Source organism: Pseudomonas fluorescens, assembly GCF_000968015.1.
GTDB classification, from domain to species: Bacteria; Pseudomonadota; Gammaproteobacteria; order Pseudomonadales; family Pseudomonadaceae; genus Aquipseudomonas; species Aquipseudomonas fluorescens_W.
This window is the reverse complement of sequence record NZ_LACH01000016.1, coordinates 57,672-115,342: the sequence shown is the minus strand read 5'-3', so window position 1 is coordinate 115,342 and position 57,671 is coordinate 57,672. Positions and strand designations below refer to the sequence as shown.

The following is a 57,671-nucleotide window of genomic DNA, read 5'->3' as shown; positions in this document are numbered from 1 at the left end:
TTGGTGCCGCCCGAAGTCGGGGCCCAACCTTTCAGGAGTTTGTCTTTCACACCGGCATCGCCAGCAGCAGCCAGCAGGGTCGGGAACCAGTCCATGCCCGAGAACATTTCGTTGGAGACTTCACCGGCCTTGATCTTGCCTGGCCAACGAACAATCGCGGGTACCCGGTATGCGCCTTCCCAGTTGGAGTTCTTCTCGTTGCGGAACGGCGTGGTCGCCGCGTCCGGCCAGGAGAACTGGTTCGGGCCGTTGTCGGTGGAGTAGACGACGATGGTGTTGTCGGCGATTTTCAGGTCGTCAAGGGTTTTCAGCAGTTTGCCGACGTCGCCATCGTGTTCAAGCATGCCGTCCGCATACTCGTTGCCGGGCATGCCGCTCTGGCCCTTCATCGACTCGCGCACGTGGGTGAACAAGTGCATGCGGGTGGTGTTCATCCAGACGAAGAACGGCTTGTCCGCCTTGGCCTGTTTCTCGATGAACGCTTGCGCCGCGGCAGTGGTTTCGTCGTCGATGGTTTCCATGCGCTTGGCGGTCAAGGCGCCGGTGTCTTCGATCTTGCCGTCGGCGAAGCTGTGAATCACTCCACGGGGGGAGTTGGCCTTGACGAACTCAGGGTCATCCTTGGGCCAGTACGGGCGTTCGGGTTCTTCTTCGGCGTTGAGGTGGTACAGGTTGCCGAAGAACTCGTCGAAACCGTGATTGGTCGGCAGATATTCATCCCGGTCGCCCAAGTGGTTTTTGCCGAACTGGCCGGTGGCATAGCCCTGGGACTTGAGTGCCTGGGCGATGGTGATGTCGCGTTTTTGCAGGCCCACCGGGGCACCCGGTATGCCGACTTTCGACAGACCGGTACGCAACGGTGTCTGGCCGGTAATGAACGACGAGCGTCCCGCCGTGCAACTGTTCTCCGCGTAATAGTCGGTGAACATCATGCCTTCTTTGGCAATCCGGTCGATGTTTGGAGTCTTGTACCCGACCACGCCCATGGAGTAGGCGCTGATGTTGGTCTGGCCGATGTCATCGCCAAAGATCACCAGAATGTTGGGTTTTTCAGCGGCCCCGGCTGTTGCCGAAATCGCCATCACCGAGGCTGCCACCAGGGCGAATTTCGGTAGCCACTTGTGTATGCGAGTCATCTGACTTGCTCCTTAGCTCACTTGCGTCGCTTCAGCGCGACAAACGTTTTTTGCAGTCCTGCGTTACGCTTTTTTTATTGCACTTGCTCGGGTGTGGCGGCCTCGAAGGGATAGATCCGGCGCCATTCGGCGGCCATATCCACGATAGTCCAGCCGCGGGTTTTTGCTTCGTCCAGAGCCTTGTCCAGACGACCGATCTGGGATTGGCGGTCGTAGGCCCATTCGCGCTTGGCGTCGGTGTGATGCACCAGCCCCATGAAGCGTTTGCCCGGCCCGGCGGCAGTCCACTGCAACATTTGCAGGTCGCCGTCGGAGTTGCCGAAGGCGAGGATCGGCCGCTTGCCGATGACCGCGTCGATGCTCTCCGGTTTGCCCGGGCCATCATCGTTGTGCGCCAGTTTCGGCGTACGCACGATCGAGGCTTTGCCGTCCTTGTATTGGAACGCCGTGACAAACGTGGTACCGATCACTTGTTCCGGAGGGATGCCGTAGACCTTCTCGGCGAAGGCGCGCATGAACCCGGTGTCGCCGCCGGAGACGATGTAGGTCTTGAAGTCCTGGCTGCGCAGGTAGTCGAGCATTTCCAGCATCGGCTGGAAGATCATCTCGGTGTACGGCTTGCCGGTTTTCGGATGGCGCGCCTGGGTCAGCCAGGTTTTGGCGTAGTCATCGAAGGCTTCGGTGGTCATGCCGGTGTGGGTGGCGCCGAAGATTTTCAGGGTGCCATCCATGCCCGACTCGCCCAGGGCCTTGTGATCATTTTCCAGCACGGCTTTGAAAGGTTGGGTGGTTTTCCATTCCGGGTGCTGCGGTGCGGTGCGCTTGACCTCTTCCAGGGCAAACAGCAATTCGAAGTACATCGGCTGCTCGCTCCACAGCGTGCCGTCGTTGTCGAACACGGCGATTCGATCGGCGGGTTTGACGAAGTCCTTGCTGCTTTGATCGGTCACCGTCTGGACGAACTCGATGATGTTCTTTTTCGCCGGGCCGTCGTTCCACGAGGGCAGGGGCTCGCTGGTCTGCGCTAGCGCCGGCAAGCTCAGTGCAAGGGTCAACAGCAACGTCAGCCCGTAGCGGTGGCGCAGCGATATCGGGTTCGTCATGGGAAATCCTTCTCGTAAACGGGATTGAGTGGACGCAGTGCAGGTGCGGCTGATTCTGTGTCGCGTTTGGCCTGACTATGCAGCGTAGCCAAGGATTGCTTGAGGTGGTGCAGCGCCTGGTCTTCGGTGGGTTGACGGCTGTAACAGGCGCGCAACAGGTCTTGCAGGCGCGGGCCAAGGTTCGTCAGTTTCAGGCCCATGCGGCTGCGTCTGGCCCACAGGTACAGGGCGCTCAACTGTGCGGGTTTGCCGTCGATTTGTGCCGGAATCTGCCGCCAGGCGTAGTCGGCGGACTCCAGCCACGCGGCGCGCCTGGCGCGGCGTCGGGCCTGCCATTGAAGGAACGCATGATGGACGAGCGGACGGGCAAACCAGCCGAGCAGCGCCACGATCAACAGCAATGCCGACAGCCCCAACCAATGTCCGGAGAGATGCAGACGACTTTTCTGACCGAGTTTTTTCAGGTCTTCGCTGATCGAAAATACCGGCCGATAAGCGCTGTTGGCCGCAGCATTGAAGGTTACGGCTGGGACTTGGGCCGTGCGGGTCTGTCCGGTGCTGGCGTCCCACCATTTCAGCTCGATCGCTGGCAGGTTATGGCGGCCTTCGGTGTCGATCCGATAGGTTGTGGTGTCGACGCGCTGGCCGCCGTTGAAATGACCGCGACCGTCGTCGAGGTTGCTGATCTGCGGGGTTTTCGGATAACGGCTGAGGCCGGCGACATCCTCCAGTGACGGCGCTGGCAGCGACATGGCCAGGGCGTCGTCGGCCTGCAACGTCAGTTGCCGGGTGATGCTGTCACCGACCTTCAGGGGTGTCGCCGAGTTGATGGTTTTTTGCGTGAAACGCAGCCCTTGGGCCACCAGCACCGGTTCGCCGGGCTGGAACCCCGGCGGTTGTGTGGCGCGAAAGTGCAGTGGCTGGCTTTGGGCGGTCAACGGCGTGCTGGCCTGACCGGGCGTGGCGCGCACCATCAACGCCGGGATGTCGAAACCCTGGGCCAGATTCGGGGTGATCCGGTAGCGGTAGCGCATGCCGTTGAACGACTTGCCGTCGAGCGTCTGGTTCAGGTGTTCGGCGTGGCCGTCGGGCGGCATGACCAGTGCGCCGGGCAGCTTCAGGTCGGGCAGGGTGGGCGCGTCGGTGAACCAGCTGTCAGTGAGGACATCGAGTTGCAGTTCCAGAATGCCGCCGACCATGACCGAGTCGGCGGGTTGCAGGCGGGTCTGGATTCGCAGTTCGGGTTCGGCGGCCAAGGCGCTGGTGCTGATCAGATAAATGAGTAATGCGCCGAGACCGATGTTGAATGATCGGACGCCATCGCGAGCAAGCTCGCTCCCACATTTGATCTGTATGTAACGCAAATCCCCTGTGGGAGCGAGCTTGCTCGCGATGGCCGCGACTCGGTCTACGAGACGGATCATGGCTTGCCTCCCGCCTGATCCTGCAAACTGAATTTCTGTTTCAGGAATTTCGCCGGTGACGTGCTGAGGTTCTGCAACCACAGCGCATCCGAAGCCGCTTCCTCGGTCTCGACTGGTTTGCTCTGGCCCTTGCCCGGCGCTTTGTCCATTTTGATGTCGTCGGGTTTGACCTCCGGCGCGTTCTGTTCGGCGCTGTCGGTGTCTTTCTGCAAGGCGATGGCCAAGGCCAGGTTGGCGGTGGCTTCAGGGAATTGCGGTTGCAACTTCAACGCCTGGGTATACGCCGCGATGGCCTGATCAAACTTGAAGCGGCGCACGTAAATATTGCCCAGGTAGAAATACGCCTGCGGCGTGTCCAGCCGCGCGAAGCTGGCCAGTGCCAGGTCGTAATCGGCGGCGTTGTAGGCGGCAATGCCTTTCCAATAGGGATCGACGAAATGCGCGGCAGCCTGCGGGAAGTGCCCGTGCTCGAAAGCCCAGCGGCCTTGCTGGTCAGGGGTGAAAAAGGTATCGGTCAATGCGTTGGCTTCGGCCGGTGCCGGTTGCAAGCCAACGCTCAGTGCCAGCAACCACCCGGCCATCCAGTTCAGGCTCCAGCCCTTGCGCACGCAGAAAAAGGCGATCAGCAGCAGTGGCCAGCACAGCCAGTAACCGGCGTCCTTCCAGTGCAGTTCGCGTTGTTCATCGCTGGCTGCCTGGAAATGCTGCTGGGCGTGCAGCTCGATCCAGTCCAGGTCGTCGTCATTGAGCGTCAGGCTGCCCAATGGCGCATTCAGCGTTGATCCAAGCTGTTTGAGTGCGGCCTGATCAAAACTGCCGAGTGCCGGACGACCATTGCTGTCGGTACGTGGCTGGCCGTTGGCGTCGTGGATGATTCCGCCGTCCTCGCTGCCGACGGCCAGAATCAACACCTGCAGCGCGCTGTCGTCCAGTTGCTTGTCCAGGCCGCTGAGTTGTGAGGTGTCGGCGCCGTCGGTGATCAGCAGCAGCGTTCCCGGCGTTTTCTCGGCGATCAGCAGGCGTTTGGCTTGCTCGATCACCGCGCCGACATTTTTCCCCGGTTTGCTGATCAGGTCGGTGCTCAGGGCCTGAATGAAGGTGTCGAGCAGGGCCGGGTCGTCGGTCGGCGGCAATACCAGGTGAGCGCTGCCGGCGTAGGCGATCAACCCGCTGCGCGCACCGGCGCGACGCTGGATCAGGTCATGCAGCTTGTGTTTGGCCGCTTCCAGACGACTTGGCTGTACGTCGGTGGCGTCCATGGACGGCGACAGGTCGATGGCGATGATCAGTGGCGCGCGGTTTTCCAGAAAGTCCGGACGGTCCTGTTCCCAGGTGGGCCCGGCAGCGGCGATGGCCCCCAGCATCAACAACGCGCAAGCCAGATGCACGGGCCGAAAGCGCTGTTGGTCCTGTGGCGTAATCAGCAAGTGCGGCAACAAGTGCTCGGCAATGTTGCTGCGCAAGCGCCGTTGCACGTCGCGGCTGCGGCGCCAGAGCCAGGGCAACAGGGCGCCGAACAGCAGCAGCAACAGCCACAGTGGACGCAGGAAATGGAAGTCACTGAGATTGATCTCCATCTCAAGCCTCCTGCCGCTGACGCGCGAGTGTCAGGTGCGGACGGAGCAGGGCGCCCGAATGATAGAGCGCGAGCAAACCGATCGCGGCCCCCAGCGGCCACCAGAACAGGTCCTTTTTCGGCTGATGACTGAGGGTTTTCACTTGATGCGGCGTGAGTTTGTCGAGGGTGCCGTACACCTGATCCAGCGCATTGCGATCTTCAGCACGAAAGAACTTGCCGCCCGTGGTCTCGGCGATCTGCTGCAAACCCTGAAGGTTGACCTTGGCTTCACCCGAGGCGTCAGGGTCACCAATGCCGATGGTGTGAATGACCACGTCTTTGGCGGCCGCCATGGCCGCCGCGTGATCCGGGGTAATGGCGCTGCTGGTATCGTTGCCGTCGGTGAGCAGGATCAGGACTTTTTCCTGTTCGTGGGCCTGGTCGAGCAGTTTCAGGCTCAGACCGATGGCGTCGCCGATGGCCGTATTGGGCCCGGCCATGCCGATGCCGGTGTCGTCCAGTAACAGCGACAGACTGGCGTGATCGAGGGTCAGCGGCGCCTGCGGGTAAGCACCACTGCCGAACACGATCAGGCCCAGCCGATCATCTTTGCGCTTGTCGATAAAGCCATGAACCACGTCCTTGACCGCCGCCAGACGGTTGATTTTCTGGCCGTTGGCATCGGTGAAATCGGTGGTTTCCATGGACTGGGAAATGTCGATGGCCAGCATCAGGTCACGCACCGGTTGCTGGCGCTCGATCGGTTTTTCGACGAACACCGGGCGAGCGGCCGCCAGTAGCAAGAGTGCCCAGACCAGCAGGTTCAGCAGCAACTGCCAGCGATTGCTGCGGGTGCCGGCCTGGCTGGGTGCCTGGCCGACGGCTCGGCTCATGGCCGCGAAAAACGGTACGCGCACGGCGCTGCGGGCTTCGCGGTAATCGGGCAGGTAGCGGTAGCCGAACCACGGCAACGGCAAAAGGATTAGCAGCCAAGGGTAATCAAGCTGCCACATGGTGATGCTCCACCCAGTGTTTGCAGGTGGCGAACAGTTGATCGCGCTGATCGTTCGGCAGCGCCGATAACGTTGCATCGGGTGCATAGGCTAATTGAGCCAGCTGCTCGCTGAAGTCCGCAGGTAACGGCTGTGAACTGTGTCGCACCAAAAACGCTTGCCAATCCTCACCCCCAAGTGCACCGGGATCCTGTGGGAGCGAGCTTGCTCGCGATGGCGGTGTGTCAGTCACTTTCAATGTTGAATGTCGGGCCGCCATCGCGAGCAAGCTCGCTCCCACAGGTTTTGTATTCCAATCGGTGGGCATCGACAGGGCCACGCGTTTCAGCAGTTCCGGGAGTTCCCGCAGGGCTTTCAGCTGATCATCGCTGTTTTGCAACTCAGCCAGACGCACCAACGCCTCACGCCGATACCGGTCCCGCCGCCACTGCCAATACCTCCGTGCGCTGACCAGCAAAACCGCAATCACCAACAGGCAGAGCAACACCCACCAACCCCACGTCTGCGGCGCATAACTCACCGGCGTGGGCAGGGCGATTTCCTTGAGTTGCTCGATGCTCGGGATGTTCGGGTTCATCGCCGACCTCCGCCGAGCTTGCCCAGTTCGGCGCGCAATTGTTCCTGCGCCTCAGTGGCGGTGCTGAACATCATCAGCGGCACCTGACTGCGGCGCAGCAACGTGGCGACGTCCTTGAGCCGACCGCTGAGAAAGTCCCCCAGCGGCTGATGAACGCTGCGTTGCTCGACGGCCAGTTCCACCTGCAACTGGCCTTGAGTGATCAGCAAACGGCCATTCTTCGGCAGGTTCAGCGCCAACGGGTCGTAGACCTGCATCGCAATCACATCGTTGTGAGCCGCCAATTGGCGCATCAACTGCAAGGTCCGCTCACCGGCGCCGGCAAAGTCGCTGACGATGCAAATCAGGTGGTCGTGACCGGCCACCGCCAGGCAATGCTGTAAAACCTTGTCGAGTTGGTCCTCACCTTCAGCGTCTGGATTGGCTGCGTTCAGTTGCTGATTCTGCTCTGCGATGCGACTGCACAGCGCTTCGACACGTTTACGGCTGCGCAACGGGGCAAAGGCGTCGATGCGCAAATCGTTGAACACCAGACCGCCGACCCGATCGCCCGCGTGGAACACCATCCACGCGGCCAACGCGCCAAGTTCGGCGGCAACGGCGGATTTGAAGCTGCGCTGGGAGCCGAAGAACATCGACATGCGCTGATCGACCAGAATCAGCGCCGGGCGGTCGCGTTCTTCGGTGAAGGTGCGAACCACCGGTTTGCCAGTGCGCAGCGACGCCCGCCAATCCAGATGACGCAAGTCGTCTCCCGGCTGATAGCGGCGCAGCTCATCGAAGTTCAACCCACGGCCACGCAGGCGCGAGGCATGGTTGCCGGCGAGAATGCTGCCTTGCGGCTGACGCGCGAGGAAACTCAGGTCACGCGCCTTGAACTCCAGGGCCATTAACTGCGCCAGAGAGACATAGACCAGACCGTCCGCACTGTTCATTTTCGACCTCAGGCCGGAATCGCGACGTTGTCGAGCAGGCGATCAAGCACCTGATCGGCAGTGACGCCGTCAGCTACCGCGTCATAGCTCAGTTGCAGGCGATGTCGCAGCACCGGATGCACAACGGCACGAACGTTGTCCGGCGAGACAAAATCCTGCCCCTGCAACCAGGCATCGGCCCGGGCGCAGCGATCCAGGCCGATACCGCCGCGAGGGCTGGCGCCGATGGCGATCCAGCGACCGAGGTCGGCATCGTAATCGGCCGGGTGGCGGGTGGCATTGATCAGGTCGATCAGGTAGCGGTCGATGGCCGGGGACACGTGAACGGCGCTGACTTCCCGACGCGCCGCGAAAATAACCTCCTGGGACAGCGCGAAGCCCTGCACCGCGGCCGTTTTGGCGCCCAACGCAAACTCTTCTTCACGTAACAGGCGCAGCACCTGGCTTTCGTTTTCCGCACTCGGGTAATCCAGCAGAACCTTCATCAGGAACCGGTCCATCTGCGCTTCCGGCAGCGGATAGGTGCCTTCCTGTTCAATCGGGTTCTGGGTCGCCACTACGATGAACAGCTCCGGCAGTACATGGCTGTTGCCGGCCACGGTGATTTGTCGTTCTTCCATGGCTTCCAGCAACGCGGCCTGAACCTTGGCCGGGGCGCGGTTGATTTCATCCGCCAGGATCAGGTTGCCGAACAGCGGGCCGGGCTGGAACCGGATCTCGTTCTTGCCATCGATCTGGTGCAGCACCTCGGCGCCGGTGATGTCTGACGGCAACAGGTCGGGGGTGAACTGGATGCGGCTCATCTTCGCGTCCAGGTGTTTGGCCAGCGCTTTGACCGTGCGGGTCTTGGCCAGACCGGGCAGGCTTTCAAGCAACAAGTGCCCGTTGGCCAACAGGCCAAGAATAATCTGGCGGATCACCTGATCCTGGCCGAGCACGGCTTCGGCGATGCTGGCTTGCAGGGCGTTGAGGTCTTGGAGCGCAGTCATGGGATGTTCCCTTTCTCAAAGGCATGCTCAAAACATGAAAGTCGGAATGACGGGGATGAACGACAAGCGAAAATTCCAGCGGCTGCTGATCAGGTCGTCCGGGTGGATCGCCGAGTACTGAATCTCTCCGGAGATCCGCACCGGCAGCTTGCCGAAGTTGAAGATTCGCCCGGCACCGAGTCCGATGGGGAAGGTGACTTTGTTGCCGCCCTCGGCCTTCCAGTTGACGGTGACGTTGGGTGTCATGCCGACTCGCCATTGCTCGGGGCCGGGGATGGTGCGCTGGATGAAGTACTGAATGTTGGTCAGGCTCACGTCCTTGCGCTTGCTGTCGCCGCCCACCGACCACCAGTGCTGCGGGAACAGCCCGAGGGTCCAGTCTTCGCCCAGGTACGCCGCGACGAACGCCGGGCCGAGGGAGTATTTGCCGGTGCCCAGCACGTCTTCTTCAGCCGTGGGGAACATCGTGGTCGGGCCGAACCCCCAGACCAGCTTGCCGCCCCCGGCGAAGCGAATCGGTTCCTTGGGCGAAAACACGCCGACATAGGCCAGGTCGCCGAAACCGCTGGTGCGGTCGAACGGGTCCTGCACAACGGAGGTAAAATCGCCGCGGTCATGCAGCAGTTCATTGGGGCCCATGCCGATCAGGTTGCCGGCCTTGCGGTTCACCGGGGCACTGACGTAGCTGATGGGCAGGCGGTTGATCAGGTTCCAGTCTTCACCGAGGGAAATCGGGAAGGTCGGCATGAAACTGTATTTGCCCAGGTAGCGCGTGCCATTGCTATGCGGACCTTTCAGCGCGGTGTAGTCGAATTGGTTGAACAGCAGCACCAGATTGCCCACCGGGTTGTCCATCAGTTTGGCTATCTGTTCCGTGGACGGATCGCAGCCCGCCGCAACGACCTTCTTCAGGTCGATGTCGAAGTCCTGTTGCAGTCGATGGCAAGTTTCTGGGTCACCCATGGCGACGGGATGCGCTGGCGTGCTGCCGAGGGCGGGCAAGTCGCCGCTGGCGCAGGCGAAACCGCTGAACAACACGCTGCATAAGGACAATCTGGAACCCATGGCCATCCCTGGTCACTCCTAGAAAAACGCCAACGTCAGGTTGATGCTGAAGCCGTTACCTTCAGGGCGGTTCTTGGTGTCGAACTCCGGCACCCAGCGCGCGCTGACGCTGGCCTGGGCATCGGCAAACTTCCCGGCCCAGCCCACCACCGGACCGGCGCCCACCGAGCGGCCGCGAAAGCCGTTGAGTGAATCGGCGGTCTGGCCCTTGTCATCGGTGATCTGCTGCACGTAACCGCCGACAACGCCAGCGCTCCAGCCATTGCCGAAACCGTGGGTCCACAGTGCATCGAGGGTGAAAATGTTGCCATTGCGATAATCCGTGGCGTCGTTCTCGGTGTAGAACTCCAGACCGCTGGACAGGGTGAACTCGCCGCCCTTGCCGTCCAGATGGGTGAAGGCCACGGTGGGCATGAAGGTGTAAGTGTTCTGCCCGGGGTTGGCCAGGCGATCGTCGTTATAGGCACCGGTCGGCACGTAGATCGGCAGGGACAGCGAGAGGTGGTTGACCTCATCGAAGTGGTAGCCGGCGGCGATCGGCGTGATCAGCATGTCGGCGAACTGTGTGCCGGTGTCTTCGGAGCCCAGTGTCCGGCCGCGCGGGCCGGTAATGCTGATGTTGACGTCGGTGTACTGCACCGGCACGCCGATGGCCGAGGCGTAGTTCCAGCGACCCTTGCCGGTGTCCCAGATATGGGTGAAGTTGGCCATGGTGTAGGAGACTTTCATGTCCAGATCCGCGCCGATCTCACCGACAATCGGCACACCCTTGCTGCCCTTGAGGTCACCGTCGTACCAGATGCTGGTCAGCGACATGACCCAGCCGGGTTCCGGCGGCACGATCCCGGCGTTGGAAAATACCTGTTGCCCGGTGATCGGCCGGCCGACACCGCCCTCGGCCGCGAGGGCCAACGGGCTTGCACCGAGTACGCACAGGGCCACTAAAGGACGCACAACATAAGGCCTGACCATGCCGGACTCCGTTTATTGTTTTGGTTGATTGACGGGGGTCAGCAGCGGCATTTTCCATTCGCCGCTGGTGACTTCCGGTTTCGGCAGGTACAAGCGCAACACGCCGTAGAACGGACCGTTCGGCGCCGGCAGCCAATTGCTTTGCAAGTCCTTGGCCGGTGCCTTGTGCTGCACATAAAGGGTCAGCCCACCGTCGGCGTCGAGCTTGAGATCCGGCAACATCCGCGAGTTGATCAGGTACCGATTCAACGGGTTGGCCACCAGCAATTTGTTCTTGCCGTCGTACATCGTCAGCGACCAGAACGCGTCGGCCGGGGGCAGGGCACCCTTGTCGAAATGCAGGGTGTAATCCTGTTTCGAGGCGTCCACCGGCTGGCCGTCCTTGTCGACGAAATAGCCGATGTAATTCGCCTCTTCGGCGGAGTTGCCAAAGATCCCCATGTTGGCGCCGGCGTAGCGGTACAGGTAGTTGCCATTGAGGTGATCGCGAGTGCCGAACAAGTCACCGCTGGTGACCTGATGGCTATCGACCTTGTCTTTTTTGAACTGGGCAAACTCGGCTTTGGCATCGCTGATACCGTCCTCCAGCGCCTTGCGCTGCTCAGGCGTGAGCGCATCCGGTTCGAAAGGCTTGCCGGCTTCAATACCGATTTTTGCAAAGCGTGCGAGCAGGTCCTTTTCCGCATCCTGGGGCGGGGCGAACGACAGCATGAAGTTCAGGTAGCGGAACAGTTCAGAGGACTCGCTCATGGTCGGCGTGGGTTTTGGCCAGTCGATCTTTGGCGCGGCGGCCGGGGCTTTTTGTTTGACGTAGTGGCTGAGCGTCTCGACCTTGTAACCCTTCTGGATCTCCTTGACCTTGCCCAAGTCCTTTTCATCGAACAACTGCGTGCGATACAGCGCGTAGGCGATGTTGGTTTCACTGCGCAGCAGCCGATCCATTTCCACCGGTTGCTGACCTTGCCAGTTGGGCCCGGCAATCATGAAATGCCCGCCGTTGTTGCCCGTGCTGCGTGTGCCCAGGTACGCAAAGTTCTGCGTGTAGGCGTCGATCAGCTGCACCGAGTAGTAACGGTGTTCTTCGATAGGTGGCAGGGTCAGCACCACCGGTTCGGCGCGCAGGTCCATCCAGATAAACGAATAGGGCGTGTCGGCGTTCGGGGTGACGAAGGCGGTGTCTTTGGCGGTGAACGCCTTGGCGGTGTTGCCAATCTGGTTGAACGGCGCCTTGAAGTTAGGGCTCTTTTTGTCCACGGCCTGGGTGTAGAGGGTCTTGTACATCTCCACCACCGGGAAACCGTACAAGTAGGCTTCCTTGGCGATGCCCCGGGCTTCTTCCGGGGTGGCGGTGAAGTCGGCCCAGGCGCTGGTGCTCAGGGCTAGCGAGAGTGCGGTGAGCAGCATGCGGTTATTCATAAAACTTCCTTATAAAACGCTTGGGCGTCATTCCACAGCCGTGATGTCGTCGAGTTTCCAGCTTTTATCGAAGTAGGCTTCGGTGGGCGCGTACAGGCGGAAATAGCTGAACCAGTGTTTGCCCGGCACGGTTTGCACCCAGTTGTTCTCGAAACCTTTGGGCGCGGTCGGGCCGAAGTACAGGTCCACCGAGCCGTCGGCGTTCTTTTTCAGATCCTGACGGGACGACAGATCGGCCTTGCGCTGCGGGTTGTCGATCAGGCAACGGCTGTCGATGTCGTAGACGGTCATCGACCAGAACTGCTTGGCCGGCGGGTTGGCGTCGACGTGCAGGCGATAACTTTTGCTGCCGTCGAGCCAGTTGCCCTTGGCGTCGGTGTAGGCGCCGAGGTAGGTCTGGCCCAGGCCCGGTGTCTTGGAAACCATGCCCTTGGTGTTGGTCACCGCTTCGTAGAACCAGGCACTGCGCTCCCACAACTGGTCGTAATAGGCGACGCGCTGCGACGGCTCGGCGATGTTCAGCACCGTGTCCCATTGCCGGTCTTTCCAGTACTGGGCGCCTGGAAAACGCTTGGCGAAGGTGTTGGCCTTGGCAATCAGTTCGCCGACTTGCGCACCTTGTTCCAGCGCCTTGCGTTGGTTGTCGTTGGGGTTGAAGGGTTTGTCTTTTTCGATGCCCAGGCTGGCAAGCATGGCCATGTAGAAACGGTCACGTTCGTTGACCGGCTCTTTCTGGATGATCTGGTGCAAGCGCTCCCAATACCCCTTGCCACGTGGCTGGGTGCCGGACCAGGCCTTGCCGCCGGGGGAGAGCAGTCGGGTCTTGCCCGGTTCGGCGCGTTTGGCGTACGGGTACATCTTGAATTGTTCGACCAGCGCCTTGCCCTTGGCCGGGTCCGGATCGAGGACGCGAAAACCCACCAGCACGTTCATTGTTTCCGACTTGGCGAGGTAATACTTGCCGGCGTCGGCCGGTGGCTCGGCACCCGGTGGCAACACCAGGTACTTGCCGCCCTTGCCTTTGTCCGGGCCGGTCTGGCCCATGTCGATGATCGCACGCTGCCAGAAATCACCCACACCGCCAGCCGTCGGGCCGGGCGGCAGTTCGATCACCAGCGGACCGGTTTCATTCAAGTCGACGAAACCGAGGATGTACGGCGTGGTGGCGTTGGCGGTGATCACGCCCAGTTTGTCTTCGTAACTGTTGAGCACCATCAGGTCGCCGCTGTGGGCGCCGAGTTTGTCGCGAAACTCCTCCTGCCATTGCGCGTAGGACACCAGTGGCAGAGCCCACAGATAACTCTGGGTCGCCTGTTGGAAATCCAGCTCGGCGTAGAGTTTGGCAATGGACTCATGGGCTGGCAGTTCGCCTTCCATCGTGATCTTGCCGACCCGCGTATCCAGATCCAGGGCACCGACCCCGCAACTGACGAACATGGTCATCAGGCTGAAACCGGCTGCGCGAATTGCACCGTGCATACGAAAGTCCTTATTTGCCAAACGTGACGTTGATCCCGGCGAACAGCGTGAACTGCGGCAGGCCGTCGCCTTTGCGTTCCACGGTCCACTGAGGTTCGACGAATGCATTGAGGATATTGGAACCGGATTTCCACACTTTGCCGCCACCGAACCCGATGGGGATGTAGTGGGTGTCGTTTTTCAGGTCGAACGTCCAGGTGCCGGTCGAACGCAAATACCAACCTTTGGCCAGGTTATGCATGATGAAGGGCTGTATCGTCGCGGTTTCGACGTGGGGGCGATCATGGTCGCCAGCGAACGAGCTCTGGTATTGCACCAATGCGCCGAGCAGGCCGCGCGGCGATGAATCAATTGCAACGGCTGCCAGGCCGGCCTGCCATTTGCCGGTGCCCAGTTCGTCCTGATCGGCGGTGGGTGCAGTGATCTGCGGGCCGATGCCCAGCTGCACACCGTCGGTCTTGAGCAGAAAGATGTCGAAAATGTTCAGATCACCTACACCGGTGCTGTAGCCGCTGTTTGGGTCGGGGCGAGTGCTGATCGGCACGGTGGCGCGCAGCAATTGCGGCACACTAATAACGTCGCCGGGTGCAATGGGCAACGTGCCGCGCATCAGGAGGTCGTTGGTATGGGCATTGGTGTCGTAAAGCTTGGGCGTGTAGTAATCCTGAAGGTTGGCGCCGGGCGCCAGGTTCAGCGGGTTGTTACTTTTGTTGGCCGTCTCGGCGTTATCCGCGTGGGCATAAACGGCAGACGCCATTGATGCCGCCATTAGAAAGGCGTGTGCTCGCGCATTGTTCGACATGAATCCCCCGTTCCTTCGTGGCTCATTGGACTGCTCGGCACTTCTCGGCCGTTACTGCGAAATCTCTTTCCTATCAAGCCTGTAGGACACGTCTGTTGAAGCTAGCAGCTAACTCGGGGTTCGCCAGTCGAAGGGGAGGAATCTTTGGTTTTTTGTACACGTTTGCGTGAATTTATGTGTACTAAAAAGTTAATACGAAACAGAGGGTTGAAATCGATGGACTGCTAGTTGTGGCGAGAGGGCAAGCCCCTTCGCCACAATGATCCATTATTCAGGGCTTCTTCATCTGCGCACGCACCCATTCTTCCTGCTCCCGCAATTGCGGTGTGAACTCGTCCCCGAAATCTTCAGCCTCGAACACCTGGCGAATCTCGATCTCGGCGTCGGTGCCTGGCATCGGGTTGGGGCAGCGCTTGACCCACTCGATCGCTTCCTGTTTCGACTTCACGTTCCATATCCAATAGCCGGCGATCAGCTCCTTGGTTTCGGCGAACGGACCGTCGATCACCGTGCGCTTTTCACCCGAGAAACGCACGCGGGCGCCTTTGCTGCTGGGTTGCAGGCCATCGCACTCAATGAGGATGCCGGCTTTGACCAGTTCCTCGTTGTAGTTGCCCATCGCGGTCATCAGTTCCTCGCTGGGCATCACACCGGCCTCGGAATCCTGGCTGGCTTTCACAATGATCATGAATCGCATGGTCTTATCTCCGCTGGATGTGAGTGACTCACAGGCTAGTCGAATGGCCGTCGCTTAAATCGACAACGCTGGCTGCCTTTCGTCATGAACACCGGGTTGCGGCCGGTGAGGGCGGTACGCTGTACACCGACCGCGTGACTTTCTCCTGTGGGAGCGAGCTTGGTCTGGGCGGCATTCCGACGATAGCGGTGTACCAGTCGATATCCATATTGAATGTCAGTCAGCTATCGCGAGCGAGCTCGCTCCCACAGGTTTTTGTGTCGCTTGCGAGAGTTGTATCCAATTTAGGGGGCGACACTTCACAATTTGTATCTGGGCATAGGTCGTCGGGCCATTTCGTGGTTAACTTCGGCCTCTTCAAATTCTCTACAACAACGTTCAGAAGGACTCCGTTCATGGCTCAAGTCACTCTTAAAGGCTCCCCGGTTCAAGTCAACGGCCAACTGCCACAAGCCGGTTCCAAGGCGCCAGCCTTTTCCCTGGTTGCCGGCAATCTGTCTGACGTGACCCTGGCGAGCTTCGCCGGCAAGCGCAAAGTGCTGAACATCTTCCCAAGCGTCGATACCCCGACCTGCGCGACTTCGGTTCGCAAGTTCAACGCCCAGGCCAGTGATGTCGCCAACACTGTCGTGCTGTGCATCTCCGCTGACCTGCCGTTCGCTCAAGCTCGCTTCTGCGGCGCCGAAGGCCTGGAAAACGTACAGAACCTGTCGACCCTGCGCGGCGCCGAGTTCATCGAGAACTACGGTGTTGCCATCGCTGACGGCCCGCTCAAAGGCCTGACCGCCCGTGCCGTCGTGGTTCTGGACGAAAACGACAACGTTCTGCACAGCGAACTGGTCAAGGAAATCGCTGATGAACCGAACTACGAAGCGGCACTCGCTGTTCTGAAATAAGCGCGCTTTTACAATTGTTAACGGCCTGGCCCTGTCCAGGCCGTTTTCATTTGTGCTTCAGTGTCTTAGATAAATCTCCTGTTACGTAAGCCGAAGGTAAATTGCCGGTAAAGCCGCTTTGCTTAATGCCCGCCAGTGCTTATCGTTCAGCCTCCTGTAGAAGAAGCCCACGCGCCCAATGGTTGATCATTCCATGCAATCCTCCGTTTCCCGTAGTCCCCGTCGCTGGCTGTTTGGCCTGCTTGTCCTGTTGGTCATCGCTGGCCTGTGCTGGAAATTCTGGCCTGCCGGCACTGCCCAAAAAGAGGGCGCAGGGCAAAAAGCCGTTGCCGGGCATACCGGCAGGTCGGGGGGGATGCGTCCCGGTTTCGGCGGGGCGACCGGGCCTGTTCCAGTGCGTGTCGCACCAGCGGTCAAGGGCGACTTCCCGCTGTACTACAAGGCGCTGGGCACCGTGACGGCGTTGAACACCATTAATGTGCGCAGCCGCGTCGGTGGTGAGCTGATGAAGATCTCCTTCGAGGAAGGGCAGATGGTCAAGGCAGGCGATCTGCTGGCTGAAATCGACCCGCGTCCTTACCAGAACGCCTTGCTTCAGGCCGAAGGCACGTTGCTGCAGAACCAGGCACAACTGAAAAACGCCCAGGTCGATGTGGAACGCTATCGCGGCCTGTATCGCGAAGACAGTATCGCCAAGCAGACTCTGGACACCGCCGAAGCACTGGTGGGCCAGTATCAGGGCACGGTCAAAACCAATCAGGCGGCGGTCAACGACGCCAAGCTCAATCTGGAATTCACCAAGATCCGCGCCCCGATTGCCGGGCGTGTGGGCTTGCGTCAGCTGGATGTTGGCAACCTGGTGGCAGCCAACGACACCACCGCGCTGGTGATCATCACCCAGACCCAACCGATCAGCGTTGCCTTCACCTTGCCGGAAAACAGCCTGGACACCGTGCTGGCCCGTTATCGCACCGGCGCCAAACTGCCCGCCGAAGCCTGGGACCGTGGCGACACCAAGTTGCAGGCCACCGGCGTCTTGCAGAGCCTGGACAACCAGATCGACGTCACCACCGGGACCCTGAAATTCAAGGCTCGTTACGAGAACCGCGATCAGGCGCTGTTCCCGAATCAGTTCGTCAACGTCCACCTGCTGGCCGACACCCTCAAAGACGTGGTGCTCGCACCTTCGGCAGCAATTCAGTTCGGCACCAACGGTACGTTTGTCTACGCCCTGGACGGCGACAAGAAAGTCGCGATTCGTCAGTTGAAAGTCGGCGCCAGTGACGGTGAAAACACCGTGGTTACCGAAGGCCTGGCCCCTGGGGATCGCGTGGTCCTTGAAGGCACCGACCGCTTGAAGGAAGGCAGTGAAGTGGAAGTGGTCAACGACACCAAGGATGTACCGACCACCCCGACCGGGCACCTGCAAGGCAAATCGGCCGCCACGGCGCCTGACGCGACGACCACCGACAAGGCGAAAAAGGGCGGCGCATGAACATCTCGCGGCTGTTCATACTTCGCCCGGTCGCCACGACCCTGAGCATGCTGGCCATTATCCTGGCCGGCGTGATCGCCTATCGGCTGTTGCCGGTGTCGGCATTGCCTCAGGTCGATTACCCGACCATCCGCGTCATGACGCTGTATCCCGGTGCCAGCCCGGATGTCATGACCAGCGCCGTGACGGCGCCCCTTGAGCGTCAATTCGGGCAGATGCCCGGCCTGACCCAGATGGCCTCGACCAGTTCCGGCGGCGCTTCGGTGCTGACCCTGCGTTTCAGCCTCGACATCAACATGGACGTCGCCGAGCAGCAGGTGCAGGCGGCGATCAACGCCGCGACCAATTTGCTGCCCAAGGACCTGCCGGCGCCGCCGGTGTACAACAAGGTCAACCCGGCGGACACCCCGGTGCTGACGCTGGCCATCACCTCCAAGACCATGCTGCTGCCCAAGCTCAATGACTTGGTCGACACGCGCATGGCGCAGAAAATTGCCCAGATCAGCGGCGTCGGCATGGTCAGCATTGCCGGCGGCCAGCGTCAGGCCGTGCGGATCAAGGTCAACCCCGAGGCGCTGGCCGCCAATGGCTTGAACCTGTCGGACGTACGCACCTTGATCGGTGCGTCCAACGTTAACCAGCCCAAGGGCAACTTCGACGGCCCGACCCGGGTGTCGATGCTCGATGCAAACGATCAACTGACCTCGCCCAAGGACTACGCCAACCTGATTCTCGCCTACGCCAACGGCGCGCCGTTGCGGCTCAAGGACGTGGCGGAGATCGTCGATGGTGCGGAAAACGAACGTCTGGCGGCGTGGGCCAACGAAAACCAGGCCGTGCTGCTGAACATCCAGCGTCAGCCTGGCGCCAACGTCATCGAAGTGGTCGACCGGATCAAAGCCCTGCTGCCGAGCATCACCGACAACCTGCCGGCCGGTCTCGAAGTCACCGTGCTGACCGACCGCACCCAGACTATCCGCGCCTCGGTCACCGACGTGCAGCACGAACTGTTGATCGCCATTGCGCTGGTCGTGATGGTGACCTTCCTGTTCCTGCGTCGGGCCAGCGCTACGATCATTCCGTCGGTCGCGGTCCCACTGTCGCTGATCGGCACCTTCGGCGTGATGTACCTCGCGGGTTTCTCGGTCAACAACCTGACCCTGATGGCACTGACCATCGCCACCGGTTTCGTGGTGGACGATGCGATCGTCATGCTGGAGAACATTTCCCGATTTATCGAAGAGGGCGATAGTCCCCTGAATGCGGCGCTAAAGGGCGCCAAACAGATCGGCTTCACGCTGATCTCCCTGACCCTGTCGCTGATCGCAGTATTGATTCCTCTGCTGTTCATGGCCGACGTGGTAGGGCGGTTGTTCCGCGAATTTGCCATCACTCTGGCGGTGGCGATCCTGATTTCCCTGGTGGTGTCCCTGACCTTGACGCCGATGATGTGCGCGCGGCTGCTCAAACGTGAGCCGAAGGAAGAAGAACAGGGCCGTTTCTACCGGGCCAGCGGCGCTGCAATTGATTGGATGATCGCGGCTTACGGGCGCAAGTTAAAGTGGGTTCTCAAGCATCAACCGCTGACCCTGATGGTGGCCATCGGCACGCTGGCGTTGACCGTGTTCCTTTACATGGTGGTGCCCAAGGGCTTCTTCCCGGTGCAGGACACCGGGGTGATCCAGGGTATTTCCGAGGCACCGCAGTCGATTTCCTTTGCGGCGATGAGCGAACGTCAGCAGGAACTGGCCAAAGTGATCCTGGCGGATCCAGCGGTGGAGAGCCTGTCGTCCTACATCGGCGTCGACGGTGACAACTCGACGCTGAACAGCGGTCGTCTGCTGATCAACCTCAAATCTCACAGCAATCGCGATCTGAGCGCCACCGAGGTGATTGCACGTCTGCAACCGGAACTGGACAAGCTCCCCGGCATCCGCCTGTTCATGCAGCCGGTGCAGGACCTGACCATTGAAGACCGCGTCAGCCGCACTCAATACCAGTTCAGCATGTCGTCGCCGGACTCGGAGCTGCTGAGTCTGTGGAGCGGTCGTTTGGTGGACGCACTGTCCCAACGGCCGGAGCTGACCGACGTTGCCAGCGATTTGCAGGACAAGGGCTTGCAGGTCTATCTGGTGATTGACCGCGATGCGGCGTCGCGGGTCGGCGTGTCGGTGTCGAACATCACCGATGCGCTGTACGACGCCTTCGGTCAGCGGCAGATTTCCACCATCTACACCCAGGCCAGCCAATACCGTGTGGTGCTGCAATCGCAGTCGGGCGAGAGGATCGGCCCGGATGCGCTGAACCAGATTCACGTGAAAACCACTGACGGCGGGCAAGTGCGCCTGTCCAGTCTGGCGCATATCGAGGAGCGTCAGGCGCAACTGGCGATCACTCACATCGGTCAGTTCCCGGCGGTGATGATGTCCTTCAACCTCGCGCCCGGCGTGGCGCTGGGGCATGCAGTGCAGATCATCGACCAGGTGCAAAAGGACATCGGCATGCCGATTGGCGTGCAGACCCAGTTCCAGGGCGCGGCCGAGGCATTCCAGGCGTCGCTGTCGAGCACCTTGCTGCTGATTCTGGCGGCAGTGGTGACCATGTACATCGTGCTCGGCGTGCTCTACGAGAGCTACATCCACCCGATCACCATTCTCTCGACCTTGCCCTCTGCGGCGGTCGGCGCCTTGCTGGCGCTGCTGTTGAGCGGGAATGATCTGGGAATGATCGCGATCATCGGCATCATTTTGTTGATCGGTATCGTGAAAAAGAACGCGATCATGATGATCGACTTTGCCCTCGACGCTGAACGCAACCAGGGCATGGACCCGGAAACGGCGATTTATCAGGCGGCGCTGCTGCGTTTCCGGCCGATTCTGATGACCACACTGGCCGCGTTGTTCGGCGCGGTGCCTCTGATGCTGGCGACCGGTTCCGGCGCGGAGCTGCGTCAACCGTTGGGTCTGGTGATGGTGGGTGGTCTGCTGGTGAGTCAGGTCCTGACCTTGTTCACCACGCCGGTAATTTATCTGTACTTCGACCGCCTCGGTCGGCGCTGGGGTCGCAAGCCTGAAGCCGTGGAAGCGGCAGAACAGCCATGAACCTGTCCGGTCCTTTCATCAAGCGCCCGGTCGCGACGATGTTGCTGAGCCTGGCGATCCTGCTGCTGGGCGGCGTGAGCTTCGGCCTGTTGCCGGTGGCGCCGTTACCGCAGATGGATTTCCCGGTGATTGTGGTCCAGGCGAGTCTGCCCGGTGCAAGCCCTGAGGTCATGGCCTCGACCGTGGCCACGCCGCTTGAGCGTTCCTTCGGCGCCATCGCCGGGGTCAACACCATGAGCAGCCGCTCCAGCCAGGGCTCGACCCGGGTGATTTTGCAGTTTGACCTGGACCGCGACATCAACGGCGCGGCGCGGGAAGTGCAGGCGGCAATCAACGCCTCGCGCAATTTGCTGCCGAGCGGGATGCGCAGCATGCCGACCTACAAGAAGGTCAACCCGTCCCAGGCGCCCATCATGGTGCTGTCGCTGACCTCCGACGTGCTGGAAAAGGGCCAGCTCTACGATTTGGCCTCGACGATTCTGTCCCAGAGCCTGTCTCAGGTGCAGGGTGTCGGCGAAGTGCAGATCGGCGGCAGTTCCTTGCCGGCGGTGCGCATCGAACTCGAACCGCAGGCGCTCAACCAGTACGGCGTGGCGCTGGACGACGTGCGCAACACCATCGCCAACGCCAACGTGCGCAGGCCTAAGGGCTCGGTCGAAGACAGCCAACGGATGTGGCAGGTTCAGGCCAACGATCAACTCGAGAAAGCCAAGGATTACGAGTCGCTGATCATTCACTACGCCGACGGCGCGGCCCTGCGCCTGAAGGACGTGGCCAAGGTCAGCGACGGCGTCGAAGACCGCTACAACAGCGGCTTCTTCAACAACGACGCGGCGGTACTGTTGGTGATCAACCGTCAGGCCGGCGCCAACATCATCGAGACGGTCAACGAAATCAAAGCGCAACTGCCGGCGTTGCAGGCCGTGTTGCCGGCCAGCGTCAAACTGAACCTGGCGATGGACCGGTCGCCGGTGATCAAGGCGACCTTGCACGAAGCGGAAATGACCCTGCTGATTGCCGTGGCGCTGGTGATTCTGGTGGTGTTCCTGTTCCTCGGTAACTTCCGCGCCTCGTTGATTCCGACCCTTGCGGTGCCTGTGTCGCTGGTCGGCACCTTTGCGGTGATGTACCTCTACGGATTCTCCCTGAACAATCTGTCGCTGATGGCGCTGATTCTGGCCACCGGGCTGGTGGTGGACGACGCCATTGTGGTGCTGGAGAACATTTCCCGGCACATCGACGAAGGCGTGCCGCCGATGAAGGCCGCGTACCTCGGGGCGCAGGAAGTCGGCTTCACCTTGCTGTCGATGAACGTCTCACTGGTGGCCGTGTTTCTGTCGATCCTGTTCATGGGCGGGATCGTCGAAAGCCTGTTTCGCGAGTTTTCCATCACGTTGGCGGCGGCCATCGTGGTGTCGCTGGTGGTCTCGCTGACGCTGACACCGATGCTCTGCGCCCGCTGGCTCAAACAGCACACGCCGGGTCAGGAAAACCGTTTGCAACGCTGGAGTCAGCGTGCCAACGAGTGGATGGTCGGCAAATACGCGACAAGTCTTGACTGGGTGTTGCGTCACCGCCGGTTGACCTTGCTTAGTCTGCTCGTGACAGTCGGCGTTAACATTGCACTGTATGTTGTTGTTCCTAAAACATTTATGCCTCAGCAGGACACTGGCCAGCTGATTGGTTTCGTGCGCGGCGACGACGGGCTGTCATTCAGTGTGATGCAGCCGAAAATGGAAATCTTCCGCCGTGCCGTGCTCAAGGATGACGCGGTGCAAAGCGTCGCCGGCTTCATCGGCGGCACCAACGGCACCAACAATGCCTTCATGCTGGTGCGGCTGAAGCCGATCAAGGAACGCAACATTTCTGCGCAAAAGGTCATTGAACGGCTGCGCAAGGAAATGCCCAAGGTCGCTGGTGCGCAGTTGATGCTGATGGCCGATCAGGACCTGCAGTTTGGTGGCGGTCGTGAACAGACCTCCTCGCAGTATTCCTACATCCTGCAAAGCGCCGACCTTGGCGAGTTGCGCGAGTGGTATCCGAAAGTGGTGACTGCGCTCAAGGCCTTGCCGGAGCTGACGGCGATTGACGCCCGTGAAGGGCGTGGTGCCCAACAGGTGACCCTGATCGTCGACCGTGATCAGGCCAAACGCCTGGGTGTCGACATGGACATGGTCACCGCGGTGCTGAACAACGCTTACAGCCAGCGGCAAATTTCGACGATTTACGACAGCCTTAACCAGTATCAGGTGGTCATGGAGGTCAATCCGAAATATGCCCAGGACCCGATCACCCTCAAACAGGTTCAGGTGATCACCGCTGACGGCGCGCGGATTCCGCTCTCGACCATCGCGCATTACGAAAACAGCCTGGAAGACGACCGCGTCAGCCATGAAGGCCAGTTCGCCTCCGAGAGCATTTCCTTCGACATGGCCGAAGGCGTGACGGTGGAGCAGGGCACAGCAGCCATCGAGCGGGCCATCGCCAAACTGGGTATGCCGGAAGACGTGATCGTGAAAATGGCGGGCACCGCCGACGCCTTCGCCGCCACCCAGAAGAGCCAGCCGTTCATGATTCTCGGTGCGCTGGTGGCGGTGTATCTGGTGCTGGGTGTGCTGTATGAAAGCTACATTCATCCGCTGACGATTCTGTCGACCTTGCCGTCGGCCGGGGTTGGCGCGTTGCTGTCGATCTATGCGCTGGGCGGTGAGTTCAGCCTGATCTCGCTGCTCGGGCTGTTCTTGTTGATCGGGGTAGTGAAGAAAAACGCCATTCTGATGATCGACCTGGCCTTGCAGCTGGAGCGACATCAGGGCATGGCGCCGCTGGAGTCGATTCGCAGCGCCTGCCTGCAACGTCTGCGGCCGATTCTGATGACCACCCTGGCGGCGATCCTCGGCGCGTTGCCGTTGCTGCTGAGCCGCGCCGAAGGTGCCGAAATGCGTCAGCCGCTGGGCCTGACCATCATTGGCGGGCTGATCTTCAGCCAGGTGCTGACCCTTTACACCACCCCGGTGGTTTACCTCTATCTCGACAAACTGCGCCATCGCTTCAACCACTGGCGTGGGGTGCGTACCGATGCTGCTCTGGAAACTCCGCTATGACTGACCGTTCGCTTATCACTCTGGCTGCACCGCTGGTAACGGCCCGAGGCTCGCGTTTGTTGAGCCTGGCGCTGTGCGTGGCGATGCTCAGCGCCTGCGCCATCGGCCCGGATTACCAGCGCCCGCAAGCGGCTGCGCCGGCGCAATACAAGGAAGCGGCAGGCTGGCGTCAGGCCAATCCAGGCGATTCCCTGGCACGCGGCGCGTGGTGGGAGTTGTATGGCGATCGGCAGCTCAATGGCCTGGTTGAAAAACTCAACAGTTCCAACCAGACCGTCGCGCAATCCGAAGCCCAGTACCGTCAGGCCCAGGCCTTGGTGCGCAGTGCCCGTGGCGCGTTTTTCCCGACTGTGGACCTGACCGTCGGGAAAAACCGCTCCAGCCAGGGCACCGGCAGCAGCAGTTCGAGCCTGACCAGTTCTTCCAGCGGGATTCGTGACACTTACACCGCACAGGCCGGAGTCAGTTGGGAGGCCGACGTTTGGGGCAAGCTGCGCCGAGGCCTTGAAGCCGACACCGCCAATGCCGAGGCGAGTTTTGCCGATCTGGCGGCGATGCGCTTGAGTCAGCAGTCGGAACTGGTGCAGAACTATCTGCAACTGCGCGTGATCGACGAGCAGAAACGCCTGCTTGAGGCGACGGTCGAGGCCTATCAGCGCTCGCTGACAATGACTGAAAACCAGTACCGCGCCGGTGTCTCCGGCAAGGATGCAGTGGCGCAGGCCCAGACTCAGCTCAAAACCACCCAGGCTGACATGGTTGATTTGATCTGGCAGCGTGCTCAATTCGAGAACGCCATTGCCGTACTGATCGGGCTAGCGCCGGCCGAGTTCAGCCTGGCTGAAACCAAAGACATCCCTGCGTTGCCCGAGATACCGCTGAGCCTGCCTTCGCAATTGCTCGAGCGCCGCCCGGACATCGCCTCCGCCGAACGTTCGGTGATGGCGGCCAATGCCAACATCGGTGTGGCCAAGGCGGCCTATTACCCGGACTTCACCCTGAGTCTGAACGGTGGTTACAGCAGCAGCACCTCTTCCAACTGGTTCAGCGTGCCGAACCGCTTCTGGTCGGTCGGGCCGCAATTGGCCATGACCTTGTTCGACGGCGGTCAGCGCTCCGCGGAAGTCGACCGCAGCGAAGCGGCCTACGATGAAACAGTGGCCAAGTACCGCCAGACCGTGCTCGATGGCTTCCGTGAAGTGGAAAACTACCTGGTGCAGCTCAAGGTCCTGGAAGACGAAGCGGGCGTGCGCCAGGAAGCATTGGATGCGGCGCGTGAATCCTTGCGTCTGACCCAGAACCAGTACAAGGCCGGTGTGATCGCTTACCTGGGCGTGGTGGTCGTTCAGGCCACCGCGTTGAACAATGAACGCAGCGTGCTGAGCCTGTTGCAGAGCCGGTTGATTGCCAGTGTGCAGTTGATCGCAGCATTGGGTGGTGGCTGGGATGGGGCGCTGCAAGTGAGCGAAAACAAATAACCCCGCCCGCCCAAAACTCTGTAGGCCTGTAGGAGCTGTCGAGTGAAACGAGGCTGCGATCTTTTGATCCTGATCTCTTAAAAGCAAGATCAAAAGATCGCAGCCTCGTTTCACTCGACAGCTCCTACAGGCCCCTCAGTCCCACAGGTATGCGTGGTGTTTTAGAGTCTTTGCGCACGATCAAACAAGCGTTTCATCGACTTGATGGCCATTTGCTTATTTTGTCAGTGCGTTCTTTTGCGCAATCAGTACAATCGCCCGATTTGCCCCCCGAGAATGGAAGCAGTACGGAGGGCTGTCGCGAGTAGTCTCATGCTTATCGGTAGCTATTCCCCCACGCTGGTTGTCATCTCGCTTTTTGTGGCGATTCTCGCCTCCTATACTGCGCTCGACCTGACCGAACGCATCTCCACGGCCAAGGGCCGGGCCGTGCATTTATGGACGGCGGGCGGCGCCTTTGCCATGGGGGTTGGCGTGTGGTCGATGCATTTCATCGGCATGCTCGCGTTCAAATTGCCCATCGACCTCGGTTATGACATCGGCATCACGCTGCTGTCTCTGCTGATTGGCGTCCTGTCCTGCGGCTTTGCCCTGTGGCTGGTCAGCCAGCCACAATTGCCAGCCTGGCAACTGGCATTCGGCGCGCTGGTCATGGGTTCCGGGATCAGTGCCATGCACTACACCGGCATGGCCGCCATGCGCATGCAGCCGGGTATCGATTACGATCCGACGCTATTTGGTGCCTCGCTGCTGATCGCCGTAGTCGCCTCGGGCGCCGCGTTGTGGATCGCTTTCCGCCTGCGCCAGCACACACCTTATGTCGGCCTGATCCGTGGCGGTGCGGCGGTGATCATGGGGTTCGCGATCGTCGGCATGCACTACACCGGCATGGCGGCGGCGCGGTTCCCGGATGGCAGTTTCTGTGGCGCGGCCGTCAGCGGCTTGAACGGCAAGGGCCTGGACAATCTGGTGCTGATCACCACCCTGGCAGTGTTGAGCCTGGCCTTGTTGACCTCGATCCTCGATGCACGCCTCGAGGCCCGCACCGCAGGCCTTGCCCACTCATTGACCGAGGCCAACCGCGAACTGACTCAACTGGCCCTGCATGACACCCTGACCGGCCTGCCGAATCGCGTGTTGCTGGCTGACCGCATCGATCAGGCGATGTCCATGGTGCAGGAGCAGGGCGGTTGTTTCGCGTTGATGTTCATCGATCTGGACGGTTTCAAACCGGTCAACGATGCCTTCGGTCACCATATGGGCGATCTGTTGTTGCGTGAGGTCGGCTTGCGCCTGCGCGAGGATTTGCGCAGCCAGGACACCCTGGCACGGATCGGCGGTGATGAGTTCGTATTGCTGGTGCAACTCGGCGAGCAGAATGACGCATTGAACCTGGCGGCCCGTCAGGTCGGGCTGATCGGGCGTTCGTTCCGGGTCGGCGAACATGACTTGCAGATTTCCGCCAGCGTCGGCATCGCTATATACCCGGGCAACGGTGAAACCGCCGAGGAATTGCTGATGAACGCTGACGCGGCGATGTACCACGCCAAGGGCGCCGGGAAAAACGGCTACAGCTTCTTCGATGCCTCGATGAACAGCAACGCGCGCAAACAGCTGCAGTTATTGCAGGATTTGCGTATCGCCATTGATCAGCAGCAATTCAGTCTCTATTACCAACCCAAGTTCGACGCCAACAATGGCCGACCGGTCGGTGCCGAGGCGCTGTTGCGCTGGGAGCATCCGACTCAGGGCATGCTGTTGCCGGACAAGTTCATCGAACTGGCGGAAAAGACCGGGCTGATCATTCCAATTGGCGAATGGGTGCTCAACGAAGCCTGCCGTCAGATGCGCGAGTGGTACGTGCTCGGGTACACCGACTGGCGCATCGCGGTGAACCTTTCAGCCTTGCAGTTCTGCCACGCGGGCCTGGTCCAGAGCGTCGCCAAAGCCTTGGCCACTCACCATTTGCCGGCCAACAGCCTGACCCTCGAGATCACAGAAACCACCGCCATGAGCGATGCCGATGCGAGCATGACGGTGCTTCAGGAGTTGTCGACAATGGGTGTCGACCTGTCGATCGACGACTTTGGCACCGGCTATTCGAGCTTGATGTACCTCAAACGCCTGCCGGCTAACGAACTGAAGATCGACCGGGGTTTTGTCCGCGACCTGGAGCGTGACAGCGATGACGCCGCCATCGTTTCCGCCATCGTCGCCCTCGGTCAGGCGCTAGGGTTGCGGATCGTCGCCGAAGGGGTGGAGACCGACTCGCAGCAAGACTTCCTGACGCAACTCGGTTGTGATTCGCTGCAGGGTTATCTGCTCGGGCACCCGCTGCCGGCCGAACGCTTCATGGTCGATATTCTGCGTGCAGAGCAATTGGCGGTGAGTTGAGAACAATGTGATTGATGTGAGCCCATGCAAAAGCCGCCGATGACGGTTATTCTTGGCCCCGACTGCTAACGCTTGGAACGGGGGACATTTCGCATGGACAAAGTCATCGTCATCACTGGCGGCAGCCGCGGCATCGGTGCCGCCACCGCCCTGTTGGCCGCCGAACAAGGCTATCGGATCTGCATCAACTACCAGGCCGACGAATCCGCTGCGCAAACTGTGCTGGAACAAGTCCGCGCCCTCGGCGCCCAAGCCATCGCGGTGCGCGCCGACGTCAGCATCGAAGACGAAGTGATCGCGCTGTTCCACCGCGTGGACACTGAGTTGGGTCGGGTCACTGCACTGGTGAACAACGCCGGCACCGTCGGGCACAAGTCGCGGATCGATGAAATGTCTGAATTCCGTATTCTCAAAATCCTCAGGACCAACGTCCTGGCGCCGATCCTCTGCGCCAAACACGCGATCCTGCGCATGTCGCCCAAGCATGGCGGGCAGGGTGGCAGCATCGTTAACGTGTCCTCGGTGGCCTCACGCCTGGGCGCGCCAAATGAATACGTCGATTACGCCGCCTCCAAAGGTGCGCTGGATACCTTCACCATCGGCCTGTCCAAAGAAGTGGCCGGCGAAGGCATCCGCGTCAACGCGGTGCGTCCTGGTTACATCTTTACCGATTTCCACGCATTGAGCGGTGACCCGGATCGGGTCAGCAAGCTGGAGTCGGCGATTCCGATGGCTCGGGGCGGGCGTCCGGAAGAGGTGGCTGAGGCGATTGTGTGGTTGCTGTCGGACAAGGCCTCCTATGCGACCGGGACATTTGTTGATCTTGGCGGCGGGCGTTAACTTATAGATTCGTTGTTGTCTGATCTGGCCTCTTCGTCGGAACGCCGCCCGGAGCAAGCTCGCTCCCACAGGGATTGGTGTTGTTCACAATTATTGTGTTCACATCTATCCAATGTGGGAGCGAGCTTGCTCGCGAAGGCGCCAGCGATGACGCCATCAAACCCTCAGAACGACCGCACAATCCGGCCCAGCGTCTCCATCGCCTTCTCGGCAGTCTCATCCCAGGGGCTGCCGTAATTCAGCCGGATACAATTCCTGAAGCGCTGGGTCGGTGAAAAAATCGGCCCGGGCGCAATGCTGATCCCTTGTGCCAACGCCATCTGAAACAACTTCAGCGAATCCATCTGCGGTGGCAATTCCAGCCACAGGAAATAGCCGCCGGCCGGTTGACTGACGCGGGTTTGCGCCGGGAAGTACCGCGCGATAGCAGCGAGCATGGCGCTTTGCTGTTCTTCAAGGGCATACCGCAGTTTTCGCAGGTGCCGGTCGTAGCCACCGTGTTGCAGGTAATCGGCAATGGCTGCCTGGGCGGGCATCGACGCGCACAGCGACGTCATGAGTTTCAGCCGTTCGATCTTCTGCGCATAGCGCCCGGCGGCGACCCAACCGATGCGGTAGCCGGGAGCCAGGCTTTTGGCGAACGAACCGCAATGCATCACCAGTCCTTCAGTATCAAAAGACTTGGCCGGTTTCGGCGCCTGTTGGCCGTAATAGAGTTCGGCGTAGACATCGTCCTCGATCAACGGCACTTGATGGCTGCGCAATAGCTCAACCAGTTCCTGTTTCTTCGCCTCGGGCATCGTCGCGCCCATCGGGTTCTGGAAACTGGTCATGCACCAGACCACCTTGATCGGGTGTCGTGCCAGGGTTTGCGCGAGTACGCCAAGGTCGATGCCATCGCGCGGATGCACAGGGATTTCCACGGCTTTGAGCTTCAGCCGTTCCAGTATTTGCAGGCAGGCGTAGAACGCCGGGGCTTCGATGGCCACCAGATCGCCGGGCTCGGTGACCGCTTGCAGGCACAGGTTCAGCGCTTCCAGTGCGCCGTTGGTAATCAGCAGTTCTTCCATGGGCAGCATCAGCCCGCCGACCATGTAGCGCAGGGCAATTTGTCGACGCAGTTGCGGGTTGCCCGGCGACATGTCGGTGACGACCATGCGCGGGTCCATCTCGCGGGCGGCGCTGGCCAGGGAGCGCGACAGGCGCTGCAACGGGAACAGGGTCGGGCTGGGGAAGGCCGAGCCGAAGGGCACGGTGTTCGGGTCCTTGATCGAGTCGAGGACCGAGAACACCAGTTCGCTGACGTCGACTTCGGTGGACTCGTTGACCTGGCTGCTGATCACCGGCTCCGAGAACGGGCTCGGCGCGTGCGTGTTGACGAAGTAGCCGGAGCGCGGGCGAGCGCGGATCAGACCGCGGCGTTCGAGCAGGTAGTAGGCCTGGAACACCGTGGACGGGCTGACCCCGTAGGTCTGGCTTGCGTAGCGCACCGACGGCACGCGCTGGCCGGGGGCGAGAACACCGGAGCGGATCAGTTCAGCGATGTCGTCGGCGAATTTTTCGTAGCGTTTCATCGGGGGCCTTGTTGCCTGGGGTTTTTGTTGGGTGTCAGGGATATCCGCCCCTCACCCTAACCCTCTCCCCAGAGGGGCGAGGGGACTGACCGAGGTGTTTGTTCAAATTACTGCGACCTGAAATATTTAGTCGAACTCAGGTTTTGAAAGGCTTGAAGATCTGCTCCCTTTCCCCCTCTCCCCTCTGGGGAGAGGGCTGGGGTGAGGGGTGGATTCTAAGGGATCAACGATTCATCGGCGCAACAAACCGGCTCTTCGCCACGCTATAAATCTCTGGCTCATCGCTGTCGACAATCTTGAAGCTGATCGTCTGCGAGCTGCTGCTCGGCCGTTCCGTGGTCATTGCCACCGACACCGGCACATCCACAATCTCGCCCGGTGCCAGGCTCAGTTCGGTCTTGCCTTGCAGCAGGAAGCCGTCGCCATCGACCAGGGTCAGACGGTAATCCTGACGTTGCTGGGTCTTGTTGATGACTTTCAGGCTATAGATGTTTTCGATCTGCCCCTGACTGTTTTCGCGGAACAGGCCACGGTCCTTGCTCACGTCCAGCGACACCATCGGCCGCTCCACCAGCGCCAGGGCAAGCGCACCGATCATCACCAGCAGGACCGCGGTGTAGCCGATCAAGCGCGGCCGCAACAAATGAGTCTTGCCACCCTGCAATTGATGCTCCGAGGTGTAGCTGATCAGCCCACGGGCATAGCCCATTTTGTCCATGATCGAATCACAGGCGTCGATACACGCGGCGCAACCGATGCATTCCATCTGCAAGCCGTCGCGGATGTCGATACCGGTCGGGCAGACCTGCACGCACACCTGGCAGTCGATGCAATCACCGAGGCCGACTTCAGCCGGTGCCACGTCACGTTTGCGCGGGCCACGGTTTTCGCCACGGGCCACGTCGTAGGAAATGGTCAGGGTGTCTTTGTCGAACATCACGCTCTGGAATCGCGCATAAGGACACATGTGCATGCACACCGCTTCACGCAGCCAACCGGCGTTGATGTAGGTCGCGCCGGTAAAGAACAGCACCCAGAACAGGCTGACGCCGCCCATCTGCAAGGTCAGCAGTTCTACAGCCAGCGGCCGGATCGGGGTGAAATAGCCGACAAAAGTCAGGCCGGTCAACAGGCTGATGGCCAGCCACAAGGTGTGCTTGGCCGAGCGGCGGATCAGTTTGTTCAGGCCCCAGGGTGCGGCTTGCAGCTTGATCCGCTGGTTGCGTTCGCCTTCGGTGAGCTTCTCGCACCACATGAAGATCCAGGTCCAGGAACTCTGTGGGCAGGTGTAACCGCACCAGACTCGCCCGGCGAACACGGTGATCGCAAACAGGCCGAACGCGGCAATGATCAGCAACGCCGACAGCAGGATGAAATCCTGCGGCCAGAAGGTTGCGCCGAAGATGTGGAATTTGCTTTCGGAAAGATCCCAGAGCACCGCCTGGCGGCCGCCCCAGTTCAACCACACCGTGCCGAAAAACAGCAAAAACAGAAACCCCGCACCACTCATGCGCAGGGTGCGGAATAAACCGGTGAAGCTGCGGGTGTGGATCAGGTTGTCGCTGGACTTGGCCTTCATCTTTGGACGCGAAGGCTCATAGCTCTGCACCAGCGGGGCACTTTCAACAATTCGGACGGGGATTCTATCGCTCATGGTCTTTCGCTCATCAGCCTCCATCAGGCATGAGCACTATGAGCGGCGATCTGTTTGCATAACAGACTCACCTATTGCAATAAAAAGCGGATCAGATGGGCGTTGATCCGCTGCCTGCGACAAGTTGATGCACCCGCTGCAGCGGGACGCAGGCGCCTGTATCAAGCGTCTGCGGGGGTTGTTGATCCGGGTCAGTCAAATCACCGAATCACTGTCGGTGGCCTTCAAATGCTTACGCCCGTCGACTGCGCCTGCTACGGTCAATGCGTCGGCTTCTGCTTCGGTAATGTAGAAGCGCTGGCCATTGAGCTCCACCGCCGACATGGCTTTTTCCGAGTCGGTAATGATGGTGACGTCGGGACACAAACGAATTTCCTCGCCGGTCTCGGTAATGAAGAAGCAGGTCTGGTTTTCGATGCGCACAGTCATGAAGATGTCCTTTTTTTAGCAGATTCTTAAGTGTTAGGGCACAGCCGAGGATCATCGTTCTGTGCAACCGATTAATGGTCGACGCGGCCGCCGTGTTGGGGCGAGAGGCGGCGGTGTTCAGTACGTTGCTGGCGTTGGCTATTTTCAGTGTGATGCCGAAGATCGTAAAAATGTTGGAACGCGATTCCCCGTAGGTGTGACAACCACCGGCGGCATGGTGCTCGGCGGGTCTTCGCGCGGTGGCGGTGTGGTGCCGGGGGGATCTTGCTCAGGCACCGGTTCAGGCTCGGTCGACGGAATGGTCGGGCTGTCGATGTTCGGATCAGGCGTTTCGGCAGGGATCGGAATGCTCATGAATTTAGCCTCCAGTGGCACATGGCGTAAGTCGTGCTTAAGTGTGTTGACCACTGTGTAAAGGAATTGATTCCACCGAAGGCCCAGGCGAATCCTCGTGAACTTTTACCGACGCCTGTCGCTCGGAACTTAAGTGAGTTCATTCCGGGGCGGACGGTCCTGCGGGATGGCAATCTTGTTACAAGCCACAGACACAAGAGCGTCCATGGGGCGTAAAGGAGAGATGCTCGATGACTGCTGAAAAACCGACAGAGCTCAACTACAACCCTCATATGCCGCTGTCGCAGGCTTTACTGCTACCGCGCATCGCCATCGAAAACACCATGCCGACCCTCGATGGCGGGCAGTTCGCCGTCAAGGCCGTGGAGGGTCAGGACGTGGTGGTGACCAGCAAAGTGTTCGCCGACGGTCACGACAAGTTGGCCGTGCGAGTGCGCTGGCACGCCGACGGTGACGAGACCTGGCAAAGCGAAGTCATGACTGACCTGGGCAATAACGGTTGGCAGGGCCAGTTCCAGGTCGCGCGCCAGGGTCGTTATGTGTTTTGCATCGAAGCCTGGATCGATCAGTTCGCCAGCTTCTGTTATGAGCTGGAGAAAAAACACGCCGCCAGAGTGCCGATCAGCCTGGAGTTGCAGGAGGGGCGAACGCTGGTCCAGCACGCCGCCGAACGCACCGAAGGGCCGCTGAGTGAACAACTGGCGGCGCTGCACCATGAATTGTCGGGTCTGCTCGAAATCGAGCAGGTCGAGCTGTTTCTGCACCAGCGTAGCGCCGAGCTGATGGCGCTGGCCAATCATCGTGCCTATTTGAGCATCAGCCCTGAGTACCCGCTCGACGTCGAACGGGAACTGGCGCAGTTCGCCAGTTGGTATGAATTGTTTCCGCGTTCGATCACTGACGATCCTGCCCGTCATGGCACCTTCAACGATGTGCATTCGCGGCTGCCGATGATTCAGGACATGGGCTTCGATGTGCTGTACTTCCCGCCGATCCACCCGATCGGCCGCAGCTACCGCAAAGGCCCGAACAATTCCCTGACCGCCGGGCCGGACGATCCAGGCAGTCCGTATGCCATTGGCAGCGAAGAGGGCGGGCACGAAGCCATTCACGCCGAACTGGGCACCCGCGAGGACTTCCGGCGTCTTGTCGCGGCGGCCGCTGACCATGGGCTGGAAATCGCCCTCGACTTCGCGATTCAGTGTTCCCAGGATCACCCGTGGCTGCAGCAGCATCCGGGCTGGTTCAACTGGCGGCCGGACGGCACGATCAAATACGCCGAGAACCCGCCGAAAAAATACCAGGACATCGTCAACGTCGATTTCTATGCCACCGATGCGATTCCGAGTCTGTGGGTCGAGTTGCGCGACATCGTGGTGGGTTGGGTCGAGGAGGGCGTGAAGCTGTTTCGCGTCGACAACCCTCACACCAAACCGCTGCCGTTCTGGCAGTGGCTGATCGCTGATGTGCGGGCGCTGTACCCCGAGGTGATTTTCCTGGCCGAAGCCTTCACCACCCCGGCGATGATGGCGCGGTTGGGCAAGGTCGGTTACTCCCAGAGCTACACCTACTTCACCTGGCGCAACAACAAGTCCGAGCTGGCCACCTATTTCACTGAACTCAACGAGTCACCGTGGCGCGAATGCTTCCGGCCGAACTTCTTCGTCAACACACCCGACATCAACCCGGCGTTTTTGCATGAGTCGGGGCGCGCCGGATTTCTGATCCGCGCGGCACTGGCCACCATGGGCTCCGGTCTGTGGGGCATGTATTCAGGCTTCGAACTGTGTGAAGCAGCACCGGTGCCGGGCAAGGAGGAGTACCTCAATTCCGAGAAGTACGAGATCCGCCCGCGGGACTTCAACGCGCCGGGCAACATCATTGCCGAGATCGCCCAGCTCAACCGCATCCGCCGGCAGAACCCGGCGCTGCACACGCACTTGGGCTTGAAGGTCTACAACGCCTGGAACGACAACATTTTGTATTTCGGCAAACGCAGCGCGGACGGCAGCAATTTCATTCTGGTGGCCGTCAGCCTTGATCCGCATAACGTCCAGGAAGCGAACTTCGAATTGCCGCTGTGGGAAATGGGCTTGCCCGACGACGCCAGCACCCAGGGCGAAGACTTGATGAGCGGTCATCGCTGGACCTGGCACGGCAAGTACCAATTCATGCGGATCGACCCGGCGCATCAACCGTTCGGGATCTGGCGAATCAGCATTTCCTGAGACTGCCTTTGTGGCGAGGGAGCTTGCCTGTGGCGAGGGGGCTTGCCCCCGTTGGGTCGCGAAGCGGCCCCGCTTTTCTTTCAGACACACCGAATCATCCAAATTTACGACTGCTTCGCAGCCGAACGGGGGCAAGCCCCCTCGCCACAAAAGCTCCTTCCCACAAGGGAGTGTTCGACTCAGCGGTAAATTGAATTCAACAGGAGTTTCAAATGGCGAAGAAACCCAAGGCAGCCACCTTTATCAAGGACCCGCTCTGGTACAAGGATGCGGTGATCTACCAGGTTCACGTTAAGTCTTTTTTCGACTCCAACAATGACGGGATCGGCGACTTTCCCGGTCTTATCGCCAAACTCGATTACATTGCCGATCTGGGCGTCAACACCATTTGGTTGTTGCCGTTCTATCCCTCGCCACGGCGCGACGACGGTTACGACATTGCCGAATACCGTGGCGTGCATCCCGACTACGGCACCATGGCCGACGCCAAGCGGTTCATCTCGGAAGCCCACGAACGTGGCCTGCGGGTGATCACCGAACTGGTCATCAACCACACCTCGGACCAGCACGCCTGGTTCCAGCGCGCACGCAAGGCCAAGAAAGGTTCGGCGGCACGGGATTTCTACGTCTGGTCCGATGACGATCAAAAGTACGATGGCACCCGCATCATCTTTCTCGACACCGAAAAGTCCAACTGGACCTGGGACCCGGTCGCCGGTCAGTACTTCTGGCACCGTTTCTATTCCCACCAGCCAGACCTGAACTTCGATAACCCGCAAGTCATGAAAGCCGTGTTGTCGGTGATGCGCTACTGGCTGGACATGGGCATCGACGGTCTGCGCCTGGACGCGATTCCGTACCTGATCGAGCGCGACGGCACCAACAACGAAAACCTGCCCGAGACCCACGACGTCCTCAAGCAGATCCGTGCCGAAATCGACGCCAATTACCCGGACCGCATGCTGCTCGCCGAGGCCAACCAATGGCCGGAAGATACGCAGCTGTACTTCGGCGACACCGACGCCAAAGGCCTGAACGGCGACGAATGCCACATGGCGTTCCACTTCCCGCTGATGCCACGCATGTACATGGCGCTGGCCCAGGAAGACCGTTTCCCGATCACCGACATTCTGCGTCAGACCCCCGAGATCCCGGCCAACTGTCAGTGGGCGATTTTCCTGCGCAACCACGATGAACTGACCCTGGAAATGGTCACCGACAAGGAACGCGATTACCTGTGGAATTACTACGCGGCCGACCGTCGGGCGCGGATCAACCTGGGCATTCGCCGCCGCTTGGCGCCGCTGATGGAGCGCGACCGTCGTCGTGTGGAGTTGCTGAACAGTTTGCTGCTGTCGATGCCCGGCACGCCGACCCTGTATTACGGCGATGAAATCGGCATGGGTGACAACATCTACCTCGGCGACCGTGACGGCGTGCGGACGCCGATGCAGTGGTCGATTGACCGTAACGGCGGTTTCTCCCGCGCCGACCCGGCCAGCCTGGTGCTGCCACCGATCATGGACCCGCAATATGGGTATTTGTCGGTCAACGTTGAAACCCAGTCCGGCGACCCGCATTCGCTGCTGAACTGGACCCGGCGCATGCTCGCCGTGCGCAAGCAGTCCAAGGCCTTCGGTCGCGGCACGCTGAAAATGCTCTCGCCGACCAACCGGCGGATCCTGGCCTACACCCGGGAATTCACCGGGGCCGACGGCAAGCACGAAATCATCTTGTGCGTGGCCAACGTGTCACGTAGTGCGCAAGCGGCGGAACTGGACTTGTCGGCCTACGTCGGCATGGTGCCGGTGGAGATGCTCGGCGGTAACGCCTTCCCGCCGATCGGTCAGTTGAATTTCCTGCTGACCCTGGCGCCTTACGGCTTCTATTGGTTCGCATTGGCGGCGGAAAACCAGATGCCGAGCTGGCACGTGGAACCGGCGCAAAGCCTGCCGGACTTCACCACGCTGGTGCTGAAGAAACGCATGGAAGAACTGCTCGAAGCGCCGTCCCGCGACACGCTGGAGCAGGGCATCCTGCCGAACTGGCTGCAGAATCGCCGCTGGTTTGCCGGCAAGGACGCGGCCATCGAGCAGGTCAACATCGCTTATGGCGTGCGCTTCGGCGATCCGCTGCACCCCGTGTTGTTGAGTGAAATCGACGTCACCAGTGGCGGCCAGACCAGCCGCTATCAGTTGCCGTTCGGTTTTATCTCCGAAGATCAGGTCGGTGCCGCGTTGCCTCAGCAACTGGCCTTGTCTCGGGTCCGGCGCGTGCGTCAGGTCGGCTTGATCACCGATGCCTTCAGTCTCGACACCTTTGTGCATGCGGTATTGCAGGGCATGCAAAGTAATACCGTATTGCCATCCAGTGCGGGCGATATCTGCTTCGAGCCGACGTGGGAACTGGCGAAACTCGGTCTGACCGGGGAATCGGAAGTGCGTTACCTGTCCGCCGAACAGTCCAACAGTTCGGTGGTGATCGGCAACAGCCTGGTGCTGAAACTGATCCGCAAGGTCGCGTCTGGCGTGCACCCGGAACTGGAAATGAGCGCGTTCCTGACCCACGCCGGTTTCCGCAATATTTCGCCGCTGCTGGGTTCGGTGGTTCGCCGCGATCCGGCGGGTGAGGAAAGTTTGCTGATGATTGCCCAGGGCTATTTGAGCAATCAGGGCGACGCTTGGGAGTGGACCCAGAACAACCTCGAACGGGCGCTGCGCGACGAGCTGGCTGACGCCATGTCCGAGCAGGAGCAACACTACAACGCCTTGGGCGAACTGAGAGACTTCGCCGGCATGCTCGGTCAGCGTCTCGGTGAAATGCATCAGGTGCTGGCGGCGCAAAGCGACAACCCGGACTTCACTCCGAAGGTCACCACCCAGAAGGATGCCCTGGCCTGCGCCAAGGACGTGGCGGCGCAACTGGAGCACGCGCTGAAGTTGCTCAAACAGCATCAAAGCGAATTGAACCCGGCAGACAAAGCCTTGGTCACTCGTTTGCAGGACAACAAAAAAGCCATCCTCAGCCATGTTCAGGAGCTGGGCAAAAAAGCCGTTGGTGGTCTGCGCATTCGCGTCCATGGCGACTTGCACCTGGGCCAGGTGCTGGTGATCAAGGGCGACGCCTACCTGATCGACTTCGAAGGCGAGCCGGCGCGGCCGCTGCACGAACGACGGGGCAAACACAGCCCGTACAAAGATGTCAGTGGCGTATTGCGTTCTTTTGACTACGCTGCGGCGATGGCGATCAACGTGCACAACGTCGACAACACGGCTGATGCCCAAGCCGCTCGTCAACGTGTCGCGGATCGCTATTTAAATGAAGCAAGACAAGCATTTGTCGACGCTTATCGGCTGGCGGCAGCTAGTCTTGCTCATGCATGGCAAGATCCGGAAGGCGAGGACGCCGCATTGGCGTTGTTCAGCCTGGAGAAGGCAGCGTATGAAGTGGCCTATGAGGCAGAAAATCGCCCCACATGGTTGCCCGTGCCGTTGCACGGTTTGTATGGGTTATTGAGTGGGCTTAAACCCTTTTCCGATCTTGGTGGAGAGTAGTCATGAGTTTCTCGAACAAGGAACAGGGACACGCTAAAGAAGCGTTGCTGCCCAGATCGCGGGACATCGACGCATTGGTACGCGCCGAACATCACGACCCCTTTGCAATTCTTGGCCCGCACGGCGATGGTCATGGTGGGCAATTCATTCGGGCCTATTTACCGGACGCCTTGAGCGTGCAGGTGCTGGCCAAGGACTCCGGGGAAGAACTCGGCAACCTTGAGGCCACCCAGACCCCGGGCCTGTTCGTCGGGCACTTCGATCGGGCGCAGCCGTATCTGCTGCGAACCCGGTGGGCCGGCGGCGAACAGGTTTCCGAGGACCCTTACAGCTTTGGCCCGTTGCTCGGTGAAATGGACTTGTACCTGTTCGCCGAAGGCAATCACCGCGATCTCAGCGCTTGCCTGGGCGCGCAGCTGAAAACGGTCGACGGTGTCGATGGCGTGCGTTTCGCCGTGTGGGCACCGAATGCCAGAAGGGTGTCGGTGGTGGGTGATTTCAACAACTGGGACGGTCGCCGGCACCCGATGCGCCTGCGTCATCCGACCGGTGTCTGGGAAATTTTCGTCCCGCGCATGCAAGCGGGGGAAACGTACAAATACGAAATCCTCGGTGCCCACGGCATTCTGCCGCTCAAGGCCGACCCGATGGCGCTGGCCACCTCGCTGCCGCCGGACACCGCGTCAAAAGTCGCTTCGCCGCTGAACATCGATTGGCAGGATCAGGAGTGGATGCAATCCCGGGGCGACCGTCATCGGGTGAGTGCGCCGCTGTCGATCTACGAATTGCATGCTGGCTCGTGGCAATGTGAGCTGGATGATCTGGGCGAGGTCGCCCGCCAGTACACTTGGCATGAGTTGGCCGAGCGGCTGATTCCTTACGTGAAGGATCTGGGTTTTACCCACATCGAGCTGATGCCGATCATGGAACACCCGTTCGGTGGTTCCTGGGGCTATCAGTTGCTGTCGCAATTCGCCCCAAGCGCCCGCTACGGGTCGCCGGATGACTTCGCTGCGTTCGTCAATGCCTGCCACCAGGCCGATATCGGCGTAATCCTCGACTGGGTGCCAGCGCATTTTCCAACCGATACCCACGGCCTGGCGCAATTCGACGGCACTGCGCTGTACGAATACGGCAACCCGCAGGAAGGCTTCCATCAGGACTGGGACACGCTGATCTACAACCTGGGCCGCACCGAAGTGCACGGCTACATGCTTGCCTCGGCGCTGCACTGGCTCAAACATTTCCACGTCGACGGTCTGCGGGTCGATGCCGTGGCTTCGATGCTGTATCGCGATTACTCGCGCAAGGCCGGCGAATGGGTGCCAAACCGTCACGGCGGTCGGGAAAACCTCGAAGCCATCGACTTCCTGCGCCATCTCAATGACGTGGTAGACCTTGAAGCCCCCGGCGCGCTGGTGATTGCCGAAGAGTCCACCGCATGGCCAGGTGTCAGCCAGGGCACGCAACAGGGCGGACTGGGCTTCGACTACAAATGGAACATGGGCTGGATGCACGATTCGCTGCACTACATCCAGCAGGACCCGGTGTACCGCGCCCATCACCACAACGAACTGAGTTTCGGCCTGGTGTATGCCTGGTCCGAGCGCTTTATCCTGCCGATCTCCCATGACGAGGTGGTACACGGCAAGCACTCGTTGATCGACAAGATGCCCGGCGATCGCTGGCAGAAATTCGCCAACCTGCGCGCCTACCTCAGCTTCATGTGGGCGCATCCGGGCAAGAAACTGTTGTTCATGGGCTGCGAGTTCGGTCAGTGGCGTGAGTGGAACCACGATCAGCAACTCGACTGGTACTTGCTGCAGTACTCGGAACACAAAGGTGTGCAGAAACTCGTCGGCGATCTTAATCGGCTGTATCGCGAAGAGCCGGCGCTGCATGATCAGGACGACGCGCCGCAAGGTTTCCAGTGGCTGATCGGTGATGATGCAATCAACAGCGTTTACGCCTTCATGCGCTGGAGCAGGGATGGTCGGCCGGTGTTGGTGGTGGCTAACTTTACGCCGGTGCCGCGTGAGGGGTATCGCATCGGCGTACCGTTTGCCGGGCGTTGGACCGAGGTGATCAACAGCGATGCGGCCACTTACGCCGGTTCGAACTATGGCAACAGCGGCGGGGCGTTTACCGAGGAAGAGCCGAGCCATGGCCAGGAACTCTCATTGGTATTGAACCTGCCGCCGCTGGCGGTGTTGATGCTGCGTCCGGAGGGTTGATCTAAAACCGCGTCGCTCCCATCGCGAGCAAGCTCGCTCCCACATTGGTTTTGTGTACGACATCATTCCACTGTGGGAGCGAGCTTGCTCCGGGCGGCGATCCGACGATGGCGTCGGACTGAACAACGCACATCTCAAGTCAGACGCTCACCACCGCATCCGCACACCCAAACTCCCAATCAACCCGTTCAAGTCATTTTCATCCACCGAACTGCTGTAGTCGGCGCTGACGTAAAGACTCACGGCAGGTGTCACTCTGGCCACCAGGCCCAAACCCACTTCGACGGTCGATGAATAGCGGCTGCTGCTGATCTTCTCGACCTGATCAAGGTTCACGGTATCGCTGGTGTAGACCGTGTGCCACACGTTGGTTCGCACATAGGGTTCGACCCCCAGCCCGTTGATGTCGTAACTACCTTTCAACCGTGCACCGACCCGGCCGCTCCAGGACGTCAGATCGCTGGACGAGGCATTGCCTGACCCGGCATACGGGGTGTCCAGGGTAATGCGTTGATTGATCAACTGTGCCTGAGGTTCGACTACCCAGTGATCGCTAAGACCGATGGGGAAACCACCTTCTACCGACAGCGTCACCGCGCTGCCCTCGGTCGCTTGCCGGGCGCCCTGGTCATTGAGGCTATAACCGTTGACCCGGCCGCCGCTGGCCGTCAAATCCACGTGCCAGCCCTGAGGCCCGGTCAGGCTCCAGTAGGCGCCGAGGCTTTGGCCTTCAAGGTTGAGGGTATCGTTGCCGGGATCAGCCAGGGCGCGACCGGTCAGCAGCCCGTTGCTGTTGCCTTGTAACTGAGTAATGCCGCCAACCAGTCCGACCCGCTGGGTATTACCGCTACCGCTTTGCAGAGTCAGGATCGCCGGACCTTTGAATTCGCTACTGCCAGGGATAGCAAATCCCTGAGCCAGAACATCGGTTTGCGCCTGCCGCGAGGCTTGTCCATACACCTGATCCCAGGCCGAAGGCGCAGCGTCTTCGATGGTCAGGCGCGAAGTTCGTGTATCGGAGGCGGCGCTGAAGCGACCGGGGTAGGGGGTGGTGAAGGTGACGGCTGGCAAGGTCATGGCCGGAACATCCTGACGGTACCAAGGCGTGGTTTGATCCTCTGTTGGCCCTGCCTGTACATCCATGGACGAGCACAGAAGGAGTGAACTCGAGACAGCGCAAAAAGTAACTTTGATCTCTTGTTGGGTGAATGAAGTTTTCATGGCGGTCTACCTTGCAATCGCATGCCGTATCTCGCTCTGGCGTCTCTCTCCTACCCTGAATGAGGGGCGACCGAATGTAGTGGGGCAAGCCTCTGGCCGCCCGATTTCGCGGGAGTCTGGGGGGGTGCCCCGGGTGATATTTCCGGGGGTAGTAACGTGAAGCTAAGAAGAGCGATGCCACTGCGTCAAGAAAATGAACGATGAGCGGTATGGCTAATTTGGCCTATGCAACTAATTGTTTTTTGGCGCTTATCTAAGTTCTTGTTTGTACGAAAAATCATCGCGAAACCCGCGAATCAGAGCCGCTCGCCAGCCGACAGCCGGTCTTCGAGCGGCCTCTGTCCAGCTAATTCGCTGACTGATTCTTGCTGTTTATTACTGTCAATAATGAGGCTGAAACCGAACATTCGTTTCGGTTCGCTGTTGAACCGCTACAGATGCACTTCCACCGCTAACGGCAAGTGATCCGACAAATGCGTCCAGGGCTTGTGCCCCAGTATTCGCGGCTCATGACTGCTGGCATTGCGCAAATAAATTCGATCCAGACGCAGCAGCGGGAAGCGCGCCGGATATGTTTTGGCCGGGCGGCCGTGGTGACGCTCGAAGGCTTCATGCAGGTAGTCGCGTCGGGCGAGGGCGGTGTTGCCTTGCAGCTGCCAGTCGTTGAAGTCGCCGGCGATAATCACCGGCGCATCGTCGGGCAAGGATTCGAGCAGTTGGCACAGTAGCTGGAGCTGCAGCTGGCGATGGCTTTCCAACAGACTCAAGTGCACGCAGATTGCGTGAACTTCAGTGTGCCCCGGCACATCCAGAACACAATGCAGCAGGCCGCGGCGTTCGGGGCCGGTGATCGAGACGTCGAGGTTGCGGTGTTCGCGGATCGGGTATTTCGATAACAGGGCGTTCCCGTGGTGACCGTTGGGGTAGACCGCGTTACGACCGTAGGCGAAGTCGCTCCACATGCTGTCGGCCAGGAACTCGTATTGTGAGGTCTGCGGCCAATCGTTGTAGCGAGTGGAATGGCGGTCGTGTTCACCGACGACTTCCTGCAGGAACACCAGGTCCGCCGACGTACTGCGTACCGCTTCACGCAGTTCCGGGAGAATGAAACGCCGGTTGAGTGCGGTAAAACCCTTGTGGGTGTTGACTGTCAGCACTCTCAGTCGATGAATCGCCGGGGGCGTGTTCAATGGAGATGATTCGACGGCCTGCCACTTGGAATCACTGGTCACGTTCACTCCTTTGAATCAGGGCTGCTTATGTATGCGACTGATGCAGCGGCGGGCAGTTCAGAGTGATTCGTCGTAACAACCGTTCACCGAAAACTGTAGCAGCTGTAGCGGCTGTCGAGCCTGATGCGAGGCTGCGTTCGGCTGCGAAGCAGTCGTCATCCAGAGCATGGGGTTTGTCTGACACACCGGGTTGCCGGGTTTTACGACTGCTTCGCAGCCGAACGCAGCCTCGCAGGCTCGACAGCTGCTACAGGCTGCTACCTGCGCTACTTCAGACGAAGACAATTTCGTAGGGCAACCGTATCCGTTCCAGAAGCACCGGGGGTAGCAGCGGGGCAAGGCCGATGGCCGGCTCGCCGTCGAGCTGGCTGGCATAGGCGTGGGTCGCGTGGCTTTTGCGCGCGACGGTCCAGGTGTCCAGGCGAACCTTGCGCGCGCGATGCCAAGGGATGAGCCCTCGATCACGCGTTGGCCAGTGCCAGGCCCAGACCGGTACTTCGTTGAACGCCGCCCCGACCATTGCCGCGGCCTTGGCGCTAGCCCGGCCGACGGTGTCATGGTCGACAATGCCATCCTCGCGCCAGGTGCTGAACACTACATCCCCGGGGCGTAGATAACGGGCAATGAACTGAGTCATCTGAAATTCCCGTTCGGCCAGGGCGTTGTCGGTGAAGCCGCCACGAATCCACTTCAGGCTGTGCATCGGCAACCCGAGCCGGCGCAAGGCTTCGAGGCTTTCCTGGGGACGGAACACGCTCAAGCGTTTCTCCGACCACTGTTGCGAGCCCGGATGGCTGGCGCTGCCGTCGGTAATCGAGATCAATTGCAGGGGATGCCCCAGGGCACTGAGCAACTGCAGCAGGCCGCCGCAGGTCACGACTTCATCGCCAGGGTGTGGGGCAATCACTACCGCGCGTGCGCCGGCGGGGACCAGGCTCTGAGTACTGATGACAGGAATGTTGTCCAGTTGCGGGGCGCTGTTCCAGATTTGTACTGGCGGGGTGCTTTCACTGATGGAAACCGATTTCATGGCTACGTCCTTGTTCTCGTTGATAGCAATGTGCGGCGCTCCAAACCCTGGATTGCCGCGAGCAGAGTATTGCTCATGTCACGCTATTCGTCGCCTCGATGCTCCATTCAGTACGTTTTTTTATCTGAGTTACCACTGAAGGTCCATTTCACTCTTCTTCCTCATGCTGCAATTCGAACAGCAGCAGCGAACGACCGGTGACGGAATATTCGTGCCCGAACTCGAAGCGTTCCTGCCCGCGAATCGACGGTTGATTGGTGTCGATCATGCACGTCCAGTGACCACCGTCTGGCACTTCCGGCAAGGTGAAGTTGACGATGTCGTGGTGCGCGTTGACCACCAGCAACAGGGTCGCGTCACCGCCCTTGCGGCGGATACCGGTTTCCTGGGCACGGCCATCGAGCAGCATGCCGAGACAGCGGCCATGGCCTTCCTCCCATTGTTCGGTGGACATTTCGCTGCCATCCGGCGCGAGCCAGGTGACGTCCTTGACACCGATGTCCTCGTTGTAATTGCCCACCAGGAACCGGCCGCGACGCAGGATCGGGTAGGTCAGGCGCAACTTGATCAGACGTTTAACGAACTTGAGCAGGGCCTTGCCGTCTTCGCTCAGGTCCCAATTGACCCAACCGATCTCGCTGTCCTGGCAATAGGCGTTGTTGTTGCCCTCCTGAGTGCGGGCGAATTCGTCGCCGGCCACCAGCATCGGCGTGCCTTGGGACAGCAGCAGCGTGGCAAAGAAATTGCGCATCTGCCGCTGACGCAGCTCATTGATCTCGGGATCGTCGGTCGGGCCTTCGACGCCGTGGTTCCAGGACAGGTTGTTGTTGCTGCCGTCCTGATTGTTCTCGTCGTTGGCTTCGTTGTGCTTGTCGTTGTACGACACCAGGTCGTTCAGGGTGAAACCGTCGTGGGCGGTGACGAAGTTCACCGAAGCGTATGGCCGCCGACCACGCTGATTGAACATCTCGCCGGAGGCGGTCATGCGACTGGCGAAGTCTGCCAGTTGGCCGTCGTCGCCTTTCCAGAACGCACGCACGGTGTCGCGGAATTTGTCATTCCACTCGACCCAGCCCGGTGGAAAGTTCCCGACCTGATAGCCACCGGGGCCGCAATCCCAGGCTTCTGCAATCATCTTCACCTGGCGCAGCACCGGGTCCTGACGGCAGGCGACGAGGAAGCTGTGACGTTCGTCGAAGCCATCGTGGTAGCGCCCTAGAATGGTCGCCAGGTCGAAGCGGAAACCGTCCACGTGCATTTCCGAAGCCCAGTAGCGCAGGGAGTCGGTAACCATTTGCAACACGCACGGGTGACTCAGGTCCAGGGTGTTGCCGGTGCCGGAATCGTTGATGTAGTAGCGCTTGTCGTCGGGCATCAAGCGGTAGTAGGAGGCGTTGTCGATGCCGCGCATGGACAGGGTCGGGCCTTGTTCGTTGCCCTCGGCGGTGTGGTTGTAGACCACGTCGAGGATCACTTCAAGATTGGCTTCGTGCAGGTGCGCAACCATCTCCTTGAACTCGGCGATTTTGCCGCTGGCCAGGTAACGCGGGTCGGGGGCGAAGAACGCGATGCTGTTGTAGCCCCAGTAATTGGTCATGCCCTTGTGCAACAGGTGCTGGTCGTTGACGAAGGCATGAATCGGTAGCAATTCCACCGTCGACACGCCGAGCTTGCGGATGTGTTCCAGCACGTCATCGACCATCAACCCGGCGCAGGTGCCGCGCACGTTCTCGGGGACGGAGGGGTGACGCATGCTGATGCCGCGCAGGTGGGTTTCATAAATGATCGTCTTGTCCCACGGGACGCTGACCCGTTGATCATTGCCCCAGGTATGGGCCGGGTCGATCACCTTGCACTTGGGCACGAACGGCGCACTGTCGCGCTCATCGAAACTCAAGTCCGCGTCGGGGTGGCCGATGGTGTAGCCGAACAGGGCTTCGGACCATTTCAACTGGCCGACCAGTTGTTTGGCGTAGGGGTCGATCAGCAGTTTGTTGTGGTTGAAGCGATGACCGTTCGCCGGGTCGTACGGGCCGTAGACACGGTAGCCGTAGATCATCCCCGGATGCGCGTCGGGCAGATAGCCGTGGTAGATCTCGTCGGTGTATTCCGGCAGTTCGATGCGTTCCAGTTCGACCTCGCCGGCATCATCGAAGATGCACAGCTCGACCTTGGTGGCATTGGCGGAAAACAAGGCAAAGTTGACCCCCAGGCCATCCCAGGTCGCGCCCAGCGGGAAGGGCAAGCCTTCACGGATTCGCGAGGCCTCGGCTTGAGGTTCTGGCGCGGCTTTCTTCGGACTGGTCATAGGTGCTCCTGCAAAAAGGGGGACAATTCTTGGCTCTGGTTTTTTTTGAGGGCGAGCGAGCCCTCGGTGGCGAGAAAACCCGCCACGAGGTCAATCAGGTCAAAGGTGAGAGGCGTCAGACAGCGGGCGGTTTACGCGCTGCTCGAGGCTTTTTCTCGTTGGCTTTTTCGCCCGGCGGGATGACCTTGGAGGCAGCGGCGGGCTTGGCTTTGGTTTTTGGCACCGCTGCCTTGCCATTGGCTTTGCTGGCAGGGGCCTTGGTGTCGGCAGCTTTGCTGCCAGGCGCTTTTGGCGATTTGCTCGGAGCCAGGGCTTCGGCTTCAGCCAGTTTGCGGGCCATCTCCCAGTGGCGAGCGTCCTGGCCCTCAGGTTTTCCTTCCGATTCCCAGATCTGATAGGCGAATTCGCGGATGCGTTTATCGTTGGTGCTCATCGAAATACTCCTGAACTGAACTCAAGTATGGGTAGTTTGGATAAATAGATTGATCGGGAAATTCACTAGCGCGTCGCTGATGTTCAGCTCCCTTTGGTGTGTGACTGTCGTGCTTGAAAAAAGTCCCTTCAAATTTTCATCAGGGGCGGTGAACGGTAATTTGACCCGTGTATCGCCCCACAGCGGCGCGTCAATTCGAGGTTCGGCACTGTTTTTCAGCAGTTCGGCGCAGCGTATCGGTACGATCACGATGGCGCGTTTTCCTTCCAGCGAGCGAGCAAATGCGAGCACCCGGTGAGCCTGGCTGCCGACGACTTCAAGGGCTTGATACGTCCCTCGCCGAAACAGCTCGGTGTGCTCGCGCCGAAGATTCAACACCTGCGCGATCAGCGCTTGTTTGATGCGCCCGTCGCGCCAGTCAGCCAACAACTTTGGCAGTTCCAATGGCGTCTGCATCGACTGCTGACGGCTGGCGTAATCCACCGGCCGGCGGTTGTCCGGATCGACCAGCGAGAAGTCCCAATACTCGTTGCCCTGATAGAGGTCCGGTACGCCCGGCACTGTCATGCGCAGCAAGGTTTGCGCCAACCCATTGAGTGCGCCGGGGACGGCGATGCGTTGGGCTGCTTTGCCGAGGGCGGCGCGTAGCAGCTCACCTTCGGGGCTCAGAAGCAGACGTTGCAGGAATTGCTGAACGGCTTGTTCGTAAGCCTCGTTTGGCGCGCTCCAGCTGCTTTGCAACTTGGCTTCGCGCAAGGCTTTCTGTTGCCACTGCCACACACGTTGTGTGTAGTTCTCCAAGGCTGCTTGATCGTCACTGCGCAAATCGAGCGGCCAGCTGCCGAGAAGCGCTTGATAGAGGACCAACTCATCGCCCGCAGTCGGCATCTGCTCGTCGTCGCGCAGGGGGCGGGCGAGGGTCCGCCAGAGCGAGACTTGCTCGGCGTACCAGGCACTGCGCTCGCTCAGCACCGCCAGGCGCGCGCGGGTGTCTTCGCCGCGTTTGTGGTCGTGGGTCGCGGTGGCCAGCAAATTATCGGGGAACGCTTCGAGACGGTTGATGCATGCCGCATGGAAATCGGCCACCGGCGCGCTGAACTGCTCGGTGCTGAAGCCCACGTCATTGCGCGACAGCAACGTCGCTGAGCGATAGAACGCGGTGTCCTCCACAGCCTTCGCCGCCGCTGGTGACGTCAGTTGCTGAAAACGCACACAAGCATGCTTGAGCATCTTGCGCGGCCGGCCCAACGGGCGTTTGCGCCACGGTTCACCCCCCAGCCAGCTGGCCAGGCAATCGAGCACCGGCCAGTCGGCCTCGCCGAGGGTTTGCCTGGCACCGTCCATGGCTTGCTGGAAAAACACATCGTCTTCAGCGGAACGCCCCCGAGGACTGATATAGGTGCGGTACACCGGGAAATGCACGATCAGTTCCTGCAACGCCCGACGAATCGCACCAAGAGTGAGGTCGCGGGTCATCAGGTCATCCCGGGCCACTTGCAACAGGGCCTGGGCGACGCTTTCGAAGTCTCCGGCAAGGGAGCCGTTGAGGATCTGCTGGCGGGCCAGTTGCGCTTCCTGACGGAAATCGGCGGGCCGTTCGCTGTGACGATTCCACAGTTCGCCCAAGGTATCGGCGCCTTCCGGAGCGTGTTGCAGCAGCGACAACTGATTCATGAACTCGTAACCGGTGGTGCCATCCACCGACCAGTCGCGGTGCAGGGTTTCACCTTCGCCGAGGATCTTCTCGACGTAGATCGGCAGATGCCGATCCGGCGACAGGCTGTCGACCCGCCGCCGCAATTTGCGGCAGTAACCCCGAGGGTCGGCGAGGCCGTCGATGTGGTCGATGCGCAGACCGTCAACCAGGCCTTCGGCCACCAGCTCGAAGATTTTCGCGTGGGTGGCTTCGAACACGGCCGGGCGTTCGACCCGCAGGCCGCCCAGTTCGTTGACATCGAAAAAACGCCGCCAGTTGATGTCATCTGCCGCCGTGCGCCAACTGGCCAGGCGATAGCTTTGGTGTTCAAGCAATTGGTGCAGGCGCTGGAAACCTTCGGCGGTGAGCGAATCGTAAGCGCTGAGGTTTTGCTGGATGGCCTGCAGAATGGCCGGGTCATTGGCCAGTTCACGCAGCTCTGCTTTCAGAGGCATCGCCAGACTGTGGGCGTCGGTCTGGTAGCTCAAGGTGCTGAAACGGTCTGCCAGCGACTTAAGCAATTCGGCGGCCAGCGGGTCATCGGTTTTGAGCAGTTCGCCGTAATGGGTCGGGCAGATCGGGAAGTGATGCTCATAGTGCTCAACATAAAACGCGCCCTTTTGCGCATCGAAGCGCAGGGGCAGGGTGCCGTCCTGCAGGGCGATGCCGTAATCGCTGCCAAGGAAGGGCAGCAGCAACTGGCCTTCCATCAACGGGTCGGGTGAATGCCACTGGATATCGAAGAACTCGCCGTAAGGGCTCAGACGTCCCCATTCCAGCAAATCCTGCCACCAGGGATTATCGCCACCGCCGACCGCCATGTGGTTGGAGACGATGTCGAGGATCAGCCCCATGTGCTGCTCGCGCAATGCACTGACCAAACGCCGCAGCGCCGCTTCGCCGCCCAGTTCCGGGTTGACGGTGGTCGGGTCCACGACGTCGTAGCCATGCATGGAACCGGCGCGGGCGCTCAGCAGGGGTGACGCATAGACGTGGCTGATGCCGAGGCTGGCGAAGTACGGCACCAGCGGCACCGCATCGTCCAGCGTGAAGTCTTTATGAAACTGCAGCCGCAGGGTTGCCCGCAGCGGTTGGATAAGCGTTTGCTTCATTGGTCACGCTCGGCCGCCTGAAGTCGCGCACAGGCGAGCAGTTCCAGGCGCCGGGCGGCGTCCGGGTCATCAAGCAAGGCTTCACTGTCGCCGGGCAAGCGTCGGGACCAGTTGGGGTGCGTGTCGGTGGTGCCGGGCAAGTTGGCCTGCTGCTCGATGCCCAAGGCATCTTCCAGCGGCAGCAACACCAGCGGCGCACGGGTATGACCGAGGAAACGTATCGCGGCGTCGAGCACCTGATCAGTTTCATGGGACTCTTCGCGAAAGTTCTGCGGGTCCTCGCTCAACACCCGGCGCAGGCCTTCACGCTCGCGTTCGCGATGATGACGCCATTCGATTTCACCCGGGGCGTCGACCAGGCCCAGTCGGGCGTTCCAGTCGATATCGTGGCCATGCCACCAGCCATTGATCGTTGGCAGGTCATGGGTGCTGGTGGTCGCGAGGGCGTTGTCCGGCCAGTCGAGAATCGGTTTGAAGTGTGTGTTGTCCTGTTCGAACAGCAGCACGCGCATGCCGAGGATCGAGCGGGCGATGAGCTTTTCGCGCAGACCGTCAGCCACCGTGCCGAGGTCCTCACCGAGGACGATGGCCTGATGCCGATGGGACTCGAGGGTCAGCAAACGCAGCAGGTCGTCCACCGGGTAATAGAGGTAGGCGCCGTCGGCGGGTGACGCGCCATTGGGGATCACCCACAGCCGTTGCAGGCCCATGACGTGATCGATGCGCAGGCCCCCGGCGTGGGCAAAATTGGCGCGGAGCATTTCGATGAAGGCACGAAAGCCATTGCGCACCAGACCTTCAGGCGAGAACGCGGAAATCCCCCAGCCCTGCCCGGTGCGGTTGAGGATGTCGGGTGGTGCACCCACGGTCAGCGAGGCGAGCAATTCGTCCTGACGACTCCAGGCCTGACTGCCACCGCCATCGGCGCCCACTGCGAGATCGGCGATCAGGCCAATGCTCATGCCCGCGCTGCGGGCGGCGGTTTGTGCGCGTTCCAGGCAGCGGGTGATCAGCCATTGGCAGAAGGCAAAGAAGCCGATGCGTCCGGCGTTTTCTTCGGCAAATCCGGCCAGGGCCGCGCTGCGCGGGTTTTGCCATTGCTCGGGCCACTGCCGCCAGTCGAGACTTTCACCCTTGGCGGCGCGGGCTTCTTGAATGGCTTCAAAACGGCAGTGGTTTTCCAGGGCTTCGCCAGCGGCGTGGCGGAAGCTGCTGAAGTCGGCATGCAACGGGTGTTCGCCCTGGACAAAGCCTTCGTACAACGCCTGCAACAGGCGATGTTTGGCTTCGGCCGCCACCGGCCAATCAATCAACGGCAAGGCTTCGAGGTGCTTGAGTTCTGCTGCCAGGCCGGTGGCATCAATCGCGGTCCGCAATGCTCGATCACCCAGGATCGCGCCCGGTGCGGCGTACAGACTGTTGAGAAACAAGCGGCTGGACGGCGAATACGGGCTGTAACGCTGGGTGTCGCTGCTGAACATCGCGTGCAGCGGACTGATCGCCAGTGCTTCCGCACCGCGTTCGCCGGCCACGCGGGCCAGGTCTTCCAGCGCCTGGGTATCGCCGAAACCGCCATCGCCCGGACGACGCAGCGAGTACAGCTGCACGCTCAGGCCCCAGGTACGGGGGATCGGACTGTCGACGGCATCGCCGACGCTGTAGCAGCGCGTCGGTGCCACGGCCAAGGTAAATGCCTGCCCGTCGATGCTGACGTGCTGATAGCCGACCGGGATCAGGCCGGGCAGTATCGCTTCGGCATCCAGTTTCAAATTAAGTCGCGAGCCATCTTCAAGGTGGATCTCGCACGGTGTTTCCGGCTCAAAGTAATGCGCCAGGCTCAGGCCGACACCGACGTCTGCGGTCAGCAGCGGCGGCAGGTGTCGAGTCTGTTGCACCTGCTGCAATTCCAGCAGGCTGGCGTCGATTTCCTGGGCGGTGCCGGCCGGGTGGCCGAGTCCGATGAGGACGTTACGCAACACCGATGGAGCGACTTTCTGTGGGCGGCCGTTGGCGTCGATCCAGTCGACAGCCAGGCCAGCTCGAGTGGCCAGTATTTCCAGTTGCGCGTCGCTCATTGGCGCTCTCCATCCGGGGTTAGCAAAGGGGCTGCGGCCGTGAGGCTGACTAGCGCGCAATACGGGGCAAGTGTGCCCTGATCCAACAGACCGGCTGACTGTGGCGGGTATTCGAACAACAACAATGAAGCGTCGGCCTGTGGGGAGTGGACCACTAGCGTGTCGCTGAGGTTCAGGTCAATGCGCAGCTGACTGCCATCGCCCAGTCGCCAGCGCGCCGTTACCGCGCCGGTGGCCAGCACCTCGGCACCCAATGCCTGAGCACCGGGCAGGCGGGGAATGATCTGCTGATGGCGGATCTGCAACAGTTGGCGATACAGGTCGTGCATTGCGGACTGTCGGGTTGAGGTCAGCTCGGGGCGTGACGCCTCAAAGGTCTGGCGCGCGTTGGGGTCGGGAATCCGCTCGCGTGTGTGCGGATCAGCAAACGCGCTGAAGGCGGCAAACTCGTTACGTCGTCCCTCGCGGACCAGCTCCGCGAGTTCACCGTGATGGCTGGTGAAGAACAGGAACGGTTGCTCGGCGGCGAACTCGTCGCCCATGAACATCAGCGGGATCATCGGTGACAACAGCAGTAATGCAGTGGCTGCCTTGAGCGCATCGGGGTTGGCCAGTTGATGCAGTCGTTCGCCCAAGGCGCGGTTGCCGATCTGGTCGTGGTTTTGCAGAAACAGCACGAAAGCACTGGGCGGCAAATGACCGCTGGGCTCGCCACGGGTTGTACCGTGACGGGTCACGTGGCCCTGAAACACAAAGCCCTGGCTCAGGCATCGCGCCAGTTGCTCGGTGGGGTTTTGCGCATAGTCGGCGTAATAGGCATCGGTTTCGCCGGTCAGCAGCACGTGCAAGGCATTGTGGCCGTCGTCGTTCCACTGCGCGTCGAAGCCTTGTTCCAGCAGACTGGCCTGGTTGTGTTCGTTCTCTACCGTCAGCCAGACATGACGCGCCGGATCGATTTGCTGGCGAACCTTTTGCGCCAGTTCCTGAAGAAAGTCAGGGTCTTCGATGGCATGCACCGCGTCCAGGCGCAAACCATCGAAGCGGTACTCCAGCAACCACATCAACGCATTGTCGATGAAGAAGTCCCGCACCTCGCGCCGCCGGAAGTCGATCGCCGCGCCCCACGGGGTGTGCTTGTCTTCGCGGAAGAAGGCCTTGGCGTAGCGATGCAGGTAATTGCCGTCCGGGCCGAAGTGGTTGTAGACCACGTCGAGAATCACCGCCAGGCCATGGCCGTGGGCGGTGTCGATCAGGTGTTTGAGTTGTTCGGGAGTGCCATAGGAGGCTTGGGGCGCGTAGGGCAGAACCCCGTCGTAGCCCCAATTGCGATCACCGGGGAACTGCGCCAGCGGCATCAGTTCGATCGCACTGATGCCCAACTCCACGAGGCGCGCCAGGTGCTGCTCGACTTCGCTGAAGCCGCCGAGCGCACCGACGTGCAATTCGTAGATCACCGCCTCATTCCACGGCCGCCCGAACCAGGTGCTGTGTCGCCATTGATACGCAAGTGGATCGACCACCACGCTGTGACGGTCGATATCACCGGCCTGCGCGCGGGAGGCCGGGTCGGGCACCGCAAGCTCCCCGTCGATGTTGAAGCGGTAACGCGTGCCGGCGGGGCAGCGGGTGTTGATCACGAACCAGCCATCTGCCTGGGGCAGGAGTGGCAAGGACTGTCCATCTTCCAGTTCGACACTGACGTAATACGCATCTGGCGCCCACAAGGCAAAACGCGTGTGCTCTGCGTCCAGCATGATTGCGCCGTGGGGCCAGGTCTCAAGGGTCCGTAACGGCATCTTTGAAAACCTCTTAATGTTTGCCCGATTTACCCAACGCCTTAGTGACAAGCTGTTCGTAGAGTTCGGCGTATGGTTCGACCGCCTTGCACCAGTTGAAAGGCGCGGCCATGGCCCGGCAACGCATGGCATTGAGCAGGTCGGGGAAGGCAAAAACCTTGAAGGCCCGGCTCAGGGCTTCCTCGTAGCTCTCGGCCGTGGATTCGTCGAACAGGAAACCGGTCACGCCGTTTTCAATGGTGTCGGCCAAACCCCCGGTGTTGCGTGCAACCGGCAATGAACCGAAGCGCTGGGCGTACATCTGGCTCAGCCCGCAAGGCTCGTAACGTGAAGGCATCAGCAGGAAATCACTGCCGGCGAACATGCGACGGGCGTCGGTTTCGTTGAAACCGATGCGCACGCCGATCTGACCTGGAAAGCGCACGGCCAGCTCACGCATGGCTTGTTCTTCTTCCGGCTCGCCACGACCGATGATCGCGATCTGCCCGCCAGATTTGACGATGTACTCGGAGACGGCTTCGGTCAGGTCCAGGCCTTTCTGATAGACCAGTCGCGAAACCACGGCGAACAGCGGACCTTCGCTATCGTCCAGGCCGAACAGCTCACGCACGTGGGCGGCGTTGACCGCTTTGCCTTCCCAATCGCCAATTTTGAAGGGGCAGAACAGGTGCGGGTCGGTGGCAGCGTCCCAGCTTTCATCGATGCCATTGGGAATACCACTGAGCAGGCCTTGCTGGGTCTTGGCGGCAAGAAAGCCGTCGAGACCGCAGCCGAAGGCCGGGGTGGTGATTTCCTGGGCATAGGTGGCGCTGACGGTGGTGATGTGGCTCGAATAAGCCATGCCGGCCTTGAGGAACGACATCTTGCCGTAGAACTCCATGCCTTCCTGTTGCAAGGCATGCAGGGGAATACCCAGTTCCGGGCACGAGCCAAGACTGGTAACGCCCTGGTAGGCGAGGTTATGAATGGTGAACAGCGTCGGGGTGCGCTGACCACGCCAGTGCATGTAAGCGGGTGCCAGGCCGGCAGGCCAGTCATGGGCGTGCACCAGGTCCGGGCACCAGTGAATTTGTGCAAGGTTGGCGGCGATGTCGGCGGCGGCCAGGCCCAGGCGGGCGAAACGGATGTGGTTGTCCGGCCAGTCGCGGCCGTTGTTGGCACCGTAAGGCGAACCCTCGCGCTCATAGAGCTCGGGGCAGATCAACACGTAAATGACCAGACCATCGGGCATGTCCATGCGCCCGATCTTGCAGGGGGGCAACGCGGCGTGACCACCGAGTTCACCAATGATGTGAATCGGGTTTTCGCTGTGCAGCACTTGCGGGTAACCGGGGATCAACACCCGCACATCGTGCAAGTGAGCCATGGCTCGCGGCAGCGCTGCGGAAACGTCGCCCAGACCTCCGGTTTTCACCAGATCGGCGATCTCCGAGGTGACGAACAGCACTTTCTTCTTGTTGGGATTCTGACTGGCCACCGGTGTCAGCGTCTTGGTGCCTGGGACGCTGATCGATTGGTGACTTGGAGCGCTCACGGCGCTCGTTTCGCCGACCTGCTGATGAGCACGTTCTCCCTGAATATCTAAAGCCGCACTGATCATATGAATCTCCCGTGTTGTTGATCTAATTCTTAGGTCTGGCACAAACGGTGTTTCGTGGCCAATTCCTGTGGCCGGGCGCAAACGCGCTACGCATCGGTGAGCAAGCGCTGCCAATACGATGAAGCAGAATGGCTGTAGTGATCGTTGCAAGGATTGCACCAGTCGCAACGCCCCTCCTTTTAAGCTGACCCGTCACGCCCGGCAAAAGTTTCGACTTTCTTTCCGCTTTGTGACCGACCGGTTTCGCCCCGCGGAGCTGAGTCTAGGCCAGAACTTAGAGCGGTGGAGACCAGATGGCAAAATTGTTCGACAATCGGTTTAAAGAGGTACGGACGTACCGCCTGGAGGGAGAAACGCACCGACGAAGGGCATGTTTTTTGACCGTTTTGGCTCAAAAAAAAGTCGAGATGTCACATGAATGTGCGATGCACGGCAAGGCTTGCGCACCGTTATGGTGCGCGTCGACCAGTCCCGTCTTTGGCCGAACCGCTGCCTTACGGTCCGCCTTGATGCCTTGTTATAGTCCGGGCCTCATTTTCTGCCCGGTAAAAGGATCACTGCCATGTCTCAGTACACTGCGTTCACCGTCGAACTGGCCGATAAAATCGCCCATGTGCAGATCAACCGGCCGGAAAAAATCAACTCGATGAATGCCGCGTTCTGGAGCGAGATCATCGAGATTTTCCAGTGGATAGACGACACTGACGAAGTCCGGGTAGTGGTGCTCAGTGGTGCGGGCAAGCATTTTTCTTCCGGTATTGACCTGATGATGCTGGCCGGCGTGGCCAATGAACTGGGCAAGGACGTGGGTCGTAACGCGCGCCTGCTGCGTCGGAAAATCCTCGCCCTGCAAGCGTCTTTCAATGCCGTCGACAATTGCCGCAAGCCGGTACTGGCGGCGGTTCAGGGTTATTGCCTGGGCGGCGCCATTGATTTGATTTCGGCTTGCGACATGCGTTACGCCGCCGAAGACGCGCAATTCTCGATCAAGGAAATCGACATAGGCATGGCCGCCGACGTTGGCACTTTGCAACGCTTGCCGCGGATCATCGGTGACGGCATGCTGCGTGAACTGGCTTACACTGGTCGCACGTTCGGTGCCGAAGAAGCGCGTGGCATGGGCCTGGTCAATCGCGTCTACAGCGACACCGCCAGCCTGCTCGACGGTGTCATGGGCATTGCCCGCGAGATCGCCGGCAAGTCGCCGATTGCGATCACCGGCACTAAAGAGATGATCAGCTACATGCGCGACCATCGCATCGATGACGGCCTCGAATACGTCGCCACCTGGAACGCCGCCATGCTGCAATCCACCGATCTGCGCGTGGCCATGGCCGCCCATATGAGCAAACAGAAACCCGAATTTCTGGACTGATTAAAAATGACTTCACGCTGGACCACTGCAGTACTGGACACCGACCAACCCGGCGGCTGGGCCGTGGCGCGCAGCCCCGAAGGCTTTCTGTTCGATGACAATGGCGCGCTGTTCCCCCGCGAATGGCTCAAGCGCCAGGACCTGTCGATCCTCGCCGAACATGGCATCGGTCACCTGGACGGCGAACCGGTCTATTTACTGGAGCTGCGCAGTCACAGCGATGTGCCGGGCTGCAACTGGAAAGGCCTGCGGGCGTTCATGCTCGAAGGCGACCATACGCTCTACAAAGTGCTCGGTTACGCCGCGCAAATCGGCACCTGGGCCCGCGAACACCGCTTTTGCGGCAACTGCGGGCAGGCGATGACCCAGGTGGTCCGGGAACGGGCGATGTATTGCGAGCCGTGCGATTTACGCAGCTACCCGCGCATTTCGCCGAGCATGATCGTGCTGGTGACCCGTGGCGATGAGGTCCTGCTGGCGCGTTCGCCACGCTTTGTCGCCGGGGTCTACAGCACGTTGGCGGGGTTTGCCGAGCCGGGCGAGTCGGCCGAAGACTGCCTGATTCGCGAAGTACGCGAAGAAGTGCAGATCGAGGTCAAGCACATCCAGTACATGGGCAGCCAGTGCTGGCCGTTCCCGCATTCGATGATGCTGGGTTTCCATGCCGAATACGCCGGCGGCGAGATCGTGTGTCAGGAAGACGAGATCGAAGACGCCCAGTGGTTCAACGTTCATGAGCTGCCGCCGTTGCCGGCGTCACGCTCGATTGCCCGTTACCTGATCGACGTCTATGTGGCGCGGCGCTTAGGCCACGCTGAACCAGTGTTGCCAGGCTAACCGCACGGTCAAGCCCAGCACCACGGTGATGAACACCGGGCGAATGAACTTCGCACCGCCGCTGATGGCGGTGCGGGCCCCGAAGAACGCCCCGACCATCACCGACAGGCCCATGCTCAGGCCGATGATCCAGTCCACCTGCCCGGAAAATACGAACACCGACAGTGCGGCAATGTTGCTGACGAAGTTCATGCTGCGCGCCACGCCGCTGGCCTTCACCAGATCGATGGGGTACATGAGCATCGTGCTGACGGTCCAGAAAGCACCCGTGCCGGGACCGGCCACGCCGTCGTAAAACCCGAGGCCGAAGCCTTGGGTCGATTGCCACTTTTTCTTGATCGGTGCGTCGCTGTCCAGCGGCGCTTTCGGCGTGCCGCCAAACAACAGATAAATGCCGCAGGCGAAAACGATTACCGGAAGCATCTTGTTCAGCCATTCCGCGGGCAGGTAGTGAG

40 protein-coding genes and 1 pseudogene (2 of these 41 cut by a window edge) are annotated in these 57,671 nt (G+C 60.5%); 13 read left to right on the top strand and 28 right to left on the bottom strand.

Annotation, left to right across the window (positions count from 1 at the left end; genetic code table 11):
• The 14 genes from VD17_RS09415 to VD17_RS09350 form a co-directional block, all read right to left on the bottom strand.
• Window positions 1–1,136: the 5' portion of an arylsulfatase gene (locus tag VD17_RS09415; RefSeq protein ID WP_046053602.1), read on the bottom strand. It extends 445 nt beyond the left edge of the window; the window shows 1,136 of its 1,581 coding nt (coding positions 1–1,136); the start codon lies at window positions 1,134–1,136; the stop codon falls past the left edge of the window.
• 74 nt (window positions 1,137–1,210) lie between these two features.
• Entirely contained in the window at window positions 1,211–2,239 is a 1,029-nt protein-coding gene (locus VD17_RS09410; protein WP_046053601.1) for an HAD family hydrolase, read from the bottom strand.
• Window positions 2,236–3,663: a BatD family protein gene (locus VD17_RS09405; protein WP_046053600.1), complete on the bottom strand. Its 1,428-nt coding sequence runs from the start codon at window positions 3,661–3,663 to the stop codon at window positions 2,236–2,238. The genes VD17_RS09410 and VD17_RS09405 overlap by 4 nt, the downstream gene beginning before the upstream one ends.
• Entirely contained in the window at window positions 3,660–5,240 is a 1,581-nt protein-coding gene (locus VD17_RS09400; protein ID WP_046053599.1) for a VWA domain-containing protein, read from the bottom strand. The genes VD17_RS09405 and VD17_RS09400 overlap by 4 nt, the downstream gene beginning before the upstream one ends.
• 1 nt (window position 5,241) lies before the next feature.
• Complete coding sequence (locus VD17_RS09395) at window positions 5,242–6,234, bottom strand: vWA domain-containing protein (protein WP_046053598.1); 993 nt, start codon at window positions 6,232–6,234, stop codon at window positions 5,242–5,244.
• Window positions 6,221–6,811, bottom strand: coding sequence for a DUF4381 domain-containing protein (locus VD17_RS09390; RefSeq protein ID WP_046053597.1), 591 nt, complete (start codon window positions 6,809–6,811; stop codon window positions 6,221–6,223). Before VD17_RS09390 ends, VD17_RS09395 begins: the two co-directional genes overlap by 14 nt.
• Window positions 6,808–7,746: a DUF58 domain-containing protein gene (locus VD17_RS09385; RefSeq protein WP_046053596.1), complete on the bottom strand. Its 939-nt coding sequence runs from the start codon at window positions 7,744–7,746 to the stop codon at window positions 6,808–6,810. Before VD17_RS09385 ends, VD17_RS09390 begins: the two co-directional genes overlap by 4 nt.
• 8 nt (window positions 7,747–7,754) lie before the next feature.
• On the bottom strand, window positions 7,755–8,735 hold the full coding sequence (locus VD17_RS09380; RefSeq protein ID WP_046053595.1) for an AAA family ATPase: 981 nt from the start codon (window positions 8,733–8,735) through the stop codon (window positions 7,755–7,757).
• Window positions 8,736–8,762: 27 nt separating this feature from the next.
• A complete protein-coding gene (locus tag VD17_RS09375) occupies window positions 8,763–9,800 on the bottom strand; it encodes a hypothetical protein (protein ID WP_440130562.1) in 1,038 nt (345 codons plus the stop codon).
• Window positions 9,801–9,818: 18 nt separating this feature from the next.
• Window positions 9,819–10,772, bottom strand: a complete 954-nt coding sequence (locus VD17_RS09370) for a SphA family protein (RefSeq protein ID WP_046053593.1) — start codon at window positions 10,770–10,772, stop codon at window positions 9,819–9,821.
• Window positions 10,773–10,784: 12 nt separating this feature from the next.
• A complete protein-coding gene (locus VD17_RS09365) occupies window positions 10,785–12,188 on the bottom strand; it encodes a DUF1254 domain-containing protein (RefSeq protein WP_046053592.1) in 1,404 nt (467 codons plus the stop codon).
• Window positions 12,189–12,215: 27 nt separating this feature from the next.
• Entirely contained in the window at window positions 12,216–13,667 is a 1,452-nt protein-coding gene (locus tag VD17_RS09360; protein WP_046053591.1) for a DUF1254 domain-containing protein, read from the bottom strand.
• Between the two features lie 10 nt (window positions 13,668–13,677).
• Window positions 13,678–14,424 (bottom strand): hypothetical protein, encoded by a 747-nt coding sequence (locus VD17_RS09355; RefSeq protein ID WP_259674545.1) that lies wholly within the window; start codon window positions 14,422–14,424, stop codon window positions 13,678–13,680.
• A gap of 316 nt (window positions 14,425–14,740) precedes the next feature.
• Window positions 14,741–15,166 carry a YciI family protein gene (locus VD17_RS09350; RefSeq protein WP_046053589.1) on the bottom strand — a complete coding sequence of 142 codons (426 nt, stop codon included), beginning with the start codon at window positions 15,164–15,166 and terminating at the stop codon, window positions 14,741–14,743.
• A gap of 395 nt (window positions 15,167–15,561) precedes the next feature.
• Between VD17_RS09350 and tpx the strand changes: the two genes are divergently transcribed.
• The 7 genes from tpx to VD17_RS09315 all read left to right on the top strand — a co-directional run bounded on the left by tpx (window position 15,562) and on the right by VD17_RS09315 (window position 28,474).
• The gene (gene tpx, locus VD17_RS09345) at window positions 15,562–16,062 is read left to right on the top strand and encodes a thiol peroxidase (protein WP_033054703.1); all 501 of its coding nucleotides are present in this window, start codon (window positions 15,562–15,564) and stop codon (window positions 16,060–16,062) included.
• Between the two features lie 178 nt (window positions 16,063–16,240).
• Window positions 16,241–17,557, top strand: coding sequence for an MdtA/MuxA family multidrug efflux RND transporter periplasmic adaptor subunit (locus VD17_RS09340; protein WP_046053588.1), 1,317 nt, complete (start codon window positions 16,241–16,243; stop codon window positions 17,555–17,557).
• Window positions 17,554–20,658, top strand: a complete 3,105-nt coding sequence (locus VD17_RS09335) for an MdtB/MuxB family multidrug efflux RND transporter permease subunit (protein WP_046053587.1) — start codon at window positions 17,554–17,556, stop codon at window positions 20,656–20,658. The genes VD17_RS09340 and VD17_RS09335 overlap by 4 nt, the downstream gene beginning before the upstream one ends.
• The gene (locus VD17_RS09330) at window positions 20,655–23,762 is read left to right on the top strand and encodes an efflux RND transporter permease subunit (RefSeq protein ID WP_046053586.1); all 3,108 of its coding nucleotides are present in this window, start codon (window positions 20,655–20,657) and stop codon (window positions 23,760–23,762) included. The genes VD17_RS09335 and VD17_RS09330 overlap by 4 nt, the downstream gene beginning before the upstream one ends.
• The gene (locus tag VD17_RS09325; RefSeq protein WP_046053585.1) at window positions 23,759–25,240 is read left to right on the top strand and encodes an efflux transporter outer membrane subunit; all 1,482 of its coding nucleotides are present in this window, start codon (window positions 23,759–23,761) and stop codon (window positions 25,238–25,240) included. The genes VD17_RS09330 and VD17_RS09325 overlap by 4 nt, the downstream gene beginning before the upstream one ends.
• Before the next feature lie 312 nt (window positions 25,241–25,552).
• On the top strand, window positions 25,553–27,634 hold the full coding sequence (locus tag VD17_RS09320; RefSeq protein WP_046053584.1) for a putative bifunctional diguanylate cyclase/phosphodiesterase: 2,082 nt from the start codon (window positions 25,553–25,555) through the stop codon (window positions 27,632–27,634).
• Between the two features lie 93 nt (window positions 27,635–27,727).
• On the top strand, window positions 27,728–28,474 hold the full coding sequence (locus VD17_RS09315; protein ID WP_046053583.1) for an SDR family oxidoreductase: 747 nt from the start codon (window positions 27,728–27,730) through the stop codon (window positions 28,472–28,474).
• Window positions 28,475–28,638: 164 nt separating this feature from the next.
• Here VD17_RS09315 and mapR read toward each other — a convergent pair whose 3' ends face one another.
• The 3 genes from mapR to VD17_RS09300 form a co-directional block, all read right to left on the bottom strand.
• Window positions 28,639–30,048, bottom strand: a complete 1,410-nt coding sequence (gene mapR, locus VD17_RS09310) for a GntR family transcriptional regulator MpaR (protein ID WP_046053582.1) — start codon at window positions 30,046–30,048, stop codon at window positions 28,639–28,641.
• A 223-nt stretch (window positions 30,049–30,271) separates the two neighbouring features.
• Entirely contained in the window at window positions 30,272–31,702 is a 1,431-nt protein-coding gene (gene ccoG, locus VD17_RS09305) for a cytochrome c oxidase accessory protein CcoG (RefSeq protein ID WP_046053581.1), read from the bottom strand.
• Between the two features lie 195 nt (window positions 31,703–31,897).
• Window positions 31,898–32,131, bottom strand: coding sequence for a DUF3203 family protein (locus tag VD17_RS09300; RefSeq protein WP_046053580.1), 234 nt, complete (start codon window positions 32,129–32,131; stop codon window positions 31,898–31,900).
• A gap of 89 nt (window positions 32,132–32,220) precedes the next feature.
• On the opposite strand from VD17_RS09300, the pseudogene VD17_RS32565 reads away from it, so the two are divergent.
• Window positions 32,221–32,325 (top strand): annotated as a pseudogene (locus VD17_RS32565) (MgtC/SapB family protein); the annotation flags it as partial.
• Here VD17_RS32565 and VD17_RS31500 read toward each other — a convergent pair.
• Window positions 32,276–32,485: a hypothetical protein gene (locus tag VD17_RS31500; RefSeq protein WP_080931987.1), complete on the bottom strand. Its 210-nt coding sequence runs from the start codon at window positions 32,483–32,485 to the stop codon at window positions 32,276–32,278. The pseudogene VD17_RS32565 and the gene VD17_RS31500 overlap by 50 nt on opposite strands.
• Window positions 32,486–32,715: 230 nt before the next feature.
• Here VD17_RS31500 and VD17_RS09295 point away from each other — a divergent pair, with 230 nt between their 5' ends.
• From VD17_RS09295 to glgB, 3 genes are all read left to right on the top strand, one after another.
• Window positions 32,716–34,713, top strand: coding sequence for an alpha-1,4-glucan--maltose-1-phosphate maltosyltransferase (locus VD17_RS09295; protein WP_046053579.1), 1,998 nt, complete (start codon window positions 32,716–32,718; stop codon window positions 34,711–34,713).
• A 212-nt stretch (window positions 34,714–34,925) separates the two neighbouring features.
• Window positions 34,926–38,267 carry a maltose alpha-D-glucosyltransferase gene (gene treS / locus VD17_RS09290; protein ID WP_046053578.1) on the top strand — a complete coding sequence of 1,114 codons (3,342 nt, stop codon included), beginning with the start codon at window positions 34,926–34,928 and terminating at the stop codon, window positions 38,265–38,267.
• A gap of 2 nt (window positions 38,268–38,269) precedes the next feature.
• Window positions 38,270–40,501, top strand: a complete 2,232-nt coding sequence (gene glgB / locus VD17_RS09285) for a 1,4-alpha-glucan branching protein GlgB (protein ID WP_046053577.1) — start codon at window positions 38,270–38,272, stop codon at window positions 40,499–40,501.
• Window positions 40,502–40,648: 147 nt separating this feature from the next.
• On the opposite strand, the gene VD17_RS09280 is transcribed toward glgB, so the two are convergent.
• The 9 genes from VD17_RS09280 to glgA form a co-directional block, all read right to left on the bottom strand.
• Window positions 40,649–41,722 (bottom strand): autotransporter domain-containing protein, encoded by a 1,074-nt coding sequence (locus VD17_RS09280; RefSeq protein ID WP_046053576.1) that lies wholly within the window; start codon window positions 41,720–41,722, stop codon window positions 40,649–40,651.
• A 431-nt stretch (window positions 41,723–42,153) separates the two neighbouring features.
• Window positions 42,154–42,954 (bottom strand): endonuclease/exonuclease/phosphatase family protein, encoded by an 801-nt coding sequence (locus VD17_RS09275; protein WP_046053575.1) that lies wholly within the window; start codon window positions 42,952–42,954, stop codon window positions 42,154–42,156.
• 271 nt (window positions 42,955–43,225) lie between these two features.
• On the bottom strand, window positions 43,226–43,984 hold the full coding sequence (locus VD17_RS09270; protein ID WP_046053574.1) for a PIG-L deacetylase family protein: 759 nt from the start codon (window positions 43,982–43,984) through the stop codon (window positions 43,226–43,228).
• A gap of 148 nt (window positions 43,985–44,132) precedes the next feature.
• On the bottom strand, window positions 44,133–46,292 hold the full coding sequence (glgX, locus tag VD17_RS09265) for a glycogen debranching protein GlgX (protein WP_046053573.1): 2,160 nt from the start codon (window positions 46,290–46,292) through the stop codon (window positions 44,133–44,135).
• A gap of 115 nt (window positions 46,293–46,407) precedes the next feature.
• Window positions 46,408–46,725: a DUF2934 domain-containing protein gene (locus VD17_RS09260; protein WP_046053572.1), complete on the bottom strand. Its 318-nt coding sequence runs from the start codon at window positions 46,723–46,725 to the stop codon at window positions 46,408–46,410.
• A 21-nt stretch (window positions 46,726–46,746) separates the two neighbouring features.
• The gene (locus tag VD17_RS09255) at window positions 46,747–49,533 is read right to left on the bottom strand and encodes a malto-oligosyltrehalose synthase (protein WP_046053571.1); all 2,787 of its coding nucleotides are present in this window, start codon (window positions 49,531–49,533) and stop codon (window positions 46,747–46,749) included.
• On the bottom strand, window positions 49,530–51,608 hold the full coding sequence (gene malQ / locus VD17_RS09250; protein WP_046053570.1) for a 4-alpha-glucanotransferase: 2,079 nt from the start codon (window positions 51,606–51,608) through the stop codon (window positions 49,530–49,532). Before malQ ends, VD17_RS09255 begins: the two co-directional genes overlap by 4 nt.
• The gene (gene treZ / locus VD17_RS09245; RefSeq protein WP_046053569.1) at window positions 51,605–53,404 is read right to left on the bottom strand and encodes a malto-oligosyltrehalose trehalohydrolase; all 1,800 of its coding nucleotides are present in this window, start codon (window positions 53,402–53,404) and stop codon (window positions 51,605–51,607) included. The genes malQ and treZ overlap by 4 nt, the downstream gene beginning before the upstream one ends.
• Before the next feature lie 13 nt (window positions 53,405–53,417).
• Window positions 53,418–55,004, bottom strand: coding sequence for a glycogen synthase GlgA (gene glgA / locus VD17_RS09240; RefSeq protein ID WP_046053568.1), 1,587 nt, complete (start codon window positions 55,002–55,004; stop codon window positions 53,418–53,420).
• A 562-nt stretch (window positions 55,005–55,566) separates the two neighbouring features.
• Between glgA and VD17_RS09235 the strand changes: the two genes are divergently transcribed.
• A complete protein-coding gene (locus tag VD17_RS09235) occupies window positions 55,567–56,379 on the top strand; it encodes a crotonase/enoyl-CoA hydratase family protein (protein ID WP_033054737.1) in 813 nt (270 codons plus the stop codon).
• 6 nt (window positions 56,380–56,385) lie between these two features.
• Complete coding sequence (gene nudC / locus VD17_RS09230; RefSeq protein WP_046053567.1) at window positions 56,386–57,216, top strand: NAD(+) diphosphatase; 831 nt, start codon at window positions 56,386–56,388, stop codon at window positions 57,214–57,216.
• Here the strand turns inward: nudC and VD17_RS09225 are convergent.
• Window positions 57,184–57,671, bottom strand: the 3' portion of a protein-coding gene (locus tag VD17_RS09225) for a TSUP family transporter (RefSeq protein WP_046053566.1). Its footprint extends 292 nt past the window's final position; only the last 488 of its 780 coding nucleotides appear in the window; its start codon lies off the right edge, out of view; the stop codon is at window positions 57,184–57,186. The two genes, nudC and VD17_RS09225, sit on opposite strands and share 33 nt — an antisense overlap.

What these genes read in the sequence shown, in the direction of transcription:
- VD17_RS09410 (WP_046053601.1), bottom strand. Translation starts at nt 2,239, where the DNA reads ATGACGAACCCGATATCGCTGCGCCACCGCTACGGGCTGACGTTGCTG.
- VD17_RS09405 (WP_046053600.1), bottom strand. Translation starts at nt 3,663, where the DNA reads ATGATCCGTCTCGTAGACCGAGTCGCGGCCATCGCGAGCAAGCTCGCT.
- VD17_RS09400 (WP_046053599.1), bottom strand. Translation starts at nt 5,240, where the DNA reads ATGGAGATCAATCTCAGTGACTTCCATTTCCTGCGTCCACTGTGGCTG.
- VD17_RS09395 (WP_046053598.1), bottom strand. Translation starts at nt 6,234, where the DNA reads ATGTGGCAGCTTGATTACCCTTGGCTGCTAATCCTTTTGCCGTTGCCG.
- VD17_RS09390 (WP_046053597.1), bottom strand. Translation starts at nt 6,811, where the DNA reads ATGAACCCGAACATCCCGAGCATCGAGCAACTCAAGGAAATCGCCCTG.
- VD17_RS09385 (WP_046053596.1), bottom strand. Translation starts at nt 7,746, where the DNA reads ATGAACAGTGCGGACGGTCTGGTCTATGTCTCTCTGGCGCAGTTAATG.
- VD17_RS09380 (WP_046053595.1), bottom strand. Translation starts at nt 8,735, where the DNA reads ATGACTGCGCTCCAAGACCTCAACGCCCTGCAAGCCAGCATCGCCGAA.
- VD17_RS09375 (WP_440130562.1), bottom strand. Translation starts at nt 9,800, where the DNA reads ATGGGTTCCAGATTGTCCTTATGCAGCGTGTTGTTCAGCGGTTTCGCC.
- VD17_RS09370 (WP_046053593.1), bottom strand. Translation starts at nt 10,772, where the DNA reads ATGGTCAGGCCTTATGTTGTGCGTCCTTTAGTGGCCCTGTGCGTACTC.
- VD17_RS09365 (WP_046053592.1), bottom strand. Translation starts at nt 12,188, where the DNA reads ATGAATAACCGCATGCTGCTCACCGCACTCTCGCTAGCCCTGAGCACC.
- VD17_RS09360 (WP_046053591.1), bottom strand. Translation starts at nt 13,667, where the DNA reads ATGCACGGTGCAATTCGCGCAGCCGGTTTCAGCCTGATGACCATGTTC.
- VD17_RS09355 (WP_259674545.1), bottom strand. Translation starts at nt 14,424, where the DNA reads ATGGCGTCTGCCGTTTATGCCCACGCGGATAACGCCGAGACGGCCAAC.
- VD17_RS09350 (WP_046053589.1), bottom strand. Translation starts at nt 15,166, where the DNA reads ATGCGATTCATGATCATTGTGAAAGCCAGCCAGGATTCCGAGGCCGGT.
- tpx (WP_033054703.1), top strand. Translation starts at nt 15,562, where the DNA reads ATGGCTCAAGTCACTCTTAAAGGCTCCCCGGTTCAAGTCAACGGCCAA.
- VD17_RS09340 (WP_046053588.1), top strand. Translation starts at nt 16,241, where the DNA reads ATGGTTGATCATTCCATGCAATCCTCCGTTTCCCGTAGTCCCCGTCGC.
- VD17_RS09335 (WP_046053587.1), top strand. Translation starts at nt 17,554, where the DNA reads ATGAACATCTCGCGGCTGTTCATACTTCGCCCGGTCGCCACGACCCTG.
- VD17_RS09330 (WP_046053586.1), top strand. Translation starts at nt 20,655, where the DNA reads ATGAACCTGTCCGGTCCTTTCATCAAGCGCCCGGTCGCGACGATGTTG.
- VD17_RS09325 (WP_046053585.1), top strand. Translation starts at nt 23,759, where the DNA reads ATGACTGACCGTTCGCTTATCACTCTGGCTGCACCGCTGGTAACGGCC.
- VD17_RS09320 (WP_046053584.1), top strand. Translation starts at nt 25,553, where the DNA reads ATGCTTATCGGTAGCTATTCCCCCACGCTGGTTGTCATCTCGCTTTTT.
- VD17_RS09315 (WP_046053583.1), top strand. Translation starts at nt 27,728, where the DNA reads ATGGACAAAGTCATCGTCATCACTGGCGGCAGCCGCGGCATCGGTGCC.
- mapR (WP_046053582.1), bottom strand. Translation starts at nt 30,048, where the DNA reads ATGAAACGCTACGAAAAATTCGCCGACGACATCGCTGAACTGATCCGC.
- ccoG (WP_046053581.1), bottom strand. Translation starts at nt 31,702, where the DNA reads ATGAGCGATAGAATCCCCGTCCGAATTGTTGAAAGTGCCCCGCTGGTG.
- VD17_RS09300 (WP_046053580.1), bottom strand. Translation starts at nt 32,131, where the DNA reads ATGACTGTGCGCATCGAAAACCAGACCTGCTTCTTCATTACCGAGACC.
- VD17_RS31500 (WP_080931987.1), bottom strand. Translation starts at nt 32,485, where the DNA reads ATGAGCATTCCGATCCCTGCCGAAACGCCTGATCCGAACATCGACAGC.
- VD17_RS09295 (WP_046053579.1), top strand. Translation starts at nt 32,716, where the DNA reads ATGACTGCTGAAAAACCGACAGAGCTCAACTACAACCCTCATATGCCG.
- treS (WP_046053578.1), top strand. Translation starts at nt 34,926, where the DNA reads ATGGCGAAGAAACCCAAGGCAGCCACCTTTATCAAGGACCCGCTCTGG.
- glgB (WP_046053577.1), top strand. Translation starts at nt 38,270, where the DNA reads ATGAGTTTCTCGAACAAGGAACAGGGACACGCTAAAGAAGCGTTGCTG.
- VD17_RS09280 (WP_046053576.1), bottom strand. Translation starts at nt 41,722, where the DNA reads ATGAAAACTTCATTCACCCAACAAGAGATCAAAGTTACTTTTTGCGCT.
- VD17_RS09270 (WP_046053574.1), bottom strand. Translation starts at nt 43,984, where the DNA reads ATGAAATCGGTTTCCATCAGTGAAAGCACCCCGCCAGTACAAATCTGG.
- glgX (WP_046053573.1), bottom strand. Translation starts at nt 46,292, where the DNA reads ATGACCAGTCCGAAGAAAGCCGCGCCAGAACCTCAAGCCGAGGCCTCG.
- VD17_RS09260 (WP_046053572.1), bottom strand. Translation starts at nt 46,725, where the DNA reads ATGAGCACCAACGATAAACGCATCCGCGAATTCGCCTATCAGATCTGG.
- VD17_RS09255 (WP_046053571.1), bottom strand. Translation starts at nt 49,533, where the DNA reads ATGAAGCAAACGCTTATCCAACCGCTGCGGGCAACCCTGCGGCTGCAG.
- malQ (WP_046053570.1), bottom strand. Translation starts at nt 51,608, where the DNA reads ATGAGCGACGCGCAACTGGAAATACTGGCCACTCGAGCTGGCCTGGCT.
- treZ (WP_046053569.1), bottom strand. Translation starts at nt 53,404, where the DNA reads ATGCCGTTACGGACCCTTGAGACCTGGCCCCACGGCGCAATCATGCTG.
- glgA (WP_046053568.1), bottom strand. Translation starts at nt 55,004, where the DNA reads ATGATCAGTGCGGCTTTAGATATTCAGGGAGAACGTGCTCATCAGCAG.
- VD17_RS09235 (WP_033054737.1), top strand. Translation starts at nt 55,567, where the DNA reads ATGTCTCAGTACACTGCGTTCACCGTCGAACTGGCCGATAAAATCGCC.
- nudC (WP_046053567.1), top strand. Translation starts at nt 56,386, where the DNA reads ATGACTTCACGCTGGACCACTGCAGTACTGGACACCGACCAACCCGGC.